This window comes from Pseudoalteromonas sp. ECSMB14103, assembly GCF_000813065.1.
GTDB lineage: Bacteria > Pseudomonadota > Gammaproteobacteria > Enterobacterales > Alteromonadaceae > Pseudoalteromonas > Pseudoalteromonas marina.
The window spans coordinates 1-48,910 of record NZ_JWGY01000017.1 but is presented as its reverse complement, the minus strand read 5'-3'; the positions used below and the strand labels follow the sequence as shown (position 1 = coordinate 48,910).

Genomic DNA, 48,910 nt, shown 5'->3' with positions numbered 1-48,910 from the left:
TGAATCATCATTTGCTTCATCAATTAAGCTGTCGATATCGTCTAAGTCAAAATCGTCACTTTCTTCAGAATTTTTATCAGATGTGTCTACTGGTTCGGCACTCGTTTGATCAAGTAAATCATCTATATCAAAATCATCGGTCGCAAGCTCTTCGCTCAATGCTGCCATTTCATCGTTAGATTCTAAACTATCACTTTGTGGCTCTTTTTCTGCTGGTGAATCAAACTCAGGTAAGCTGTCATCTTCGTCAAATAGGCTATCTAAGTCATCATTACTTAAAATATCATCAGTGCCAGACGGTTCTTGGTCTAAATCTAAATCAATATCGTCCAAGCTATCATCAGCGCTGTCGTCAAACCCTTGTTGCGTGAAAATATCGACTTCATCGTCTTCGTCACTTTCATCATCAAAAACAATATCGTCGCTAAGAAGGCCTTCTAACTCGTCTTGATCAAGTAAGTTATCTGAATCATCAAGTTCGTCTGAGTCATCTTCTAATAAATCATCATCTGGAAGCATGTCACCTTCGAGGTGATCATCTAATTGAACGCTCAAGTCATCCAATGGATCTGGAATGATTGGGTCATCAAGTGGATCAGTTGCTAAGTCATCCTCATTAGAATAAGTTGGAGTTTGCGGTAAAAATTCATCATCTGCTTGAGACTCTTCTTGATTGCCTTTTCTTTTGCGAAGAAACATAACAATTGCAAAGATAATCAATAATCCGGGAATGAACATTAACAGCCCAAGCACAATAGGGTTTGACAACAAGGCTAGTAAGTCAAAACTGCTTTGAGGTTCAACCTCTTTAGCTTTTTGCTGGGCAATTATTTCGTTTTGTTTAAGTATTAATTCCTTTAGCTGCAGCTGTATTTCACTATCTTGCCCTAATTGTTGGCGAACATTTTCGAGCTCTTTAGAAATTCCAGTCAGCTGTTTTTTAAGGTTATTATTCTCAACTAAAATCTCTTCAACATTTGTTACTGAACTTTTAAACTGTTGCTGTAACTCAACTAATTTATTAGTTTGGTCGGTTTTGATTTCTTTTATTTCTTTTTGTAACTCTTTTTTGGCGTCGTCTACATCAACTTTACGCGCTTGTGTAACTTGTGTTTGAGCTGATGTTATTTCAGTTTGTGTAAGTGTTCCGTTTTTTTTCTTTTCCCATAGCTCGTCATCTTGCTCAGAACGCTGCCTAGCTAGTTGAGTATTCACACGTCTAATTTCAGATAAAGTGGGTATTTTTAAATAGGCCCCACTTCGCATATGATTGAGGTTTTGATCTAAAAATGAGTCGGGGTTTTTGTTATACAAGGCCTGCATAACTTGATAAATACTTACAGAGTTATCTGGACGCACTTTTACGGCTATGCGCCAAAGTGTATCGGTGGGTTTAATCGGACCAATAGACCGCCCTTGAGCACCATAGTCAACGCCTTTAGGCCCCTTTAATTGGGTACTATCTTGTGTATATACAGGCGTTACTACCAGTGCAGACGCTAATATTATAAGTATAGCCAAACCGCGCATGCTGATCCTTTAATGTCTAAATGTTACAAAGCACTCTTAAATAGGTGCGTAAACATTGATTACTCTTGCCTTATCAGTCTAATGACTGACTCACATTTGTTATTACAATCTATTTTTGTTGCAAGCTCTATTCCAATTACAAACTATAAACCACTTAGGGCACAATATCCATTGCAACACATTGAAAAGAAATGCCTTAACAACACATTTTTAATATTAATTTATTGAGTATTATCAGTAACTTTATTAAATATTATAAAAAACGGCAAAAAAGTGGCACTCTATTTAAACAAAAAGCGGCAAACACATAGTGCTTACCGCTTTTAAAGAGTGCTTAACATTTAAAAATGTTACATATAATTTTCTATTAACTCTTCAGCTATTTGAACGCTATTGGTTGCAGCACCTTTACGGGTATTATCACTAACAACCCACATATTTAGGCCATGAGGGTGTGAAATATCAGCGCGCAAACGGCCAACATATACAGTATCGTTACCACTGGCATCGGAAACCGCTGTTGGATAATCACCTTCATCGTCAATTAGCTCAACGCCTGGTGCATCATTTAACAGCTGTTTAACGTGTTCGAAGTCGTATTGCATACGTGTTTCAATATTAATAGATTCAGAATGACCAAAAAACACAGGAACACGCACACACGTTGGGTTTATTGCGATTGTTGTATCACCTAATATTTTGTGCGTTTCGTTTACCATTTTCATTTCTTCGCGGGTATAGCCGTTATCTTCAAAGCTATCTATTTGCGGAATAACATTAAAGGCTATTTGCTTAGGAAATATTTCATTATCCATTGGGCGTGCATTCATCAAGTTAGCTGTTTGCTTTGCTAACTCATCAACAGCTTCTTTCCCAGCCCCTGATACCGCTTGGTAAGTTGATACATTTATTCTATCAATACCATACGCGTCGTAAATTGGCTTTAGTGCCAACATCATTTGAATAGTCGAACAATTTGGGTTTGCAATAATATTACGATTTCTAAAGTCGGCAAGACTTGAGGCGTTTACTTCAGGTACGACAAGGGGTATTTCAAAATCATTTCTAAAATGCGAGGTATTATCAATAACTATACAACCTGCATCGGCTGCAATTGGGGCATATTTTTCTGAGACGCTCCCACCGGCAGAAAACAATCCAATATGCGCTTGGCTAAAATCAAAGCCCTCAACGTCTTGTACTTCAATTGTCTCACCACGAAACTTAATGTCTTCACCTGCACTGCGGCTGCTCGCAAGCAAAAATAGCTGATCAACCGGAAATTTACGATCTGCTAAAGTTTCGATAATTTGACGTCCTACTAAACCAGTAGCACCAAGTACGGCAACGTTATATTTTTGCGACATATTTTTTCCTCTTTAAACGATATTAAAACACCGTTAAATTAATAATTAGTTGGTTAGTTTAAAACCAAGTTGACCTAAGGCAGCTAACTGCGAGCCATCACCTTTAACGGTTAAGGTGCTAAATTCTCTCCTTACAGGATAGTTTTTACGTAAACTATCAAAACCATACGACTCTAGATGACGAAGTAAAATCCCATCATCCCTTCTTACATCGTAAATTGTGTGCACTAAGCGTGCGATGTCTTGCTCTGTAAAACTCTCAGCAATAGCCACTTGCGTTATAGCTGGTACGGGCAAAAAATCGGTTAAAGATTTTGAAGCCTCAACGCCTTTAAGCTCACACAGCTTTTGGTAAAGCATTTGTGTGCCTCTGGCCTTGCCTTCAAGTGTATGGCCTGCAATATGCACACTGGCATAGCGTACATGTGCAAGTAAGTCTGTTAAAATATTAGGTTCATTTTCCCACACATCAAGCACTAAATCTAAATCAGCCCCTGCTTCCATTAAATCTAGTAAAGCACTATTGTCAATAACATCCCCTCGGCTAGCATTAATTATCGTAGTACCCGGTTTTAAGGCGTTAAGCCTTACTTTATCCATCATGTGAAGTGTTTTATGTGGCCCTTTTTTAAAAAGTGGCACATGGAAAGTTACAACATCTGATTGTGCAAGTAGTTCATCTAACTCTACATGCTCATTCAATAACCCTTGTGCATGTTTTAATGGATCGCACAAAAGCAGCTTTACATTTAATGCTTTTAACTTTTTAGCCAAACAACTGCCAATACTCCCGACCCCTACTATGCCAATAGTTTGGCCTGTTAATGGGCGGGCATTTTCTTGGCTTAATGCAAATAAACTACTAATAACGTACTCTGCAACAGCAACAGCATTACACCCTGGAGCACTTGTAAAAGCGATGTTTTTGTCTTGTAAAAGATCTGTATCAATATGATCGATACCAATAGTCGCAGTACCAACAAAGCTTAATTTATTCGCTTTTGCTAATAGCTCACTAGTAACATTGGTAACAGATCGCGTGAGTAATACTTCTACGTCTATCAGTTGGTCAGGTTTTAAGTTACGCCCATCAAACCGCTCAACCTCACCAAAATCTGAAAAGTACTGCTCAACTAAAGGCATGTTTTGATCGGCAAGAATTTTCATCACAGAGTCCATTTGGCAATTTAGGGCGCTATTGTATCGAACAACCAGACCTTTGCACAAACTAAAAAGGCCGAATCAAAAACTGATCCGGCCTTTTTAGCAAAATAAAATATAATGTTTAAATTACATTGTATTTTTACGCAAACTTCAGTTTATAACTCAAAATCTTTTTTGAATTTTAAACCAAATTCGCTGCGGTCATTACTTCTCATAACACCAACAAACCCTGATTGCTGTAAACGACCTACATCGTATACTTCATTCAGTACGTTTTCGCCATAAAGTGTTACTTCCATATCGCCATATGCGTTAGTGTAAGAAATATTAAAGCCAACTAGCTCACGCGAATCAATCGTTTCACTCTGGCTATAAACTGACTGACCTTGCATTTCACTACGGTATGAATAATTAGCATTTAGTGCAACCGTTGCACCACTGTCTAAATCCATAAAGTATGATGGGGCAACCATTACAGTCCAACGAGGTGTTAATGCCGGTGAATCACCTTTACCAATACCTTGAACACCCGCATCAACCTCAGTGATCTCTGAATCTAAGTAACCTACCGCACTTCTTATTGTAAAGTCGTCAGTAATTGCAACGGTGGTTTCAAGTTCTATACCTTGCGCTTTTGATTGGCCCGCATTTTCAACAATAGTTACAAAACCACCACCCGCTGTTGGGTCTGAAAACGGAAGTGCTAAATCAGTGTAATCAGTAACAAATACCGCTAGCATCATAGATACGTTTTCGTGTACTTGGCCTTTTAAACCCATTTCGTAGTTTACGGCTTTAGTTTCGTCGAACGATACAAACTGATCAGGTCCACCAAATGGACGTGGTGGGAAGCCACCAGTTTGATAACCTTTTTGAATTTGACCATAAACGTTCATGTTGTTACTGATTTGGTAAGATGCATTAATATCCCACGTCACAGCATCAAACTCTGCACTTACGTATTTACGTTCAGCAAATGTAGGAAAAATCGCATCGGCATCTTTCTCATCTTTTGAGTATCGAAGACCACCACCAATACTTAAATCATCTGTTAAATCGTAACTTGTATTAAAGTATACAGCGTATGAATTTGTTTCTTGGTTTATTTCAAAGTCACCATAGCCACCAAATGAAGGTGTAACACCATCGTTTAATAAACCATTAGGTGTGTTGAATGGGCTAAATACAAATGGACCAGAACGTGTAAAGCCATCTTCATTAAAGAAGTAAAGGCCTGATACAAAGTCCATATTATCGTATGTAGCATTTAGCTGGATTTCAAACGAGTACTGGTCTGCACCACCCTCTTCAGGGAACTCAGATAAGTTAAGTGGTGATGCATCATCATCAAGACCACCTTCATATTCAGAAGTACGGTAACTTGAAATAAATTTAGATGTGTACGTATCATCGATTGCCCAATCAGCAGTAAATGACGTACCCCACCCTGAGTAAGACGTAGATTCAATACCAGCAACGGTAGTGCCTAGATCATCAGGGTCTGATGGGATCATGTCCTGTGTTAATAAAGGGAAGTCACCATTAAATACATTATTTGCATCAAGCGGCTCAGTTAACTCAATAGTGTAAGGAGATTGACCCGACTCGTTATCAACACCATCAAGTGAAAAAGTAAACGCTAAATCGCTATTAGCCTGCCATTTAAGGGCTACGCGGCCGCTAAACTCTTCTTCTTCACCAATTTCTTTTTCTGGGTTCGCTAGATTTACTGCTTCGCCAACGCCGTCACGTGTTTTGTATGACGCACTTGCTGACATACTTAACTCATCATTTAATGAGTTATTAAAGTACACATCGCCTGCAATACGGCCACGGCTACCTAACTTTGCAGACGTTGTTAAAATACCTTCATCGCCCGGCTGTTTTGTAATAACGTTTACTGCGCCACCTAACGTGTTACGGCCATATAAGGTACCCTGTGGGCCGCGCAGTACTTCAACACGCTCAACATTTGGTAATGATAAGTTAGACCCCATTTGACGACCTAAGTAAACCCCATCAAGGTATACACCCACACCTGGGTCAGTAGTAATAATGTGATCTTGTAAGCCAATACCACGGATAAATACAGAAGCATGGGCTGCATTGCCTACACCGTAACGTGTGATATTTAGATTAGGGACGTATTTACCAATATCTTCAAGGTTACTCATATTGGCTTTATCAATTAAGTTAGCACCAATTGATGTGATAGCGGTTGGAGATTCAAACAAGCTCTCTGTACGTTTACGAGCTGTAACTTCAATTTTTTCAAACGCATCTTGCTTTGCTGTTGTTTTGGTTTCTTCAGCGTTTACTGAGGTAGTCAGGGCAGCAACTATTGCTAGGCTTAACTGTGAGAGTTTGCGTAGTTTCAAAATATTCTCCAAAGGATACCGTAAATTATTTATTATGCATTTACTGGTGCAACCAGTAAGTTTTGGGCATAAAAAAAGATGCGTGGTAGCATCTTTCCTCTGGAAGGGCATTATATTACACAATTGTGAATTTATGTATTTATTTTTTGATAAAAGTAAAAACGTACCTAATGGAGGAAAAGCTAACACCTTGCAGCTATACTTGCCTCTTATGCAATTACGGCATAAAACCTCACGCTGTAAATATATGTTATGAAATTAAATTGGTTGCAACTTATTTTGATATTTTACTTAAAATCATTAACCTACATTAAAATTTTCAGGTATATACCGCAAAAAACAATGACAAAGTATTAAGTTTATTAATTTTTATTACTAACTTGCTAAATTGATTAGATATAGCTCTATTTCACTTCTATAATACGCTTGAATCAACATCTAATTAACTAATAGGAAATACATATGAAAAAGCTATCTGTAGCAGTAGCATTATGTGCGGCTTTAGCAACAAACTATGCTAGCGCCGAAGTTCGAATTAATGGCTTTGCATCAATTGTCGGTGGAAAGAGCCTTGATAGTGACAGCACCTTATATGGATATGATGATGACATTTCATTTAAAAACGAAAGTGTCTTTGCATTACAGCTATCAGCTGACCTAATGGAGAAACTAACGGCCACAGCTCAAATTGTTGCCCGTGGTGAAAATGATTTCGACGCAGAATTTGAATGGGCTTACGTAACTTATGAACTAAGCGACGAGTTACAAATTAGCGCGGGTAAAATGCGAGCTCCATTTTTCCGCTATTCAGACTTTTTGGATGTTGGTTACGCTTATCGTTGGGTACGCCCACCTCAGTCAGTTTATGGTATTCCTTTTTCTACATATGAAGGTTTAAGCTTATTGCACAATACACAGCTTGGCGATTGGGATTCAACGGTGCAGCTAATGTACGGAAGCTATGACGGCGAATTAGATGCAATTACTGAAAAAACTCAAGGCGAACTTAACGATTTTGCTGGCATTAACTGGACACTTGCATATGACTGGTTCAGTGTACGTGCTGCATACTTGGTTGCAGAAACATCATTTGCACTTGACGGAACAGACCCTAGCGGCGCTGCGTTAAATGGCTTAGAAGCAGCACTTCGTGCAAACAGCTTAAACACGTTAGCTGACGATATTGCAATTGACGAAGATGACAGTTACTTCCTAGGCTTTGGCTTCTCAATTGATTATGATAATTTCTTATTCGACGCTGAATATACACAGTTTGAAGTAGAAAACAGCATTTTGACTGAGCAAACACAATACTATGCATCTGTAGGTTATCGCTTGGATGACGTTATAGTTCATTTTACGTATGAAGATAATGACGATAAACATGATGCATCTCGCTTCGATCCAATTGCAACAGTGCCAAGTCTGAATGCTGCTATAAACGGTGCATTGACAGGTGTTCAAGCGCAAAGCAATGTATACACTATCGGCGCGCGTTATGACTTCCACCCTTCTGCAGCATTTAAAATTGACTTTAGCCGCTTTGAAGACGATGTAACCGATACAGAAACTGATGTTGTTGCTGTTGGCGTTGATCTTGTATTTTAATTGGAGCAGATAATGAAAAAATTAATTTTAGCTAGTGCACTTTCATTGTGCTCAATTAATGCTTTTGCAGAAGTTGCAGTAATAGTTAACGTTGGTAACGCAAATGCTTTAGATGCAGATACAATTAAAAAGATATACCTTGGTAAAGCCAAGTCATTTGGTGATGGTACTAAGGTAAACCCAGTAAACCAAGATGGTACCGCTGCTGCAGATGAGTTTAACGATAAAGTTGTAGGTAAATCTGGCAGCCAGCTTAATGCTTACTGGTCTAAACTTGTATTTACAGGTAAAGGGACACCTCCAGAGAAATTAGGCTCAGATCAAGCTGTAATAGATTTTGTAGCAGCTAATGCAGATGCTATCGGTTATGTAGATAGCGCAAAAGTTAGTGACAATGTAAAAGTGGTTGCGACTTTTTAGCCGTTAGCCCGTAAATTAAAAAACCACCAAATGGTGGTTTTTTTGTACCTGTAAAAAGTTATGTCTGTTGGCTTAACAAGTTAATCTCGTGTCCAATCTTGCGTTCTAAGTTGTTCTATTGTTGCAGGCTGGTGAGACATACCTAGCTAGCCTTCAAAACAACAAAGCCTCCAAAAGGAGGCTTTAATAGAGACTTTAGCTGTTCAGGTTAATTATTCAATTCTGAATTTGGCTGTAGCGTCTAATAAGTTATCTGATAAGTAATGTAGGTTTTTAGCTACATCTCTTACAGCCAGTAATGAGTCCATGGTATCTTCAAAAGAAACATGCATATTAGATACATTTTCTACAACCATGGCTGCAACCGATGTTTGCTCTTCAGTTGCTGCTGCTATTTGTGAGTTCATGCCATTTATTTCTAGCATTTGCTCAGCAATCTTCTCAATTGATATTCCTGTTTTTTCAGCCGCTGTTGCATTATCTGTTGCCATATCTCGAGCTGAAGTCATCGCAGTAACCGAATCATTTGCAGCGGTCGTCAAAGCACCTAACAATTCGCGTATTTCATTCGTTGAATGGGCGGTTCGTGAAGCAAGTTCTCGTACTTCATCAGCTACTACCGCAAACCCACGGCCATGTTCACCAGCACGCGCAGCCTCAATAGCCGCATTAAGCGCAAGTAAGTTGGTTTGATCGGCAATTGAAGTAATTACATTCAATATTTGTGATACGTTTTTTGTATCGTCTGCAAGTTTATTAATTGTTGTTGCTGCTTGGTTAATTTCATCACTTAGCGTACGAGATGCATTGACAGACATTTGTACCTGGGTACGGCTTTGCTCTACTTCTTTTTCTGCTGTTTCAGCCGCATGTGATGCATTTGCTGCAGATTGAGAAATATCACCAACACTTTGCTTCATCTCTTCCATTGATTGCTTAACAATTTCAGCATCTGTTGTTTGTTTTGTTGTTGCGCGTTCAGCCTGCTCCATACCCTGTACTAAACGGGTAGAGTTTTCCATCAATGGCTCACATACAGCAATTACTTCAAGTACGGTTTCTTTTAACAGCGCAATAAAAGCATTAAAGTTAATAGAAACTTGGCCAATTTCATCTTTAGAATTCACGGTTAATTGAGTACTTAAAGAGCCTTTTCCATTTGCTAATAAGCTTAAATTATTTGCAGCATCGCTTGCTGATGAGCCAATGTTTTTCGCAATCCAAATCGCCATAAATAAAAGCAATAATAAAGATACAATAGATACAACAAGCATTAAAGTAAGGGCATTATCTGAGCGCGTATTAGTGCTTTCTACTAATTCAAAAAAGCGGTTGTCTGCCTTTTGTTGGGCTGCCTTAAAGCTCTCTAAAACAGAACCATAAAGACTTGTTTTTAACTGGGCTTGTTGCTGAATTTTACTAAAATCGGCCGTGCCATTTACCATACCATTAGCAATTGTAGCTGATATCTTCTCGTAGTCGGCTAATTCTTTCACTACATCATTGCTAATGTAGCCATTACTCATTTGCTTAATTAAATTTATGTTTGATTCAATTGTTTTGTAAGTGTCATCAGCTTTAGTTATTAAGTCTTGTTCGCCAAATGTAACTGCTTGGGTGTAAAGCTCATCTAGTTTTTCTAACAGCCCTACGTTCGCTGATGTTAACTTTACAACCTTATATGAAGAGTTGCCCATTTCATCTAAAGAAGCTCTATTATCATCTATGGCAAGAAAATTAATTAATACCATAATTATAAAAGCAACAACTGCAATACATGTTATTGCATGTATTTTTTTAGTTATGCTTAGGTTTTGAAAAGAGAAGCCTGAAGCCATACTATTTACCTTTTTGAGTTATCTAAATATATTATCGGCTCAATACTGATAAGTGTGAGTTAAATTTGTAAAATTTCTAGTTTTTTTTTCATTTTAATCATTAATTAAGCTAAAAACTGAAATTAACACAAGTAAATTGACTTTATTGGGTACACGAAGTGTTTTCTGTTAAAAAGATCATTAAAAAATCTAAATTATTGCTATAACACAAACGTTTCAAGTGCAAAAAACAATCAGAGCAAATTTTAGGTATAAAAAAACCAGTAACATAATTGCTACTGGTTTTAAATTTGGTGCGGATGGGGGGACTTGAACCCCCACGCCCTAAAGCACTACCCCCTCAAGGTAGCGTGTCTACCAATTCCACCACATCCGCATTTTAAATTTTTGTTCGCTTGTTTTATCTGTTTGAGGTTAACAAATAGCTGAACAGGAAACTGTATTAGTTTGGTACGCCTGAGTTACTTTCTTTATTAGAAGTAACTGGAACATCTTCTTCAACCGGGACTACTGTTTCAACAGCAGGCGCTGCTTCTAGGTTTTCCCATTCATCAGTCTGTTTAATCTGACCGGCTGTTAAATTACCTAGAACAATACTCAACACAAAAAAGACTGTAGCTAAGCTTGTTGTTGTCTTTGTCATAAAGTTACCAGCACCTGAAGAACCAAACACAGTTCCAGAAGCGCCTGCACCAAATGATGACCCCATATCAGCACCTTTACCTTGTTGGATTAAAACCATACCAACTAAAGCTAAAGCTACAACTAAATAAACTACTAATAAAATTTCGTACATCTTATACGGTCCCTTTTGCACTGTTACAGATAGCAACAAAAGATGCTGCTTTTAGACTGGCGCCCCCAATAAGGCCACCATCAATATCTGGTTGTGCAAATAATAATTCGCTATTTTTTTCGTTAACGCTTCCACCATATAAGATGGTAAGCCCTTGTGCTAAATCACTGTCTAAAGACGCAATTTTGTCACGGATAAATTTGTGAACAGCTTGTGCCTGTTCTGGCGATGCAGTCTTACCTGTGCCTATGGCCCAAACGGGCTCGTATGCTATCACAGAATCTTTCAGCGCTGCTACACCTAATTTTTTAATTACCGCATCTATTTGAGCAGCAACTACATATTCTGTTTGTCCACTTTCTTGCTCTGTTTCACTCTCGCCAACACAAAGAACGGGTACTAAACCAGCTGATTGAGCTCTAGCAAATTTATCAGCAATAACATCGCTGCTTTCGTTGTAAATACTACGACGCTCTGAATGGCCAACTAGCGCATAATTTACGCCAAGGTCTTTCAGTAGTTGTGCATCAACTTCACCGGTAAAAGCGCCAGGCGTGTTTTCAGATACAGTTTGAGCACCTGTTATGACGCCGCTTGCAATCATTGCTGAAACAAGTGGGAATGGAGGAAATAAAATAACATCTATTTCTGGTGATTTAATACTATTTATAGCATCCGACATATCTTTGACTAGCTCTATTGAGCCATTCATTTTCCAATTGCCAGCGACCATTGCTTTACGTATTGCCATTTTCCACTCCACATTAGAAAGCGGGCGAGATATTAACTTTTCTCGCCCAAAGTTACAAGAGGTTATTGTTATCAATCAGGTTGTTTGCTCATAGATTCGACAATCTCTGCAATCTTACGTGCACTGTCTAATACTATTTTTTCTTGTTCTGCTTCAACCATAACACGAACGACAGGTTCAGTGCCTGATTTACGGAGTAAAACACGGCCCTTATTACCTAAGTTTTGTTCCACTTCTTCGACCGCCGCAAGGACTTTTGGCGCCGTTGTAGGATCGGTACCCGGTGTATAACGCACGTTAATCATTTTCATTGGGTATTTTGTAAACCCGGTGCCTAAATCTTGAAGCGTTCTATTTTGTGCAACCATAGCAGCCAGCACTTGCAAGCTTGATATAATACCATCACCCGTTGAAATTAAGTCTAGATTGAGTACATGGCCTGAACTCTCTCCACCAATTTTCCACCCTTTTTGCTGAAGTAATTCCATTACATAGCGATCGCCAACTTTGCTTCTAGCAAACTCAATGCCTTTTGCTTTTAGTGCATTTTCTAAACCCATATTTGACATAACAGTACCAACAACACCGCCACCTAAAATATGATCGTTCGCAGCCTGACAAGCAATTATATAAACTAAGTCGTCACCATCAAATACACGGCCATTATGGTCAACCATCATTACACGGTCGCCGTCACCATCATAAGCTATACCTACATCGGCTTTATGTTCAAGTACTTTGCGTTTTAACGTGTCTACATGAGTTGCACCGCATTCATGGTTTATATTTACACCATTTGGCTCACATGCATGCGTAATTACGTCAGCGCCGAGCTCACGCATAACTGATGGGGCAATATGATATGTTGCGCCGTTAGCGCAATCTACAACCACTTTTAATCCCTCTAAAGACAACCCTTGTGGAAATTGACTCTTACAAAACTCAATATAACGTCCGTCTGCGCTTGCCAAGCGTGTTGCTTTACCTAACTTATCTGAAGCCACACAGGTCATTTGCTCATCAAGCATTGCCTCTATTTCAAGCTCTACAGCATCATCAAGTTTTAAACCTTGACCATTAAAAAATTTGATACCGTTGTCGTAATATGGATTATGTGATGCGCTTATTACAATACCGGCTTCAGCCCTAAATGTTTGTGCTAAATAAGCAACGGCCGGCGTAGGCATTGGGCCAAGCAGAACAACATCAATACCGGCGGCTATTAAACCTGCTTCAAGGGCTGTTTCAAGCATGTAACCAGAAATACGTGTGTCTTTACCAATAATAACTTTTTTTGTTCCACCTTTTGATAGCACACGTCCTGCAGCCCAACCCAGCTTCATTGCAAACTCAGGGTTGATTGGCGCTGTTCCCACTAAACCACGTACGCCATCTGTGCCAAAATACTTTCTTTGTTTCATTCTATTATTCCTTTTATACACGCTTGGTAAACACCAAGTACATCTGCAGTTTCTTTTACGTCGTGAACGCGTATTATTTTTGCACCATTTTGTGCGGCAATAAGTGCGCCAGCTAAACTGCCGGCCATTCGTTCGCTTGTATCTCTGTTTAACAGGTTACCAATCATCGACTTGCGAGAAAGCCCCGCTAACAATGGCAAACCTAACTTATTAAAATCATTAAATTTGGTTAAAATTTCGTAGTTATGGCTTAATGTTTTTCCAAATCCAAAGCCTGGGTCAAGAATAAGCTGCTGAGTTTTTATTCCCATCGCCTCACAGGCACTAACGCGACGTTTAAAAAATTCATTAATATCGCCCATTAAATCACTGTATTCTGGAGATGTTTGCATACTTCGGGGCTGACCCTGCATGTGCATTAAGCAAATTGCGATGTTTTCAAATTGTGCAACAACATTCAGTGCGTCAGGCTCTTGTAATGCGCGAACATCATTTACCATATCTGCACCAGCTAAAATAGCCTGCCTCATCACCTCAGCTTTACTCGTATCAACAGAAATAACACAATCACTCTGAGCACGTATTGCTTTTATTATTGGCACCACTCGTTCAAGCTCATCATCAAGGCTAACTGCCTGAGCACCTGGTCGAGTAGACTCACCACCAATATCAATTATTTTTGCGCCATCAGTTAATAACTGTAATGCGCGCTGCACAGCGATGCTGGGGTCTATAAATTTACCACCATCTGAAAATGAATCAGGGGTTACATTTAATATACCCATAATCACAGGCTCAATTAAATTTAGTTCTCGACCATTTGGTAAGTTAATAATGTTGTTCATAATGAGCCTTGTTTGCTTTTCAGAATTCAAACAAATCTAACTAAAAATTAGAGCGAAATTTAAACCGATACAAAAAAGCCCCGAAGTACGGGGCTTTTTGAGTATTTTAACGATTATTCAGCTTTGTCATCAACATTTGTTTCATCTTTTTTAGATGATTCTGTTGTTGATTGGCTTTCATCACTAACAGATTCCTTTACAGAGTCTGTTTGTGGTGCTTTAGGCTCATGACGGTCATGAGCATCGCGTGGCTCACGCACTGGCTGGCGCGCCATTAAGTCGTCAATTTGCTTAGCGTCAATCGTTTCGTATTTCATTAACGCGTCTTTCATTGAATGAAGAATATCAATATTCTCTTTCAATATTTTTTCGGCACGCTCGTAGTTTCTATCTGAAAATAAACGAACCTCTGCATCAATTACTTTAGCTGTATCATCCGACATGTTAGATGCACGACTACCGCCACCACCCATGTACATTTCGTTTTGATCTTCGGCGTAAAGTAGTGGTCCAAGTTTTTCACTTAACCCCCAATGTGTGACCATTTTACGTGCTATGTCTGTTGCACGTTCAATATCGTTACTCGCACCGGTAGTCACTTTGTCGGCACCGTAAATAAGTGCTTCAGCGATTCGGCCACCATAAAGGCTAGAAATCATTGATTCTAAAAGCTCTTTAGAATGGCTAACACGATCTTGCTCTGGTAAATACATAGTCACACCTAGCGCACGGCCACGTGGAATGATAGATACCTTATAAACAGGGTCATGCTCTGGCACCATGCGTCCAACAATTGCATGGCCGGCTTCGTGGTATGCCGTCATTTCTTTCTCTTGCTCGCTCATCACCATGGTCTTGCGCTCTGCGCCCATCATGATTTTGTCTTTAGCAGCATCAAACTCAGCCATGTTTACAACACGTTTGTTACCACGTGCGGCGTAAAGTGCGGCTTCGTTGACTAAGTTAGCTAAATCAGCACCCGAAAAACCGGGTGTACCGCGAGCAATAACAGCTGCATCAACGTTGTCACCTAATGGTACTTTACGCATGTGCACTTTAATAATCTGTTCACGACCGCGTATATCAGGTAAACCAACTTCTACTTGACGGTCAAAACGACCAGGACGAAGTAATGCCGGGTCTAATACGTCTGGGCGGTTAGTCGCAGCAATAACAATAATGCCTTCGTTACCACCAAAACCATCCATTTCTACCAGCATTTGGTTTAATGTTTGTTCGCGCTCATCGTTACCGCCGCCCATGCCTGCGCCACGTTTACGACCTACTGCATCAATTTCATCGATGAAGATAATACAAGGCGCTGCTTTTTTGGCTTGTTCAAACATGTCACGTACGCGCGATGCGCCTACACCAACAAACATTTCAACAAAGTCAGAACCCGAAATTGTGAAAAAGGGTACTTTTGCTTCGCCGGCAACAGCCTTAGCAAGCAACGTTTTACCTGTACCTGGCGGTCCAACCATAAGTACACCCTTAGGTATACTACCACCTAATTTTTGGAATTTAGACGGGTCGCGCAGGAAGTCCACCAATTCGGTAACGTCTTCTTTTGCTTCATCACAACCAGCAACATCAGCGAACGTAGTTTTAATTTGATCTTCGCTCATTAGACGTGCTTTGCTCTTGCCGAATGACATAGCGCCTTTACCGCCTCCGCCTTGCATTTGACGCATGAAGAAAATCCATACACCAATAAGCAGAATCATCGGGAACCAAGAAATAAATATGCTTGCTAAAAATGATTGTTCTTCAGGCTTTACACCTTTCACGTTTACATCACTTTTAAGTAAGTCATTTAAAATGTCTTTGTCGTAGATTGGCATAATGGTTTGAAAGCGCTCACCATTATTTTTAGTACCTGTGATTGTTCCACTGGTGCTCTCGATTGCCACTTCTTGTATTGAGCCATTTCGGGCATCTTTTACAAACTGACTGTAACTTGTTTGACGGTCGATTTGCTCGCCACCATTAAAGCTCTGAAAGACTGACATAAGCACAACTGCAATGACCAGCCATAGTATTAAATTTTTCGCCATATCGCTCAAGGGGTTAACCTCTTGTATCCAATTAATTTAAATTCAACTAAACGCCAAGCAACTGTACTACAGTTTGTATCCAGTCGCTACTATATATACTTCCCGAGAACGGGCACGTGAGGCATCAGGTTTGCGTATTTTCACTGCTTTAAAACTATTACGTACATCCTGCAAGTATTGATCAAAGCCTTCGCCTTGGAAAACCTTAACAATAAATGCACCATTTTTCTTTAGAACTTGATTACACATATCTAGCGCAAGCTCAACTAAATACATACTTCCAGCTTGGTCCACTGAGTTATTACCACTCATGTTCGGTGCCATGTCAGAGAGTACCACATCAACATTTTTTCCATCAATGCGTTTTAATAAAGCATCTAACACGGCTTCTTCACGAAAGTCACCTTGTAAAAAATCAACACCCGCTAAAGAGTCCATAGGTAAAATATCACAAGCAACAACTTGCCCCTTGTCACCTACCTTCTCGGCTAAATACTGTGACCAACTACCCGGGGCAGCCCCTAAATCCACCACAGTCATACCAGGGCGAAGTAACTTGTCTCTATTTTGTACTTCATCTAATTTAAAAACCGCTCTTGAACGCCAGCCTTTTTTTTGCGCTTCCTGAACATATTTATCATCAAAATGTTCTTTCAACCATCGCTGTGAACTGGCTGACTGTTTTTTATTTGTCATAAATTACACGCAACTAATTAGTAATATTCTCTAGATGGCGTTAGAATACCCTTAATTCAAGCCATATTCAGCAAAATTTGTATAAACATGACATTATCAAATAAACAAAAGCAGTTTTTAAAAGGCGAGGCACATAGCCTTAAGCCTGTAGTTTTACTAGGTTCTAACGGTTTAACCGAAGGCGTAGTGATGGAAATTCAAAGTGCACTAGAAATTCACGAATTAATCAAAGTTAAAGTACCAACTGACGATCGTGAAACCAAAGCGCTTATTTTTGAAGCTATCGTTCGTGAAACCGGTGCGACAAAGCTTCAAACAATTGGCCACACTATTGTGCTTTATCGCCAAAGCCCTGAGAAAAAAATTCAACTGCCGCGTAACTAATTTACTTCCTGAGTAATTTATTGCGCTTAATAAAAAACCAGCTATCAGCTGGTTTTTTATCATTTATTTAGCCCTGAATTCTAAAAAGTAAAATTCATTTCTAAGTCTTTGAGTAAATATTTGATTTCTGCATGATGCTTTTTTTTGCTTAACAAGAAATAGCGTGAAAACTGCATTTCACTCATTGGTTCTATTTTTTCACTTGAAAGCAACGTTGCAAGTTCTGGAGTTGTATTGCTATGACCAATCACAGCAACTACGCCATTCAAAGACACTATCTGGTTTTTTAAATCTGCCAAATCTCTAGCATTGTAAATCTTTATTTCAGAATCAAAATGCGCAGCAAGTGGGCCTGCTGTTTGTAAAGTACGTTTATAGTTACTACTAAATACATGTACCTTATCAAATTGCTTAAATAATGTGACTAGCTGCTCTGCCCGTTTATAGCCTTGCTGAGTTAACGCTGGGTTTTTACCTGCTAGTTTTTCACTATGGCGAAAAAGGTATATTTTTTCTGGAGCCGAAAATACATATTGGCTATTAAATAAAACTGCACATAACAAGATAAAAACACCGTATTTTACTTTCATATTGTCTGCTCACGTTTGTACGTCAATAAACGATTAATAAACTCGGTCGTTAACTCATTAATTAACCCTGTTTCGGCGTTTAACACTAAGCTAAAGCCAATATTTAAATGAGGGAATACCACCAAATCACTTCGGTATCCTTGCACCCAACCACTGTGGTAATACAAGGTTTCATTATCGTAATTGTATACTCGCCAACCTAAACCGTAATAAGCTTCGTTTAACTGTTTTTTCCACACCCTGCGGTACATTTCTTTTTTTGTGCGTGTATAGGGCCGAGTTTGTTTAGACAAAGCATCAAGTGACAACACTTCAGGATAGTGACCTAATTGCGCCTTTAACCAGATAGCCATATCGCTTGCACTGGCATTAACACCAGCTGCTGGTCCAACTTTGTAGTAATTTTTTTTCAGCTTTGCAGTGTACCAACGTTTTTTCCCACGTACGTGCGGTAAAGCGTAATTACTATCAACCACCATGGCTTCATAACCCAAGCTAGCATCAACCATATCAAGTGGCTGAAAAATGCCTTCATTTAGCCATTGTGAATAATCTTTATTTGTACTTTTTAAAATAACATCATCAATTAAACTAAACATGACGTTTTGATAACCGTAGCATATACCAGGCTCGCAAATAGGTTTAACCGTCACTAACTTTTGTACTATATCGGGATAATCCATTCGCGACTCAATTAAATTGTCATATGCGTTTGGCACCAAGCCGCTAGAATGGCTAAGTAAGTGATAAACTTTTAAGTTTTTTTCGTATTCTGTGCCTATAAAATCAGGTAAGTAATTACTGACGGAGTTATCTAATTTTATGAGCCCATCACTAGATAATTTTGCAGCCAGAGAGCCTGCAAATGTTTTAGACACCGACGCCAGTCTAAAACGAGTGTGAACATTAACCTTTTGACCATTTCGGGCTTTTGTTCGTCCGACCGCATGGATGTAATCACTATTGCCTAAATTAACTATCGAAAGTGCCGCTCCTGGAATGCCTTTACTCGTGAGTTTTTTTTCTGCGTAACGGCCATACTTTTTTACAAAACTATCCCAATTTGGGTCTTGCTGCGCTGCAAAACTAACGGTTGCATACACAAAACACACTGCAGTTAAGCAATACTTTAAAAGTGGTAAGCGCTTCATTTTTTAATACTTTATCTTTTTAACTGCCTCTGTATGCATAATATCATGAACTTTTCTTTGGACTAACGTACAATACAAAAATTATTGTACTTTTTGTGGGTGTTAAGTATTTATGCGTTTTTTAGTTGTATTACTTTTTGTTTTATTTTCATCAGGTTGTGCCATTACCAAACAACCAGCAGAACCTTTGGCTATGCCGTTAAAGCCAGCATTAACAACGCAAACATATCAGCTTAAATACCAAACAGAGCATGCTTCACCAAAAGTGAAGTCGGTGCAATTACCTGCACACAAAGTTTTACAAAATCAAACTGTAAAAATAATTACCGATAAAGCAAGTGTAACCGACACTCTACTATCGCAAATAAGCCAAGCACTTAACGATAAACAGCTTAAAGTTACGAGTAAAAATAACAGTGATTACACGCTGACTATTCAAAAGCTCGACTTAACATTTAAAGAAAACACACAGTATTCAATTGCCACACCTGAAAAGCCATTTGTCTTGTTTGAAAATATTGCAAAGCAATACCCAACGCAGCAATGTGCATCTATTTTTGCAGAAGTTAATATGCGTTTAACACACAAAGCTTCTGGCGATGTGGTGTGGTTTGCAACGTCGTCAATAGATAGTGCCAGCTTTCACCGAGAGCCGCTAATTTACAGCTTAAGTGAAGAACAAAGAATTACAAACGAACTAGAGGTTGTTGCATTTATCCACCAGCAAAACACAGAAGAAGCACGTTTAGCTAGAGTGGGTAAAGAGGTGAAAATCCCTGAGTATCAAATGCTGTCTAAATTATCTAGCCTAAGTAAGTTAAGTGGTCCGTGTAGCCGCACAGAAGTCAGTGCTCTAACACCTATGATGCAATTTTACTTAAGCAGTATCTTAATAGATAAAATTAAAGTTCAGTAAAAGTAACATTTGCTACATTTTTTTACAGATTAAGGGTACACCTTAACAATATACTACGCACTATAACAACAAATAATCAGGCTCAACGTGGATGAAATATACCTTACTTAACCGTACTCTTTTTAGTATTGTCTTGTTTAGTCTGAGCCTTATAGCAACCTCAGCCCAAGCAAGTAATCGTTATTATGCAGACAACACGCTTGAGCCCACTCAAGGATTTGCATGGGACTGGAGCGCAGGGGCAAGTTATTTTGTAGAAGATACCTACCTAATCGGCACCAATGCCTACGACACCGATTTAGAGCTCGATTTAAGCCTTGCTGTATCCTACGACCGATTTTATCTCGACTTTGACCATAACCAACTCAGTGGTGGTCTTATTATCGGCTATAGTATCATTGATAAGTATGATTGGGGCTTGGATATACTGGGCACGAACACCCAAGCAGGCTTTGACGAGAAAGGCCTTGGCTTTTATAACAGTGGTGTAATTGCAGAGCTTGATGGCATAAAGTCTCGTCGCTATGATTTTGGTGTTGGTCTAAGGCTTACACGCCGATTCGAAAACTCTCAAATTTCATTTGAATACCTTTATGATGTTTCTGGCGCCCATAACAGCTGGGTTGTTAACACCTTCTTTAGCCAAATTTTACCGTGGCGAAACTGGGAATTTAGATCCGGTGTTGGCGTAAGTGCTTATTCAGCTGATTTTACAAATTATTATTTTGGCATTGACCAAGAAGAAGTAGCCGAAAACCGACCTTTTTATGATGCACATGCAAGTACCAGCCTAATATTTGAATTTCATGCTGAATACCCAATAAGCCAAGATTGGGTTTTTCTAGCTGGCTTTCTTTCCACATGGTTTTCAGCAGAAATCGACGACAGCCCAATTATTTCTCAAGGGTATCAGCATAAAGCCAAGGTAGGCCTACGTTATGTTTTTTAGATGGTTTTGTTTGCTAATAATTTTTCCTGTATCAGCACTTGCGCAATCTAGCGATACACAAAATACTTTAACCGCGGTTCCTGATACGTGCGTAGCTCTTCGTGAAGGCCGCGATTGTTATGCCGACGTTGTTATTACGTGGCACCAACCCATTATTGGTAATTATTGCCTACGCGATGCAACATCAAAATACATTATGCAATGTTGGCTCAAACAGCAACAAGGCACATTAAATTACGCGTTTGATTCTAAGCAAAGTATCGCATTTGAACTATTTGATAGTAATACATCAAAAATAATTGGCACTGCAGAAGTAAAACTTCAGTGGGTATATCAAAACAGACAAAAAAAACGTCGCTGGCGATTATTTTAGCCACTGCATTAAGGATAATTTATGGATAATTACGGCACTATTTTATTAGTAGAAGATGATGCATCATTGGCTCAGTGGGTAGCCGAATACCTAACTGAACAAGGCTACACTACCTATGTTTGTCACCGAGGTGATGAAGTTGTCAGTCAGGTAAAAACCTTGAACCCAAACATTGTCCTACTTGATATTATGTTACCTGGTCAAGATGGCATTAGTGTCTGTAGAGAACTTCGTAGCTTTTATAATGCGCCTATTATTATGCTTACAGCACGTGATGAAGAAATGGATGAAGTTATAGGTTTAGAGGTAGGTGCGAGCGATTATATAATGAAACCAGTACGCCCGCGCGCTTTGCTCGCTCGTATAAAAGCGGCACTTCGTCAAAGCAGTGAGCCCAATAAATTGGAAAAAGTAGAAAGCACAATTTCGGTCGGTTCGCTTAATATTAATACCGAATCGAGAAACGTGAAATTTAACGGCCAAGACGTTAATATTTCCAGTGCTGAATATTTACTCCTGCATTATTTGGCAAGTAATGCAGGCCAAGTTGTATCACGTGACGCGGTTTTTAAAGCCACTAAAGGACGTGAATACGACGGACTTGATAGAAGTGTCGATGTGCTTATTTCTGCACTAAGAAAAAAGTTTAGCGACGATCCACAAAACCCTGAAAAAATTAAGACAATTTGGGGGCGTGGTTACTTGCTCGTCTCTACTGCATGGTAACTTACAGCTGTATGCTTAAATGAAAAAGTTTTACATATCACTACTTGGCAGCGCACTGGTATCTATTGTAGTTTTAGGGTGGCTTATAGACGCCTTTAGCCAGCAAGCACATACCCCACAAGACGAATTTAGTGTGCAAAGTAAAATGATGATGGGATTTAGTAAACAACTGGCAAATATTCCCACCTCTGAACGTGGCGCATATGTTAAGCAGCTAGGTGAAGAGTTTGATCTATCAATCGATTATAAACCTAATGAATCACTTGCTTTACCTCCTTCATTATTACTTCAAATGCATGCTGTTGGCGGATTGATTTTAGAAGATCAGCAAGGTTTTTATATGCTGTATAGCAACCAAGCGCTAAACCCCTTTCATATTTCTATGCGACTTAAAAAAAGCGCAGACACCGATAAACGAAATGATATATTTTTAACTTTGCTTTTTTATGCTGGCTTATGCATTTTAATGGGATTCATTATTGCGCCACTCGCTAAGCGACTAAGTGTACTCAATGAGGCTGCTAAACAGTTTGCATCAGGCAATACACAAGCCAGAATTAACGCCTCGCATTTCACGTACATAAGAGATGTAGAGTTAACGTTTAACCGTATGGCGAGCCAAATTGAAAAACTTGTCGCTGAGAATAAATTAATGGCATCAAGTTTATCGCACGATATACGCACCCCTATTGCCTGTCTTCGCTTTGGCTTAGATGCCGCCTTAGATACCCATGATGAGAAAAAAATAAAAACCTATTTAGAGCGTATGGAAAACGATTTAGATCATATGGAATCCATGCTTAAAAGTTATTTAGCGTTTGCAACACTTGAACAAAACGCAAACAAATTGACGTATTCTTCAACAAATATAAAGCATTACCTTGAAGACATTTTAGTTCAGCTTGCCCCTAAGTTAGAATCACAAATGCTAAGTGTTGACCTTAATAGCTCAACTGACATTATTGTGGCCGACCTTCATTGGTTAGCACGTGCAATTACAAACCTGCTGACCAATGCCTGCGATTTTGCCGAACAATATATCTACTTGAGCGCCAAGGTTCACGAACGCCAACTTATCATAACTGTTGAAGACGATGGCCCAGGGATTGCCCAAGAAAACTTTAAAAATGTATTAAGCCCATTTTTTAGAGAGGAAGATCATAGAAACCGCGCAGATAAAAGCTATGGCCTTGGCTTGGCTATTGTTGAAAAGGTCGCTGACTGGCATAACGGTACTATTTCTGTCAGCAAAAGTAAGCACTTAGGCGGAGCCTGCTTTACCCTTAGTATTACCCAGCATTATAAATCGTAAAGTATAAATTACGCGGTGTAATTAACATTTTTAAAACAAAATCAACCCATTAATTTTAATCTACTCCTAACATTTACTAAAAACAGCGCATTAATCACACCACTGGAAAACTAAATTATGTGGGATCAGCAAATAAGCACTTTTTATTTTTTTACATTTCCAGTAGATTGTCAGCGCCGTTAAAAAACAGAGAAGTATAATAATATGAGCGCAGTTAGAGGCGAGTTTAGTTCTCGCTTTGGATTTATTATGGCCGCCGCCGGTTCTGCCGTAGGTTTGGGCAACATATGGGGCTTTCCCACACAAACAGCCAGTAATGGTGGTGCCGCATTTTTAGTTGCCTATTTAGTGTTGGCTTTCTTTTTAGCTTATCCTGCGCTAATGGCCGAACTCATGATAGGTCGACACGGACAAGCTAACGCCGTCGTTTCTTTAACTAAAGTATCTAACAAACCTTGGCAAAAACACTTTGCATTTATTGTCGGCTTTGGGGGTATTTTATGCGCCGGCTTTATACTTAGTTTTTATGCTATTGTTGCAGGTTGGATGCTTAGTGCAACAGCACAACCTATCGCCGCCTTGGCCGGAGCCGACGCAGCATCAACTTGGCTAAGCGAGCAATCACTTACTCGCAACGTTATTTTTACCCTTGTTTTTATTGTTTTAACAATAGCAATCATTAGTCGTGGTGTTGAAAACGGTATCGAAAAATGGTCAAAGCGCTTGATGCCAGCTTTATTAGGGATTTTATTTTTATTAATTGCTTATGTACTGACTCAAGAAGGTGCAATGGAAGGGTTAAAAGCCTACTTGTTACCTGACTTTTCGTCTATTTTTGACACCCAGTTAATTGTGAGCGCCTTAGGTCAAGCGTTTTTCTCATTATCGCTTGGCACAAGCGTTATGATTATATACGGCTCGTATATTAGTAAAAAAGAAAACCTAGTCTCTCTCGGTGCATACGTAACGTTAATTGATGTGTTTATTGCCTTTGTTGCTGGTTTACTTATTATTCCTGCTATGTATGTAGCTCAAGCACAAGGTGTTGAGATATTTTCTGCCAGCGGAAAATTGCTCTCAGAAGATACTTTAGTATTTCAGGTATTACCCGCTTTATTTGATGGTATGGGCAGTGTAGGTCTATTTGTTGGCTTTGCATTTTTTGCCCTAATGAGTATAGCTGCGCTCACTTCGTCAATATCAATGCTTGAAGCACCTGTTTCCTATGCTGTAGAACGCTTTGCCTTGAAGCGCATTCAAGCAACGTGGGTCATTGGGGCCTTGATAGCAGTTGTTAGTATTACGATTGTGTGTAACCTAGGCGCATTATTTGGTTTAGTGATCACACTTACCACTAAGGTTGCGCAACCATTACTTGGCTTAATGTGCTGTATTTTTGTAGGCTGGATTTGGTACAGAAATTCATTACTACAAGCCATTCAACAGGGCAATCCCGAGGTACAAACTACGCTATTTTGGAAAATATGGCCTTGGTATACTAAGTTTGTGTGCCCTATCGCAATAGGTGCAGTGTTTGTCCACTCGTTACTAAGCTAACAACAACTCATATAAAAGCCCACACTTGTGGGCTTTTATATGAGTATAAATTTAACTAGCCGTTGTTATTTTTTAGTACCATATCTTGATGCGGTATACCGTCCTCTAAATATGCATCCCCTGTACACTTAAAACCAAATGACTTATAAAAGTCCAGTAAATAGGTTTGCGCACCGATAACTATGTCCTGTTCAGGCCAATGCGTTTTACAACACGCTATTGCCTGTTCAACCAATTTACTAGCGATCCCCTTTCCTCTGTGATGCTCACTCACTAAAACACGTCCAATTGCGCTGTACTGTCCGTTTTTTTCATAACAACGGGCGTAGCTCATTAACTGCATATTATCTAACGTATAAATATGCTGAGTAGTTTCAGAAGTATCAACATCATCCAGCTCAGGGTAAGGGCACTTTTGCTCTACAACAAATACGTCTATGCGCCCTTTCATAATTGAAAACAAGATATGAGGGGTCAGTTTATCAAATGGTTCACAGTTAAAATGCATGGTAATCCTTAAGCAAAAACCCAGCTGAAGCTGGGTTTAGTATCTCTATAGTACGAAATGAAAATAAAATTACATTCATCGCTGTACAGTATAAAAAGTATTAAGCGAATAAACGCTCTAACTGATCACATAACTGAGACAAGTTTACATGGTCATGCTCAATGGTTACATCAATATACCCATCGCCTCTAAATGCACGGTCGAGCTCAATTAAAACGTGAGTTTTATGGGCCTCTGGTACAAATGACAACTCGATTTCTTGAATTCCAAATAAACTTCTGCTGTTAGGTTTATATTCAAGTTCTTGGTAACACCCTGAAACAGAAGCAAACGTAGAGGCACGTAAAAAACCTTTTTCAACATCGGCTTTAGATAAACTAAAACCTAATTTATCCATTGCCTGCATACACGTTTTCACTGCTTCATTTGGGTAAATATGAAGATGGTCTTTGTCTGTTGGATCTAGTGCTAAATCAATATCTAGTCCAGTTTCTAACCAAACATGGGACTGGTTGTAACCCGCGTTAATTTCAGTGATCGGTGTTTCTGAATGCAAACGCGCTTCAAAAGGTATGCTTTTTACGTCACCGGGTTCCAACTTACCTATATCAGTAATTCGCCATTGATCAATTACATGATTAGTAAAATAATCACCTTCATCACCAGCCACTTTAACACGGGTCATTAGTAATAAATCTAAGCCTGCAATTTCTTGGCTAACGTCACCTGCTGTAATGACAATATTAGCGTTAAAAAGTTGCCCTGGTTGCAGATGTTCAGTCTCTAAAATAGTGTCAACTTTTGCCGCGCCAATACCTACTGATGCTAAAATCTTTTTAAACATATAATTCTCCTTAAGCTGAGCCGCTCTTAAATATGCCCTAACTTAAACGTCTTCGTTATCTCATCTTAACCATAATTAAAAGCCGTTGTCAGTTTAAAAGTAGGATTTAAATGCTTTTAAGGGTTAAATACGCATAATTTGTGCATTTATCATCCAAACAAGGTGTTAAAAGCGACTAAATAAACAAAGCTCAAGTGGTAATTTAATTTTCATTAATCGCTGTTTTTAGCTACACTGCAGTACCAAATGATGTAATTTTAAGTATTATGGAACTAATCTACTTTGCTACCGCATTTGTGTGTGGTTTTGCCATTTATCAATTAAAACTCCCCCCTCTTATTGGCTTTTTGCTGGCGGGCTTTGCGCTTAATCTAGCTGGTTATAAAAGCACAGAATTACTTGATACAATTGCCGCATTGGGCGTTACTTTATTGCTGTTCAGTATTGGCTTAAAACTTAAAGTAAAAAGCTTAATAAAACCCCAAGTGTGGGCACCTGCTTCCCTTCATATTATATTTAGTAGCGCTATTTTTAGCGGTTTCATGTTGTTATTAGGTGTGTTTGCCCTGCCCCTTTTTGTTGACTTAAGTTGGCAAAGTGCCTTGTTGATCGGCTTTGCTCTTAGCTTTTCAAGCACTGTATTTGCGGTAAAAGTATTAGAAGAGCGCGGTGAAATGGCCAGCCTACACGGTAAAATCGCTATTGGTATACTTGTAATGCAAGATATTTTTGCGGTTATATTTTTAGCTATTAGTACAGGAAAAGTACCGAACATTTGGGCGCTGGCTATTATTATTGCCTTGCCTTTAATACGCCCTATTATGTATTTTATGCTCAACCGTTCTAAGCATGGTGAACTGCTGCCCTTATTTGGTTTCTTTTTTGCGCTTGTTGCTGGTTATAACGCATTTGAATTTGCAGGCCTTAAAGGTGATTTGGGTGCGCTGATCATAGGCATGATGTTTGCCCCACATAAAAAAGCGGGCGAGCTATCAAAATCCTTACTCAACTTAAAAGATATTTTACTTGTCGGTTTTTTCTTAAGCATTGGTTTAAATGCTGAATTAACAGTTGATTCGCTTATCATTGCCATTGTGCTTATTTTTGTACTCCCTGTTAAAGTTATTCTTTATTATGTGTTTACTAACGCGTTTAAATTACGTGCACGTACCTCGCTACTTACCGCATTTACCTTATCTAACTACAGTGAATTTGGCTTGATTGTATGCGCTGTTGCAGCTTCAACAGGTATTATTACCCCTGAATGGTTAGCCGTTATGGCTATTGCGGTATCTATTACCTTTGTTATTGCCTCACCCCTTAACAAACGCTCTAATGAATTATATGTAAAAGTAGAAAGCTGGTTAGTAAAGTTTGAAAGCAAAACACGCCTAGCCGAAGAATTACCAGTAAACCTTAATGATACAAAAATTGTTATTTTTGGTATGGGTCGTATTGGCACCGGTGCTTATGAAACTATCAATACGACTCACCCCAATTTAGTAGCGGGTATAGATATAAAACCCGAAGTTGTCGATAAACATATAAGTAGAGGCCGTAAAGTACTGATTGCAGACGCTACCGACCCTGATTTTTGGCAACGTGTAAACCACTCTCACGTTGAAATGGTCATGTTAGCAATGCCAAAACACATGCAGAACATTTTTGCATTAGAGCAGCTTCAAGCGTCAGGCTACACAGGGCAAGTTACTGCAATTGCAAACTACCCAGATCAACAAAAAGAGCTTGAAAGTATGGGGGTGCACTCAACGTATAACTTTTACTTAGAAGCCGGTAGTGGTTTTGCTGAACATGTAAAACAAGAATTGTTTGGTGAAAAATAGTATTTACTATGTGTAAAGGCACAAAAATAATTCTTTTTCATTAGTAAATAAATAAAAAGCAATTGTATTTACATTCCTTTACAAGTGCATGCACCACGTCTGCAAAAAACAGGTAAACTGTCTTCGTTGGTTAAATATAACCCATGTTAAATACAACCTAGTTAGACTCCAGCTAACAAAAGTTGTGTCGGGCTTTTTACACCAACAAAAATTCTTAAATCAGAGGGCCTACTCCCTCACTCAATAGGCTGTTTCTTGCCCGTCACAGCCTATTTTATTACTCTAAAATACCTTACACTAACCCCATTGATACACTTAAAAGCAAACCTATGGATCCGGAACAATTAAAAATTGCCATAAACACTAAAATGCCATTTGGAAAATATTCAGGTCGTCCATTATTATTACTCCCCGAACCTTACTTAGTTTGGTTTAAACAGCAAGGTTTTCCAGATTCAAAACTAGGCAGTCAGTTAGCTATGATGTACGAGGTTAAGCTAAATGGCTTAGAGCAAATGCTTATGCCATTGCTAGAAAAAAAATAAAATTTTACGAAACTATTTTATAAATTGGCGGTCTATTTAATTGCTACTTGTTGATTTTGGTTTTAACCACAAAAAAAAGCGCCTTTTGGCGCTTTTTTTATTTTTTAGTTTTGCTCTATGGGTAAGCTAATAATGAATTTTGCTCCACCTAAAGACGAATGTTCAACACGATAACTTCCCTGATGCCAAGCAATAATTTTAGCAACAATCGCTAACCCAAGGCCAAATCCACCTGTTTTTTTGCCTCTACTTTTATCAAGCCGCGTAAAGGGCTTAAATACGTTTTCTCGCTCTCTTTCAGCAACGCCCCTGCCATCATCTTCAATTACAAACTGTACTTCGTTATGCTGAGTAACAAGTGATATCTTAACTTGGCTATTAGCGTATTTAATTGCATTACCAATTAAATTTTGAAAAGCGCGCGCCATAAAATGCGGATCACATTGGTAAATCAAGCTACTTGGTAATGCTTCATCCAAACTAATTTTCTTATCAAAATTAAGCTTTTCAACGCTAACTTTTATTAACTCAACCAAATCAGTTGGGTATGGTTGTAGGCTAGGTTGTTGAGAGTCTAGTTTTGCGTAATCAAGCATCTCAGAAACTAAACTTTCAAGCTCATTAATATCGCTGTTCATATTAGCAATATAAACTTCACTTTTTTCATCTGATAAACGTTCATCTAGCATTACTGTTGCAAACTTTAAGCGAGCTAAGGGGGTTCTAAATTCATGAGAAACCGACGAAGTCAGCTCTTGTTGAGCGTTTAATAAAAAACTGATGCGTTGTTGCATTAAACTGAGTGTTTCAGTAATTGGTAAAAAAAACGACTTGGAAGTATCAGAGAGTTGAAAGTCTTGAGCACCTTCAACGGCTTTACATGCATTACGCAATTTAGAGAAGTCACGCCAAAGTAAAAAGCTCCATAAGCCTACGGGAATACCCACAATAGTAAGTAATAATACGTATGGCCATACAGAGGTCGTTACGGGGGTATCTAATCCTATAGGCCCTACCTTCAAAAGCTCAGAGTCATTAAGGGTAATATACCAAACAACTCGCTGTTGTTTGTCATATAAATATAGATAGTGCTGACTATTTAACTGAGCCAGTTGTTCTTGAGGTAGTGCTAAATCAGCACGACTAATAACAAGGCTTTTGTAGTGCTCCTTTAATTTTGCTAATCCATTGGGTGTTTGTGAAAGCAGCCAAAGAGACTGCCCAAATTCGTCATCAAGAAAAACGTGCTGTTGCGATTCATCATATGGCCATAATTGTTCTATAACACCGCTAACAACAAACAATGAAACCACAATATAAATATATAAACTTGCAAACAGCTTTCCCATTAATGCCTATTAACCTTGTATTTAAAGATCCCACGCATCGGAAACAAATAAGTAGCCTTGACCCCATACTGTTTTTATACGAAATGGCTTGTCGCTATTATCACCCAGCTTTTTACGGATACGCGACACTCGAACATCAACGGTGCGATCGAGCCCGTCATATTGGCGACCAATCATATGTTGGTGTACATGCTCTCTACTAAGCACTTGGCCAGCGTTTGAGGCTAACAACCAAAGTAACTCAAACTCATGTGACGTTAACACAATCTCTTTGTCAGATAATTGCACTATACGGCTAGTCTTATCAATGATTAAATCACCAAACTGTAATTCTTCACTCGTTTTTGTCACTGTTTGACCTCGGCGTAATAGCGCATTGACTCTTGCGAGTAACACACGAGGCTCAGCTGGTTTAATAACATAATCATCTGCGCCAAGTTCTAAACCCAATACTTGGTCAAAATCTTCGCTTTTAGCGGTTAACATTAAAATTGGTAAAGAAAACTTATCACGCACTTGACGACACACGCTAAATCCATCTTTGCCCGGCAACATAACATCTAAGATCATTAAATCGGCGTGATTATTTTCTAAATAACTAAACACCTCATCACCACGTTCTAAAACTGCGACTTCTAATCCATTATGTTCAAGGTAATCTTTTGTGAGTTGCTGTAAACCAAGATCATCTTCAACAAGTAGAATTTTTGGCATTGATTGCTCCTAAATTAAAAAAAGCTCCATGGTGAACGAAGCCGACGCCTACTTTTTTGTACATGAGTACTTTGTACTTCAACCTGTGCTTTAGCTATTAACACGCCAGATTTCGAATTGATTAAGGAGTATAGGGTTTCGACCTGAACACGCGCTTTATAATTAAACTCTCCTGCGCGCTGCTGTTGCCAGCAATGTATCTTTTTACTCTGTTCATATATGCAAACATCCCCCACCACATCACCCTGCCATTCAAACTTTAAATCAAGATCGCAAAAGTCCTGTACCTGAGAAATGACACATACTTTGGGTGACACAGTAAACGACGCAGCTTGCGCATTACTGAGGGGGATAAGTAGTGGCGCTAAAAATAAAATGACCATTAATTGTTTCATATTAAAAAGTGCGTTCGAATCCTATAAATGCAGTCATTGAATAGTCACGCTCTAAAAGCGGACTATCATTAATAGCCGAGTAGTCATAATAAGCTAAATGGAAACGAACAGAATATTCATCTCTTAAGGGTAATCGCCCATCAATTTTTGCATAAGGTTGCCAACTGCTGGCAACCTCAACATGGCCCAATAAAGTTTCGCCGTCTTTAAGGCCATAATAATAGGTATTTAGTTCCGCAGATTTATAATTTAAACCAAACGATGGTTTAATATTTACGGGCCCAAGTTGAGTATGGTATTGCCACTGTAATGCACCGCGAACACCGTTATAAACATTTGTCACATCATGCAGTAGTTGAACAGAAAACACATGGTGATCACTCACATAATGATAAGCAAGCCCTGTGTCTAAGGCTAGGTGGCGTTTATGTAGGTCATTTAAATTAACATTTTTTACTGATGAGGCCTCTGCAGCCTGCAAATAAAAAGGGCTATCTGCACTGCTGCTTTGCAGCGTAAGCAAATTACTTGGATGCCAATCTATAAAAAAACGAGACTCAGTATTAAGCTCGCTAACAACGTTAAATTGGTGTTTAGAAGTTTGAAGTAAAGAATAGCCTAAACGGCCATTATCAAAAAACCAATCTTCAGCATAAAACGCTATTTGAGGTATAACGACTAAAGGAACATTATCACCACCACGCAAAGGATTAGTGATCACACCGACCCCTGCGTTAATACTAAAAATTAGCTGATGAGATTGAACATGCTGCTCTGAGAACTCTTGATCCGAATACGTATTTGGCTTGGCACTTAATGTAAAACAAGTGAGCAAAAAATTTAAACAAAGAATGGTAAATAGAAAGAAATTAAACCGCATCAGCGTAAATCAGAACATAAAATTATTCATTTACGGATAGTAACAAGGTTACCTAAAACTATCTGTAGCTGATTACAATCATTCACACTTTTTATACACAAAGTAAAAATTTAAACCCCTTATAATAATTAGATATCAGGGGCTATTTCTACTCGGTTGCGTCCATGTGTCTTAGCAATATAAAGTGCTCTATCGGCACGCTCAACCAGCACTGAGCTTTTTGTGAACGGTCGTAGCATAGCTAAACCAAAGCTTGCTGATATTGCACGTTTGTTATTTACATCTTGTTTTTTACGAATAGCTAATTTCGCAATTTCTTGCCTTATACACTCAGCAAAAGCAACTAAATCATTTATGGTGTCAAAATAAGCAGTAATACAAAACTCTTCTCCGCCGTAGCGATACACTTTTGCTTTGTCAGTTAAGTTTTCTTTTACTTTTTTTGCCACCAGTTTAATAACTTCATCGCCTTTTTGGTGGCCAAAGTCATCGTTAAATCGCTTAAAGTGATCAATATCAAACATAATCAGTGCAGCAAGGGAGCTTTCTGTAGTTTGCTCTGAGTACTCACGGCAAAAGTCATTAATATCAGAGTCAAATTTACCTCTGTTATAAAAACCTGTTAATGGGTCTGTGTCGGCAGCTTCTTTAGAAAGATTAAGCGCTTCTTTTAAGTCTTTAATTTCATTATATGCAACCGATAGTTTTGTTTGAAATTCGCGAGCAGAGTCTTGCATTGCAATAGACTCATCAGTCAAACGCTCAACACAACCAAGAATATCGTTAAAAGAGTTGGTACCTATCAGGCTGTTTATTTCGTTCTGCGAGTCAATCAGTGAAGTACTGAAACTTTTAGAATGACCAAGTGTGATACTTATATCTTGCTGGATATTTTCAACCGTATTATGAAATTTATCCGACATTTCCTGAAAAAGAGCTAAATCTTCATCACTAAGATGCTTATCAAATATTTCTTTTGCTTTACTTTGAGTGCATGTTTGGTGCTCTGAAATAACTTGATCTAATTCAATGTTTAAAGACGGTTTACTACCCTGAAAATAGCAATACCAAATAGCATAATTAATAGGTGTTACCGGCATACGGTACTTCACCATCATGGGTACTGCTTTTTTTAAATACTGAGCGGAATGAGAAAGTGATACAGCATTATTCATAAAGAACTCTCAAGCGTCATTTTTATTATTAGCATTCAATGTTAAGTAATAGTAAACCTTTACGCAAGCCATAATAATACTATTTTATGAACTTATTTAACGGTAAAAAAATCTAAATCGCTTTTGCGTCTAAAGTTTGTGCAATATTCCACAAAGCACTAATAGCGGGGTCGTTGAGCTCTTTTCTTAAAACTGCTAAGCCAATGTCAAAGCCTTCAGGGGCTTGCATTTTTGGTGTAAGTATCTGTACTTTGTCTTTTAGTGGGCTGTTATCTAATACTATTTTAGGAACCATTGCTACACCAAATCCTAGACTAACCATAGACACCATTGCCTCATGCCCCGCCACTTGTGCATAAATTTTTCCGTGAATATTGTTTTTTCGCCACCACATTTCTAGGCGCTGCCTAGAAAAGCCTTGTTCTGGCACAATAAACTCTAATTCAGACCAATCAAGCTCTGTATTGTTTGATGTTAATTTTTCAGTAATCGTACATTGAACTTTTGGCCCAATAAGCACTAATGGTGAATGGCCTATATCTACAAAAGCAATTTGCGCGGGTAATTTGCCGGGTTTAGCTGCTATTGCCATTGATTCATGACCATCGAGCACACGGTTTATAGCTAGTGCAGGGTCGCCCGTATTTAAAGTTATTTCTATATACTGATGCTGCGCTCTGAGTTGCTCTAAAATTTGATGCAAAAAACTATAAGAGGCGGTAACAGAGCAATAAATACTGACTTTTCCATAAATATGTTGCTGTGGCTCTTTCACATTAGCTTTAAATCGTTGCCAGTTAGCGAGGGTAGCAGTGGCGTAATCAATAAAAGACTCTCCCTCTTTTGTTAATTTTACACTGCGGTTATCGCGCATAAATAGCGCAACGCCCACCTCTTCTTCTAGGTGTTTAATATTACGACTTAATGTAGGCGCACTCACATGGCAAAGCTCACTTGCTCTAGCAAAGTGCAGTGTTTTAGCCAACGCTAAAAAATATTTTAAATGCTTATGATCCATAGCAACACTAGTATTTCATATTTTGAAATACTTTAATTCAAATATATCATTTTACGCAAGTAACATTTTTAAATATGGTGTTTACAAGCGCAAAATACAGCGCATCTAACAAACATATTTATAGGACACTAACAATGGCGAATTACTTTAATACCTTACCTTTACGCGAACAATTAGCGCAATTAGCGCAATGTGAATTTATGGACGCAAGCGAATTTATAGACGGTGTTAACGCACTTAAAGGTAAAAAACTAGTTATTGTAGGCTGTGGCGCACAAGGTTTAAACCAAGGCCTTAACCTACGCGATTCAGGTTTAGACGTGTCTTATACGTTACGCGATTCAGCTATTACTGAGCGCCGCCAATCATTTTTAAACGCATCTGAAAACGGCTTTACTGTAGGTACTTACCAAGAGCTAATTCCAACAGCTGACGTAGTACTTAATTTAACGCCAGATAAACAACACACAGCAGTCGTTAACGCCATCATGCCGTTAATGAAGCAAGGTTCTACACTTGCTTACTCACATGGCTTTAATATTGTTGAAGAAGGCATGCAGGTTCGCGAAGATATCACAGTAATCATGGTTGCACCTAAATGCCCAGGTTCTGAAGTACGTGAAGAGTACAAACGTGGTTTTGGTGTACCAACACTTATTGCCGTTCACCCAGAAAACGACCCACAAGGTCATGGCCTAGCACAAGCTAAAGCCTACGCTGCTGGCACAGGTGGTGACCGCGCAGGCGTGCTTAAATCGTCATTCATTGCTGAAGTTAAATCAGATCTTATGGGTGAGCAAACTATTTTATGCGGCATGTTACAAACGGGTTCTATTTTATGTTTTGACAAAATGATTGAAAAAGGAATTGATGCAGGTTACGCATCTAAACTAATTCAATTTGGTTGGGAAGTGATCACAGAAGCTCTTAAATACGGCGGCGTAACAAACATGCTTGACCGTTTATCTAACCCAGCAAAAGTGAAAGCATTTGAACTTAGTGAAGAGCTAAAAGTTATTATGCGTCCACTTTATAATAAGCACCAAGACGACATCATCGACGGTACATTTTCACGTGTAATGATGGAAGATTGGGCAAACGATGATGCTAACCTTCTTAAATGGCGCGCAGAAACCGCTGAAACTAATTTTGAAAAAACACCCGCTGGTGATGTAGAAATTTCAGAACAAGAATTCTTCGACAACGGTATTTTAATGGTCGCTATGGTTAAAGCAGGTGTTGAACTTGCGTTCGAAACTATGACAGCGGCTGGCATTATTGAAGAGTCTGCATACTACGAGTCGCTTCACGAAACACCGCTGATTGCTAATACCATTGCACGTAAAAAGTTATTCGAAATGAATCGTACTATTTCAGACACCGCTGAATATGGGTGTTACTTATATAACCATGCTTGCTTACCATTACTTGCTGACTTTATGAAAAATATTGACACAGATGTAATTGGTAAAGGCTTAGGTGAGCAAAGTAACCAGGTAGACAACAAAGCGTTAATTGAAATTAATACAGCGCTGCGTGAGCACCCGGTTGAAATAGTAGGCGCTAAATTACGTGGCTACATGTCAGCAATGAAAAAAATTGTTTAACGTTATCCTTTAAGTTTCGCTTGTTAGAAACCAAGCTCACATGCTTTGCGTGTGGGCTTTTTTATGCCTTATAGTTTAGTTAAAAAGAGGCTATTTTTTTGTTCATTCGCATTATTTAACTCTAAATAAATTGTGTGCTAACATCATATTCTACTTCGTTGTAAAAAATTATTATAAAATGATACAAAACCTTTCTATTACTCAAAAAATTACAGCACTTGGCAGTGGCATCGCTATTTTTGTTGCAGCACTCATTGGCATTACATCGTTATACAGTTCTGAAGATATAATAGAACAACGCATGATTGAGTCAGAGCTACCAGGTAAGCTGCAAACAATTAGTAACCACATTGGTGGTGAAATAAACATGCTAATTGGTGCTGCAGAGCAACTCTCATCAAACGAATTTATTTTACAATGGTCACAAACTAATAATAACGATGCATTGCTTTTAAAAGAGCTTAACCGCTTGGTAGAACAATACGACTTAGCCACTGCATCGTGGGCTAACCGAAACACCGCACAATACTGGAATCAAGAGGGCTTTTTACGCGTATTAAAAAACGATGAAGCCGATGGGTGGTTTTTTGCTTTCAAAGAATCAAGAAAACCCTACTCTATCAGTATTTACCAAGAGTCAGTGAACGACGTAAAAATGTTCATTAACCATCAACAAGTAAATGGTAAAGGTTTAGCAGGACTTGCAAAAAGTATCACTGACATGCAAAAGCTACTGCAACAATTTAAAATTGAGCAAACAGGGTTTGTATTTATTGCTGATAAAAGCGGCCTTATTCAATTGCACAAGGATTCAAATAAAGTAGCAAAAGCAAATGTTGATTCGGTGTATGAAGCGAATATCAGTAATGAAATATTAAGCTCAAACGGATTTAGGTTAAAAGAAATCGACCTCGATGGCCAAGCCACTCTCGTAGCAGCGACCCCGATAGAAAATACTGACTTATTTATTGTGGCTCAAGTGCCAAAAAGTGAAGTATTTGCAAGTGTAAGTACGCTTCAGTGGCAAATATTTACATTTACTTTAATCATTGCCTTAATTGCTAGCCTAATTAGTTACTTATTAGCGCGTTCGTTGTCTTCGCCATTATTTAAAATGGGCGAATTATTCTCTCGTTTAGGTTCTGGCGACGCAAACTTAGCATACAGGTTACCCGAATCAAGCCAAGCCGAGCTTAATAACTTAAGCGCGGGTTTTAATCAGTTTATTAGTAAAATTGAAGTAGCCATTGGCCAAGTTGCCACAGAAAGCCACGATATAAAGCGCAGTTCTGACCATGTGTTTGAACAAGCCAAACGAAATTCTCAGGCTATAGACAGCCAAAAAGAACAAACTATTTCTGTAGCCGCAGCCATTAACCAAATGGGTGCAACAGTGCAAGAGATTGCTCAAAGCGCAGCTAACGCCGCCAAACTTACCGATAGCAGTCGCGAAAACACAATGCAAAGCCACAATCAGGTAATGCAAAGCCAAGCAACTATCTCTGCGCTTGCAAGCGACATTGACGGCATAACAGAGCAAGTGTCACTACTCTCTAAAAAGACGGTTGATATTGCCAGTATTATTGATGCGATTCGCAGTATTTCAGAACAAACAAATCTATTGGCGTTAAATGCGGCAATCGAATCTGCTCGTGCTGGTGAGCATGGCAGAGGGTTTGCGGTTGTTGCCGATGAGGTAAGAGCGCTGGCAAACCGCACTTCACAATCAACTAACGAAATTCAATCAATGATTGAAGAGCTGACCCAAATATCAGATGACGTAGTAAAAGATATTAGCCAGTCAAAAGATAAAGCGCAGCAAAGTGTGGGGGCCATGCAAAACTCCGTTGAGTTACTTGATGTGATTAGCGAAACATCTAATCAAATAAATGACATGGCAACCCTAATTGCAACGGCTACCGAACAACAAAGTAATGTAGTAGCCGATGTAGGGCGTAACATTGAGCAAATTAGCGAAATTAGCGACAACGCCATGAGTGAGCAGATGAATACTGAGCAAGCTATTCGTGACCTAGCAAGCAGCGCTCAAACATTAGATGCCTTAGTGGCAACCTTTGAAAAGCACCGTTAAAACCTCTGAACCATACCAATTCGCTTAATCAATGATCCCAATGGGTTGATATCAACGCGAATTGGTATTAAACACCTCCTCTAAACAAAATTGCGACTACAATTAGTTTGGAGGTGGTTATGCAAACCAATCAATTTAAGTTTTTGATCATATTTGTAGGGCTATTTGCGCTGGGCGCATGCAGCTCAACACCGCTTGTCGCACCACCAGTTAAACTGCTCCAAATAAATTCGTTTGAGTCACATACTCTAGAATCACCAGAAGAAATATTTACTCTTAGCGACAGCCTCAAGCAGCAGCTCAAAAGCCATTTAAAAAGTAAGCAATCTACCCAAACGCTAGCACACAATATACTGAGCTTTTTACTTAAAAATGGTGATGATTCGCTTTCATATCAATCGGGGGCAACCCTCACCGCATCACAAACCTTTAAAAACTTAAATGCAAATTGCTTATCGCTCTCTATTTTAGCGTATGGCCTTGCTGACTATTTGGGTATAAAAGCGCGGTTTAATAAAGTTCATATCCCAGAATATTGGGCTCTTAACAATGGATTTAACTTACTGACAGGCCACATTAACTTAAGTATTGATACCGCCACTGAACCTTCTAACCAGTCTGTATTTATTTACCAAGGCAAAAAACGCTTAATAATAGACTTTGACCCTAATAGCCGTCAGGCTCGCTTTAAAACAACACCTATTAGTAAAAACACTATCACAGCCATGTTTTATAACAATAAAGGGGCTATTGCACTTGTTAATAAGCAGTACGACTTAGCTTATAACTACTTTAGCCACGCAGTTAAAGCCGACCCTAATTTCAGTGCTGGGTGGGGGAACTTAGGCGTGTTGTTTCGACAGTTAAACTACCTAGCTGAAGCAGAAAAAGCCTACACCCACGCAATATTGCTTAATCAAAACAACAATACTGCACAAGGTAACTTGGCTGTTTTGTATCAGTTAACAGGCCGTTCGGAGTTAGGCACTGACATCTTAAAAAAATTACACATCAAGCGTCAAAACAACCCTTATTACCATGTATCCCTTGGTAATACCGAGTTTGAGCAATCTAATTTTGCACTTGCATTAGCACATTATAAAAAAGCCTATAGCCTTGCACCTTCATTACACGAAGGCCACTTTGGCCAAGCTAGCGTGTACTTTAAATGGGGAAACACCCAAAAAGCGATATACCATCTTGAACAAGCAGGCAAAAAAGCTGACTTTTTACATGACAAAAAACGTTATGAGAGTAAATTAAACGCATTACTTTCATTAACAGCAAAACTATGACCATTAAATACTTTTTATGCTTAATTTTAATATGTGTGTGCACTAATAGTTATGGAAGTGCCCTACACACGCAGCTTATTGATGATTTAAACCATTTAGCAAGCAATGCGCTCATGGGCCGAAAAACAGCAACAGAAGGTGCAGCAAACACGCGAGCATACCTACATAGTAGGCTTTCTAAGTTTAACTTAAATGTAAGTGAGCAAACGTTTACTTATAAGTCAGGCATTTTTGAGCATGCACAAGGCATTAATATTATTGCAGTCCCCACCAAATCTACACAACGTAAAAAAATAATTATTACAGCCCATTACGATCACCTTGGTAAGCGAGGTGGGAAATATTATTTTGGGGCAAATGACAATGCAACAGGCGTTGCTGCCCTGCTTTACTTGGCGTCTTCGTTACAAAATAAAGAATTCCCTTACGAATTGGTATTTGTATTAACTGACGCAGAAGAAAATGGCTTACATGGCAGTAAACACTTTGCACAAACGCTTAACTCAAATAACATTTTAATGAATATAAATTTAGATATGCTTGGGGTGAAAAAACATAAATCCCGCGTGTATGCATTAACATCCTACTCATTAAAACAAAAACTTAAGCCCGTATTCACCGCCTTAAATAACACTAAAATAACAATCAAACCTGTCTATTCGTCAAAACAAATGAATCGGCTAATTAAATCACAAAATATTGATTGGCATAAGGCAAGCGATCATTATTCATTTGCGCAAAACAACATACCGTATGTTTACTTTGGAATGGGTCACGACCCTCACCACCACACAACTAAAGACACCGTACAGCACATTGATATACCTAAGTATGTAAGTACCGTACTCGCAATAGAGGGCTTTATTAAACAGTTAGCGTACCATCATTATGATGATTTAAACGCTGAAACATAAGCCTCTTTTTTTGCCCTTGGTAACTTTTTTATTTTACACTCAAGCTTACTCGCTTCGCTTTTACTCCCAACTTCCTGCTGATGAATAAGTATAAGAGGCCCTTTACCTTTTAAATTTTTCGCCCCTTTACCCGCTTGATGCGTTGCAAAGCGCTTACCTACATTAGTAGTAATGCCGGTATACCAGTGCCCAAACCGTGTTTGCACTATGTATAAGTGCCATAAAGTGCCTGAAGTATGTGTTTTTGGCTCTAGGGTTTGTAAACTTTTTTCATTATTGGTGGTCAAAATATTACCTTAATACCCTTAACTCAAAACAATTGCTTAAAAGGGTTTTACCTTCAGTGACTAATCGGTATCATGCAGATTATAAAAAATAAGGATCACAACAAACAATGCAGTCGTTAAAAACTTTTTCTCTTTGGCTTATCGTCGCTTTAACACTTAGCTCTGCAGCAGGTTGCTCTAGCTGGGTATACAGAATAAACATCCCTCAAGGTAACTTTTTAGAGCAATCGGATGTTGAAAAGCTTCGTGTAAACATGACTCGAGACCAAGTTATTTATGTATTAGGCCGTCCTATTGCCACAGATGCTTTTGATAACAACACATGGCGTTATGTTTACAGCTTCAATAAAGGCCGTGAAAACGAGCAACATAAAGAGCTAGTGATTAACTTTGAAAATGAAAAACTTGTTTCGCTTTCAGGTGACTACGATCAGCCAGAAAATTTTAACACCCCTTTAGAACAATAATATTGTCGCTAAAGTAAAAAGGTAAGCTTTGCTTACCTTTTTTTATACCTAAATTATCGCTCGAGTGGGCGACCGCCCGTTATTTTATTGGCTCGGCCTTCTTCTTTTGCCTTTTCAGCGCGTTTTCTTCGTGCATCTTTAGGGTCTGCAATTAATGGACGGTATATTTCAATACGATCCCCATCTTTTAATTCGTAGTTTGCCTTAACCGTTCTATTCCATACACCTAATGTAAGTGCATTTGCGTCTATTTCAGGGCACTTTTCAATAATACCCGACTGAATAACCGCTTGTTCGGCCGTGCAGCCCGGCTGCACCTCAATCGATAAACAGGTTGCAGTGGTAGGTAAAGCAAACACAACTTCAATGTTAATCATATTCGCGCTCCGTATACTTCTTTAGCTCGCGAAGTAAAGGCACTTACCATATTTTTTGCAACATCATTAAAAATTTTACCAAACGCGAGCTCAATAATTTTGCTCGAAAATTCAAATTCAAGCTCTAAATAAACTTTGCATGCATGGGCATCCAATGCTTGAAAATGCCAACGCCCTTTAAGCGTTTTAAATGGACCATCAACCAGTTTTAATAACACGGTTTGTTCGTCTATAAAGGTGTTTTCGGTGGTAAACCACTTTTTTATACCCGCCTTAGATATTTCTATACTCGCGGTCATGTTATTATGCTGCTGCGAAACAATTTTTGAATCAGAACAATTTGGTAAAAACTGAGAATAAGCTTCTACATCATTAACTAGATCAAACATTTCTTTAGTGCTGTACATAACCAGCGCACTTTTTTCTATTTGTGGCATACTCACTCCCAAATGTGTGGGCGAATTTTAGCAAGCTTTGTTCGTTTCCCCAAACTTTCATGACGCATAAATTAGATCTAATTTTTTAAAATCATTACTAAAAATCGATGTAAAACATCTCACATTACGTATATTATAGGGCACTATGGCTAAGAAAAATTCATCAAAATCGACAAGCAATACCATCGCGCTAAACAAAAAAGCGCGACATGAGTATTTTTTACACGATAAGTTTGAAGCAGGTGTCGAACTACAAGGCTGGGAAGTAAAAAGTATCCGAGCTGGTAAAGTAAATATCTCTGAAACTTATATACACCTTAAAAACGGCGAAGCATTTTTACTTGGTAGTCAAATTCAACCATTAAATAGTGCCTCTACTCACGTTATTTGCGACCCTATGCGTTACCGAAAGCTTTTACTAAGCAGACGAGAACTTGACCGCTTAGTGGGAGCAACTGAACGTGACGGCTATTCATTAGTGGCTACAGCCATGTATTGGAAAAAATGTTGGGTGAAACTTGAGTTTCATTTAGCAAAAGGTAAAAAAATGCATGACAAACGCGAAGACGGTAAAAATAAAGACTGGTCGCGTGAAAAAGAGCGCTTAATGAAGCACAAAGTTTAAATAAAACGCCTAACTCAGTTAGGCTTTTTTTTATAAAAAAACCAAGCACCATTTGTTTTATTAATACACAACAAGACCATTATTCAGCCTGAATATACCTATAAATAATTTATTACAATTTTATTGTGAATCAATTAATTTAATTATTACCCTTAATGAGGTTGTATTTTTTATTTCTAAAATAAAGCATATGCGCCTATTTAAACCTGCTTCAGCGCATAACATCTGCTTTAAAATCATCCAAAATCACACTAAAACCCATACTAAAATCACATTTCAGTCTAATTGCTAACACTTAAGTTACATGATATTAATGTCGTCGCTTGTTATATCAATCCGCTTAAATATGGGATTTATTTAACAATTTAAAAGGATTGGTATTGAGCAACTAAACTTATTACATATCAACAAGGATTTAAGGATGAAGCAATCAATTGCATTTACGCCAAGTATTATTATTGGCGCAACACTTTCATTATCAGCGGGCTTTACAACAACAACTTACGCCGCTGAAGAAGCAAAAAAAGTAGAACGCATTGAAGTTACAGGCTCGCGTATTAAACGCTCTGACATTGAAGGCCCATCACCGGTGCAATCAATCAGTAAAGCCGATATTGAAAACATGGGTTACGATAACCTTCAACAACTACTCGAAAGAATGCCTGTTGCAGGCAGTGGTACTTTTTCTACACGTGGTAACAACCAAGATTCGACGGCAAATGGAGCTGCCGCTGTAAGCTTGCGAGGCTTAGGTGCCGACGCAACACTTGTACTGATTAACGGGCGCAGAGTCTCAATTAGTGCGTTTGCAGAAGGGATAACTAATTCATTTGTCGATATAAACAGCATTCCAGTATCGGCTATTGAACGAATTGATATTTTAAAAGACGGAGCATCTGCAATTTATGGCTCTGATGCTGTAGCCGGTGTTGTTAACGTTATTTTGAAAAAAGATATCGATGGCGTAGAAGTAAACTTAGGGTACGGCGGCACTGACGGCCCTAACTATGAAGAAACGACAGCAAGTGTTGTTTGGGGTACCACTAGCGAAAAAAGCAGTGCGTCAGTAATCATTGATTACTTTAAAAACACATCGCTTTCATCAGATGAAATGGGCCGCTTGGGTACCGCAAACCAATCACCTTATGGCGGTGAAGATTTCCGTTCATCTCGTGGCTTCCCTGGCTACTTTTACGTTGATGGTGTAAAAACAATTGACCCAGATTGCCCAGCAGAAAACGCAACTGCAAGCGGAAGCTGTTTATTTGATTATGGCCCGTTTGGCTACATAGCCCCAGCTGCTGAGCGTATTGGTGCAATATCGCAATTTGAATATCGTTTTGACAATGGCATTACGGGCTTTTTAGAAATGGCCGTTCAGCACAATACGTCGGTTGCAGCGGGTGCACCAACCCCACTTGACGAAGATGCAGGCTTAACGGTACCAGCAAATCACCCTAATAACCCATTTGGGCAAGACATCGAAATTGGCCGCTACCGTACTGTAGACGCGGGTGCCCGCCAATGGGATATTGAATCAGACACAATGCGAATTGTAGCTGGCTTAAAAGGCGAAATTAACGACTGGAGCTGGGAAACAGCAGTACAAAAAGGTCGCAGTAAATCAATGCAAACCGGCGACCGCTCGCAAGGTTGGGTTCGTACTGATTTCTTACAACAAGAAATTGACGCAGGTAATTACAACCCATTCGGCGGTACATACAACGATCCGGCAGTTGTAGACAGAATTACCACCAGCCTTGTTCGTCGTGGCGAATCGCATATGACTTCATTTGACGCAAACATTACTGGTGAAGCATTTAGCTTTGGCGACGATGTTGTAATGATGGCCGCTGGTATCGAATACCGTGAAGAAGACGTCAGCGATATCCCAGATGATCAATTCCAACGTGGTTTAATATTTGGTACTGAATCTGTATCAGCATCAGCAAACAGAGACCAGTACGCCGCGTATGTTGAGTTTTCAATTCCGCTTGCAGAAACCCTAGAGCTACAACTGGCTGGTCGTTACGATGACTACAGCGACTTTGGCACCACTACCAATCCAAAGGTTGCACTTCGCTGGGCACCAACCGATGAAATTACGGTTCGTGGTTCATGGGCGCAAGGCTTTAGAGCCCCTTCTCTTGCACAAGTTGGTTTAGGTCCATCTCAAGAAAGTCAGTTTTTTGTAGACACGTACCGCTGTCAAGCAACAGGGAAAGACTGTAGCGCACTTGATTACAACATTGAGTTTGCAGGTAACCCCGATCTACAACCAGAAGAATCTGAATCTTGGAACGTTGGCTTTATTTGGGCACCAACAGCCGAATTTGGTCTGAGCGTAGACGTGTGGAGCATCACACAAGATAACAAAATTGACGAGCAAGAATTTGGCCCTATTTACGCCTCTGAATGTAATAACCAAAACAGCACAGTATGTGTTCGTTTATCACCAAATGGTGGCGATGCGTTAGGTACTATTCAAAAAATATTTAGCACCTTTGAAAACGTATCATCGCAAGAAGTGTCGGGCGTTGATATTTCAACAAACTACAATCACTCGCTTGACGATTTAGGCTTATTAAAATTCAATTTAGAATGGGCATACCAAGATAAATTTGAAAAAGATGGCCGCGATTATACCGGTGAATATGGGTACCCAGAGCACCGCTTTATCTTCTCAACAAACTGGGAAATGGGCGCGTTTAACACTAACTTAAACATTAGTTATGTTGGTGAGTTTGAAGATACACCAGATATCGACTTCGATGGTAACTTAGATTTCGATACCAATACATCACGTATGGTTGACTCGCAAACACTGGTTGACTTACAAACGTCTTACCGTGTTTCTGACTCTGCTAAAGTATCGTTAGGTATTAATAACTTATTTGATGAAGAGCCACCATTTGCAATTGGTGACGGTGATTCTGATTTATACGGCTACGCCTCGGGTGTTCATAACCCACGCGGTCGTTATATCTATACTAAAGTAAGCTTTTCTTTCTAAGCGCTACACAAACAAAAAAACCGCCAACTGGCGGTTTTTTTATTTAAACAAAAGGGCTAAATTATAGCTCGCCTTCGTTTTCAGAAAGGAACTTAGCAACACCTTCAGGGCTTGCATCCATACCTTTTTTACCTTCAGTCCAACCAGCAGGACAAACTTCACCGTTCTCACTGTGGAACGCTAGTGCATCAACCATACGGATCATTTCGTCAATATTACGACCTAGTGGTAAATCGTTAACTACTTGATGACGTACGTTACCTTCTTCGTCGATTAAGAACGAACCACGAAATGCAACACCCGCTTCAGGATGTTCAACGTCGTATGCTTTACAAATTTCGTGTTTAACGTCTGCAACTAGTGCGTATTGTACTTTACCAATACCGCCGTCAGCTACAGGCGTATTACGCCATGCATTATGAGAAAACTGAGAATCGATAGAAACACCAATTACTTCAACGCCACGCTTTTTAAACTCTTCAAAACGCTTATCAAATGCAATAAGTTCAGAAGGACATACAAACGTGAAATCTAATGGGTAAAAGAAGATTACAGCTTTTTTACCTTTAATTGTTTCGTGTAGATTGTAGCTATCTACAATTTCACCATTACCTAAAACTGCTGCAGCGGTAAAGTCTGGTGCCTGGCGGCCTACTAATACACCCATTTTATTCTCCAAATATTTTGAGTTTGTTTTCAATTGCTTTCGCAATGCTGGTACATATATGGGCGCTAAAAGTTAAAAACCAATAGCACCTACACATAATTGTTTTGTATATTAGATATAAAGTTTTAAAAAAGATAATCGTATTTACCGATGTGGGCAATCGAAAATACCGAACAGAAAATTAAAACACCACAAATACAAAAAAACCTGCAAATGCAGGTTTTTTTAAAATGTTTAGTCCATTATATCCGACGGCATATCGCCACGAATTTTTTGCCAAATTTCACCCGTTTGATGACCATATTTACGCATCATCGAAATTGCACCATCGTGCTCATTATTTTGCGCTAATACAGTTAAATCTTTATAAAACTGGCGGGCAAGCTCGCGGGTACCCGGATCTGAAAAGTAATGACAACCAATTTTAGAATAAAACCCTCTAAAACCGTTTAAAATTAAAACATAAATTCGGTTATTACCTGCAACGGCCAATTCGTGATGCACTTTATAGTCATAATCAGCAAATGCTTGTGCCGTATCTTCAAGTTCGTGACTTAATGATAAAATTTCAATGACACGCTCAGGGTTAAGCTTAATTGCAGCACGGGTATAAATAGCACTTATATTTGTTCGTGCAGACAATAGCTGATCTGTCAGCTCAGGCATTTTATCTTCATCTAAACGTGCTAACGTTTCTAATATATTTAAACCCGACGTTTCCCAAAAGTTATTAACCTTTGTTGGCTTGCCGTGCTGAATAGTTAGCCAGCCGTCTCGCGCTAAACGCTGTAACACTTCGCGTAATGTGGTTCTTGTTACGCCAATTAACTCAGAGAGCTCTCTCTCAGCTGGTAGAATTGAACCTGGAGGGAAATCGCCATTCCAAATAGACTCAACTATGTATTCTTCAGCAAATCCTGCTGGGCTTTTCGCTTTAAAAATTCTCATCCAATTCCCACTCGAATTAATCTACAACGTTTCGCTTACGCGAATAACTGACTGATTGTACCAGACGCAACTCAACTAACAAGTAAAGTAAGATATATTGTTAAATTGAACATACACATCAAGGTAAAGTAACTGAACGGCGAGAGCGACTGGCCATTTAAAAGGAACAAAAATCGCTTTTCATAAACAAATTCATTGAAAATACCATATTACAATTAGGCTAAACATAGGGGAAATGTTGCAAGTAACGAGACTCAACTTAGTGGCTGAACTAACAGCCAATTGTACACATTGAAGATTTTAAATGTCTGAAGTCAAGATCTGACCCCCTCACTTCTGAATCAACAATAATATCTAAACCGTTATCTGATAGTTTAACTTCATCAACTATCGTACTGCGATCTGATTTATATGGTGATTCAATTAATAGCACCTTAGGTTCGTATATCATCGTAGTCTCTAACGCCTCACTAAGAGGCAAATAATAGTTGGTTAAAATAAGCGACGAAGGAGCAAAACCAACTGTTATTTGTCCTGCTTGAGTGACTTGTTAGCCATACTTGGTTGCAACTCTATCCATGCACCCGCAAAGTTATCATGATTAAACCACTGCAAGTTTTCAATTGAGAAATTGGAAACTACTATCTTTGTATTTGATGTCCAGACAACGTTTAAATTATCAGGTTTTCCATCCAATCCAAACAAGCCATTAAATACTTTGCCAGTTTCCACATCAACGATGTTGATGCCTGATTGCCAATTTGTTGTTGCACCACAATCGGAATAACTGAGTTTCGCAATTTTTTTACCGTTTGGGGAAGGAAATTCTGCTACGTCGGTATTGTTACATATTGAAGGAACTTCAACATGTAGCAAATCCATTCCATAGCCTATAGCTTTAAATCCAAACCAAATAAAAAATAAAATTGCTCCAAGATTCCAGACAGTTTTCTTAATGCTTGCAACAATGCTCATGCAGATCCTTATGTATAGCTAACGCTCGCCTAAGCGGCGAATAAACAATGGGTTAAACTTATTGAGCGCAGCGACAATAACCCATTGTTAATTGTCCGATGCGAGCTTGCGAGCCTTAAGGCTCTTGTTATGTTTTTGTTTGTATAAAAAGTATTTAAACAATAGTGCCTGACATAATGCAAACACACCGTAAATTAAAGCAGCTTGAATTACCCCTAGGAGGCAACTCAACGCAAGCGTAAATATAGCGGCGGCAAAAATATAAAAAATAAGGCTACCATTACAATATCTCGTTATAAACCAATGGGCCGGAAAACCAAATAAAAACCATCCAAATATTGAAAATACAAAGTACATTCCAAAAAATAGAACTAAAAACATTAGAAACCCTAAAAGCGAGTCTAAGTCTCGTGGAATGCCCATTTCATAAATTACGTAGAAAAATATCAGTAAAGCTGGCGCAAGTATGCTTCTCAACACTGCAGAACTCATACTGACTCCTAGAAAACATAACGCCGCAAATAAACGGCTAAAAATAGTTGGCTATAATTTGTGAGGTACGAACAAAGCCAACTATTTTTTGTCCGCACTTTTTAATTTGCTTTGTTATATGCCGTTTGCAGACATAGCCTCTGCACCTTCTTTTACTTGTTCATTTGATAAAAACACACCACTTTGCGGTTCGAATGTAGCGGAGTTTTTTTGATATCCGAGAAGATAAGCAGAATTTAAAGCCACAACCATTTCATTCATGTCACCGCCCCATCGAAATGTTACCACTACTGGCTCTATAAAAGCTGAGGAATCGAATGCAGGAAAGTAATCTGAGAACTCTGATAAAGGCGACATATATGTTTCCACCCCAGAGTCTTCGCCTTTCAGTTTGACAGGGAGAAACCCAGTATGCTTTTTTAAATCTACATTTTCTAAATATTGAACAGGAGTGTTTAACTGTTCTGATAATTCGTTTAGTGAGTTCGTATTTGGAACATCACTAAGAGATAAGATTACGTACATAGTCATCGACATTGATAGGTCCCTCTCAAGTTAACCAAGGCATATAGACATAATGACTCCCACACGGTGTTAGCCTCCGCTTTTCGTG

The 48,910-nt window shown here is 38.9% G+C and carries 47 protein-coding genes and 1 tRNA gene; 18 read left to right on the top strand and 30 right to left on the bottom strand.

Annotation, left to right across the window (positions count from 1 at the left end; translation table 11 throughout):
• From RF53_RS18735 to RF53_RS18720, 4 genes are all read right to left on the bottom strand, one after another.
• The coding region (locus RF53_RS18735) for a FimV/HubP family polar landmark protein (RefSeq protein ID WP_039038545.1) at window positions 1–1,530 on the bottom strand (1,530 nt) is incomplete at its 3' end.
• A 350-nt stretch (window positions 1,531–1,880) separates the two neighbouring features.
• Window positions 1,881–2,897 carry an aspartate-semialdehyde dehydrogenase gene (locus tag RF53_RS18730; protein ID WP_006793896.1) on the bottom strand — a complete coding sequence of 339 codons (1,017 nt, stop codon included), beginning with the start codon at window positions 2,895–2,897 and terminating at the stop codon, window positions 1,881–1,883.
• A gap of 45 nt (window positions 2,898–2,942) precedes the next feature.
• The gene (locus RF53_RS18725; protein WP_039038544.1) at window positions 2,943–4,064 is read right to left on the bottom strand and encodes a 4-phosphoerythronate dehydrogenase; all 1,122 of its coding nucleotides are present in this window, start codon (window positions 4,062–4,064) and stop codon (window positions 2,943–2,945) included.
• 152 nt (window positions 4,065–4,216) lie between these two features.
• Window positions 4,217–6,439, bottom strand: coding sequence for a TonB-dependent receptor (locus tag RF53_RS18720; protein WP_039038543.1), 2,223 nt, complete (start codon window positions 6,437–6,439; stop codon window positions 4,217–4,219).
• Between the two features lie 462 nt (window positions 6,440–6,901).
• Here RF53_RS18720 and RF53_RS18715 point away from each other — a divergent pair, with 462 nt between their 5' ends.
• The gene (locus tag RF53_RS18715) at window positions 6,902–8,047 is read left to right on the top strand and encodes a porin (protein WP_006793899.1); all 1,146 of its coding nucleotides are present in this window, start codon (window positions 6,902–6,904) and stop codon (window positions 8,045–8,047) included.
• A gap of 12 nt (window positions 8,048–8,059) precedes the next feature.
• Entirely contained in the window at window positions 8,060–8,467 is a 408-nt protein-coding gene (locus RF53_RS18710) for a phosphate ABC transporter substrate-binding protein (protein ID WP_039038542.1), read from the top strand.
• A gap of 212 nt (window positions 8,468–8,679) precedes the next feature.
• Here RF53_RS18710 and RF53_RS18705 read toward each other — a convergent pair whose 3' ends face one another.
• The 8 genes from RF53_RS18705 to rlmE form a co-directional block, all read right to left on the bottom strand.
• Window positions 8,680–10,305 carry a methyl-accepting chemotaxis protein gene (locus RF53_RS18705; protein WP_006793901.1) on the bottom strand — a complete coding sequence of 542 codons (1,626 nt, stop codon included), beginning with the start codon at window positions 10,303–10,305 and terminating at the stop codon, window positions 8,680–8,682.
• 291 nt (window positions 10,306–10,596) lie between these two features.
• Window positions 10,597–10,681: transfer RNA gene (locus RF53_RS18700), tRNA-Leu, on the bottom strand.
• Window positions 10,682–10,747: 66 nt separating this feature from the next.
• Entirely contained in the window at window positions 10,748–11,101 is a 354-nt protein-coding gene (gene secG, locus RF53_RS18695; protein WP_039038541.1) for a preprotein translocase subunit SecG, read from the bottom strand.
• 1 nt (window position 11,102) lies between these two features.
• Window positions 11,103–11,852 carry a triose-phosphate isomerase gene (tpiA, locus tag RF53_RS18690; RefSeq protein ID WP_039038540.1) on the bottom strand — a complete coding sequence of 250 codons (750 nt, stop codon included), beginning with the start codon at window positions 11,850–11,852 and terminating at the stop codon, window positions 11,103–11,105.
• A 71-nt stretch (window positions 11,853–11,923) separates the two neighbouring features.
• On the bottom strand, window positions 11,924–13,273 hold the full coding sequence (gene glmM / locus RF53_RS18685; RefSeq protein WP_039038539.1) for a phosphoglucosamine mutase: 1,350 nt from the start codon (window positions 13,271–13,273) through the stop codon (window positions 11,924–11,926).
• The gene (gene folP / locus RF53_RS18680) at window positions 13,270–14,118 is read right to left on the bottom strand and encodes a dihydropteroate synthase (protein WP_039038538.1); all 849 of its coding nucleotides are present in this window, start codon (window positions 14,116–14,118) and stop codon (window positions 13,270–13,272) included. Before folP ends, glmM begins: the two co-directional genes overlap by 4 nt.
• Before the next feature lie 113 nt (window positions 14,119–14,231).
• Window positions 14,232–16,175 (bottom strand): ATP-dependent zinc metalloprotease FtsH, encoded by a 1,944-nt coding sequence (gene ftsH, locus RF53_RS18675; RefSeq protein WP_033019700.1) that lies wholly within the window; start codon window positions 16,173–16,175, stop codon window positions 14,232–14,234.
• Between the two features lie 66 nt (window positions 16,176–16,241).
• Window positions 16,242–16,871 carry a 23S rRNA (uridine(2552)-2'-O)-methyltransferase RlmE gene (rlmE, locus tag RF53_RS18670; protein ID WP_039038537.1) on the bottom strand — a complete coding sequence of 210 codons (630 nt, stop codon included), beginning with the start codon at window positions 16,869–16,871 and terminating at the stop codon, window positions 16,242–16,244.
• Window positions 16,872–16,958: 87 nt separating this feature from the next.
• Here rlmE and yhbY point away from each other — a divergent pair, with 87 nt between their 5' ends.
• Entirely contained in the window at window positions 16,959–17,255 is a 297-nt protein-coding gene (gene yhbY / locus RF53_RS18665; protein WP_006793908.1) for a ribosome assembly RNA-binding protein YhbY, read from the top strand.
• 80 nt (window positions 17,256–17,335) lie between these two features.
• Here yhbY and RF53_RS18660 read toward each other — a convergent pair whose 3' ends face one another.
• A complete protein-coding gene (locus RF53_RS18660) occupies window positions 17,336–17,845 on the bottom strand; it encodes a SixA phosphatase family protein (RefSeq protein WP_006793909.1) in 510 nt (169 codons plus the stop codon).
• Window positions 17,842–18,996 (bottom strand): serine hydrolase domain-containing protein, encoded by a 1,155-nt coding sequence (locus tag RF53_RS18655; protein ID WP_039038536.1) that lies wholly within the window; start codon window positions 18,994–18,996, stop codon window positions 17,842–17,844. Before RF53_RS18655 ends, RF53_RS18660 begins: the two co-directional genes overlap by 4 nt.
• A gap of 112 nt (window positions 18,997–19,108) precedes the next feature.
• On the opposite strand from RF53_RS18655, the gene RF53_RS18650 reads away from it, so the two are divergent.
• The 6 genes from RF53_RS18650 to RF53_RS18625 all read left to right on the top strand — a co-directional run bounded on the left by RF53_RS18650 (window position 19,109) and on the right by RF53_RS18625 (window position 24,829).
• Complete coding sequence (locus tag RF53_RS18650) at window positions 19,109–19,912, top strand: hypothetical protein (RefSeq protein WP_039038535.1); 804 nt, start codon at window positions 19,109–19,111, stop codon at window positions 19,910–19,912.
• A gap of 91 nt (window positions 19,913–20,003) precedes the next feature.
• Window positions 20,004–20,861: a MipA/OmpV family protein gene (locus tag RF53_RS18645; protein ID WP_039038534.1), complete on the top strand. Its 858-nt coding sequence runs from the start codon at window positions 20,004–20,006 to the stop codon at window positions 20,859–20,861.
• The gene (locus RF53_RS18640; protein WP_006793913.1) at window positions 20,851–21,234 is read left to right on the top strand and encodes a DUF3019 domain-containing protein; all 384 of its coding nucleotides are present in this window, start codon (window positions 20,851–20,853) and stop codon (window positions 21,232–21,234) included. The genes RF53_RS18645 and RF53_RS18640 overlap by 11 nt, the downstream gene beginning before the upstream one ends.
• A gap of 21 nt (window positions 21,235–21,255) precedes the next feature.
• Entirely contained in the window at window positions 21,256–21,960 is a 705-nt protein-coding gene (locus tag RF53_RS18635; protein WP_039038533.1) for a response regulator transcription factor, read from the top strand.
• 19 nt (window positions 21,961–21,979) lie between these two features.
• Complete coding sequence (locus RF53_RS18630; RefSeq protein ID WP_039038532.1) at window positions 21,980–23,272, top strand: sensor histidine kinase; 1,293 nt, start codon at window positions 21,980–21,982, stop codon at window positions 23,270–23,272.
• A gap of 204 nt (window positions 23,273–23,476) precedes the next feature.
• Window positions 23,477–24,829, top strand: coding sequence for a sodium-dependent transporter (locus tag RF53_RS18625; RefSeq protein WP_010557215.1), 1,353 nt, complete (start codon window positions 23,477–23,479; stop codon window positions 24,827–24,829).
• 55 nt (window positions 24,830–24,884) lie between these two features.
• On the opposite strand, the gene RF53_RS18620 is transcribed toward RF53_RS18625, so the two are convergent.
• Both RF53_RS18620 and RF53_RS18615 read right to left on the bottom strand, forming a co-directional pair.
• Window positions 24,885–25,337 carry a GNAT family N-acetyltransferase gene (locus RF53_RS18620; protein ID WP_039038531.1) on the bottom strand — a complete coding sequence of 151 codons (453 nt, stop codon included), beginning with the start codon at window positions 25,335–25,337 and terminating at the stop codon, window positions 24,885–24,887.
• A 100-nt stretch (window positions 25,338–25,437) separates the two neighbouring features.
• Window positions 25,438–26,181, bottom strand: a complete 744-nt coding sequence (locus RF53_RS18615) for a sporulation protein (RefSeq protein WP_006793918.1) — start codon at window positions 26,179–26,181, stop codon at window positions 25,438–25,440.
• Between the two features lie 266 nt (window positions 26,182–26,447).
• Between RF53_RS18615 and RF53_RS18610 the strand changes: the two genes are divergently transcribed.
• Both RF53_RS18610 and RF53_RS18605 read left to right on the top strand, forming a co-directional pair.
• Window positions 26,448–28,025, top strand: a complete 1,578-nt coding sequence (locus tag RF53_RS18610; protein ID WP_039038530.1) for a cation:proton antiporter family protein — start codon at window positions 26,448–26,450, stop codon at window positions 28,023–28,025.
• Window positions 28,026–28,354: 329 nt separating this feature from the next.
• Complete coding sequence (locus tag RF53_RS18605; RefSeq protein ID WP_006793920.1) at window positions 28,355–28,570, top strand: DUF3820 family protein; 216 nt, start codon at window positions 28,355–28,357, stop codon at window positions 28,568–28,570.
• Between the two features lie 104 nt (window positions 28,571–28,674).
• On the opposite strand, the gene RF53_RS18600 is transcribed toward RF53_RS18605, so the two are convergent.
• The 6 genes from RF53_RS18600 to ilvY all read right to left on the bottom strand — a co-directional run bounded on the left by RF53_RS18600 (window position 28,675) and on the right by ilvY (window position 34,101).
• Entirely contained in the window at window positions 28,675–29,919 is a 1,245-nt protein-coding gene (locus RF53_RS18600; RefSeq protein ID WP_039038529.1) for an ATP-binding protein, read from the bottom strand.
• Between the two features lie 21 nt (window positions 29,920–29,940).
• Window positions 29,941–30,633 carry a response regulator gene (locus RF53_RS18595; RefSeq protein WP_008130048.1) on the bottom strand — a complete coding sequence of 231 codons (693 nt, stop codon included), beginning with the start codon at window positions 30,631–30,633 and terminating at the stop codon, window positions 29,941–29,943.
• A 14-nt stretch (window positions 30,634–30,647) separates the two neighbouring features.
• A complete protein-coding gene (locus tag RF53_RS18590; RefSeq protein WP_200888057.1) occupies window positions 30,648–31,028 on the bottom strand; it encodes a DUF3019 domain-containing protein in 381 nt (126 codons plus the stop codon).
• Between the two features lies 1 nt (window position 31,029).
• On the bottom strand, window positions 31,030–31,749 hold the full coding sequence (locus tag RF53_RS18585; protein WP_082014457.1) for a MipA/OmpV family protein: 720 nt from the start codon (window positions 31,747–31,749) through the stop codon (window positions 31,030–31,032).
• Window positions 31,750–32,036: 287 nt separating this feature from the next.
• Entirely contained in the window at window positions 32,037–33,083 is a 1,047-nt protein-coding gene (locus tag RF53_RS18580; RefSeq protein WP_082014456.1) for a GGDEF domain-containing protein, read from the bottom strand.
• 112 nt (window positions 33,084–33,195) lie between these two features.
• Window positions 33,196–34,101 (bottom strand): HTH-type transcriptional activator IlvY, encoded by a 906-nt coding sequence (gene ilvY / locus RF53_RS18575; protein ID WP_008130052.1) that lies wholly within the window; start codon window positions 34,099–34,101, stop codon window positions 33,196–33,198.
• Window positions 34,102–34,235: 134 nt separating this feature from the next.
• On the opposite strand from ilvY, the gene ilvC reads away from it, so the two are divergent.
• From ilvC to RF53_RS18555, 4 genes are all read left to right on the top strand, one after another.
• Entirely contained in the window at window positions 34,236–35,708 is a 1,473-nt protein-coding gene (gene ilvC / locus RF53_RS18570; protein WP_039038527.1) for a ketol-acid reductoisomerase, read from the top strand.
• A 178-nt stretch (window positions 35,709–35,886) separates the two neighbouring features.
• Window positions 35,887–37,800 (top strand): methyl-accepting chemotaxis protein, encoded by a 1,914-nt coding sequence (locus RF53_RS18565; protein ID WP_039038526.1) that lies wholly within the window; start codon window positions 35,887–35,889, stop codon window positions 37,798–37,800.
• A gap of 119 nt (window positions 37,801–37,919) precedes the next feature.
• Window positions 37,920–39,095 (top strand): tetratricopeptide repeat protein, encoded by a 1,176-nt coding sequence (locus tag RF53_RS18560; protein ID WP_039038525.1) that lies wholly within the window; start codon window positions 37,920–37,922, stop codon window positions 39,093–39,095.
• Window positions 39,092–40,009, top strand: coding sequence for a M20/M25/M40 family metallo-hydrolase (locus RF53_RS18555; RefSeq protein WP_039038524.1), 918 nt, complete (start codon window positions 39,092–39,094; stop codon window positions 40,007–40,009). Before RF53_RS18560 ends, RF53_RS18555 begins: the two co-directional genes overlap by 4 nt.
• On the opposite strand, the gene RF53_RS18550 is transcribed toward RF53_RS18555, so the two are convergent.
• A complete protein-coding gene (locus RF53_RS18550) occupies window positions 39,982–40,296 on the bottom strand; it encodes a GIY-YIG nuclease family protein (protein WP_039038523.1) in 315 nt (104 codons plus the stop codon). The two genes, RF53_RS18555 and RF53_RS18550, sit on opposite strands and share 28 nt — an antisense overlap.
• Window positions 40,297–40,403: 107 nt before the next feature.
• On the opposite strand from RF53_RS18550, the gene RF53_RS18545 reads away from it, so the two are divergent.
• Window positions 40,404–40,763, top strand: coding sequence for an outer membrane protein assembly factor BamE (locus RF53_RS18545; RefSeq protein ID WP_006793933.1), 360 nt, complete (start codon window positions 40,404–40,406; stop codon window positions 40,761–40,763).
• A gap of 53 nt (window positions 40,764–40,816) precedes the next feature.
• Here RF53_RS18545 and RF53_RS18540 read toward each other — a convergent pair whose 3' ends face one another.
• Together RF53_RS18540 and RF53_RS18535 are read right to left on the bottom strand one after the other, a co-directional pair.
• On the bottom strand, window positions 40,817–41,140 hold the full coding sequence (locus tag RF53_RS18540; protein WP_008130063.1) for an RnfH family protein: 324 nt from the start codon (window positions 41,138–41,140) through the stop codon (window positions 40,817–40,819).
• Window positions 41,137–41,577 (bottom strand): ubiquinone-binding protein, encoded by a 441-nt coding sequence (locus tag RF53_RS18535; RefSeq protein ID WP_006793935.1) that lies wholly within the window; start codon window positions 41,575–41,577, stop codon window positions 41,137–41,139. Before RF53_RS18535 ends, RF53_RS18540 begins: the two co-directional genes overlap by 4 nt.
• A gap of 145 nt (window positions 41,578–41,722) precedes the next feature.
• Here RF53_RS18535 and smpB point away from each other — a divergent pair, with 145 nt between their 5' ends.
• Window positions 41,723–42,202, top strand: a complete 480-nt coding sequence (gene smpB, locus RF53_RS18530) for an SsrA-binding protein SmpB (protein ID WP_006793936.1) — start codon at window positions 41,723–41,725, stop codon at window positions 42,200–42,202.
• Between the two features lie 421 nt (window positions 42,203–42,623).
• Window positions 42,624–45,215, top strand: a complete 2,592-nt coding sequence (locus tag RF53_RS18525; RefSeq protein WP_039038522.1) for a TonB-dependent receptor — start codon at window positions 42,624–42,626, stop codon at window positions 45,213–45,215.
• A gap of 61 nt (window positions 45,216–45,276) precedes the next feature.
• Here RF53_RS18525 and RF53_RS18520 read toward each other — a convergent pair whose 3' ends face one another.
• The 5 genes from RF53_RS18520 to RF53_RS18495 form a co-directional block, all read right to left on the bottom strand.
• Window positions 45,277–45,882 (bottom strand): peroxiredoxin, encoded by a 606-nt coding sequence (locus tag RF53_RS18520; RefSeq protein WP_006793938.1) that lies wholly within the window; start codon window positions 45,880–45,882, stop codon window positions 45,277–45,279.
• Window positions 45,883–46,116: 234 nt separating this feature from the next.
• A complete protein-coding gene (fadR, locus tag RF53_RS18515) occupies window positions 46,117–46,830 on the bottom strand; it encodes a fatty acid metabolism transcriptional regulator FadR (RefSeq protein ID WP_006793939.1) in 714 nt (237 codons plus the stop codon).
• 525 nt (window positions 46,831–47,355) lie between these two features.
• Complete coding sequence (locus tag RF53_RS18505) at window positions 47,356–47,805, bottom strand: hypothetical protein (protein ID WP_039038520.1); 450 nt, start codon at window positions 47,803–47,805, stop codon at window positions 47,356–47,358.
• 87 nt (window positions 47,806–47,892) lie between these two features.
• Window positions 47,893–48,297 carry a hypothetical protein gene (locus tag RF53_RS18500; RefSeq protein WP_039038519.1) on the bottom strand — a complete coding sequence of 135 codons (405 nt, stop codon included), beginning with the start codon at window positions 48,295–48,297 and terminating at the stop codon, window positions 47,893–47,895.
• Between the two features lie 114 nt (window positions 48,298–48,411).
• Complete coding sequence (locus RF53_RS18495; protein WP_039038518.1) at window positions 48,412–48,834, bottom strand: hypothetical protein; 423 nt, start codon at window positions 48,832–48,834, stop codon at window positions 48,412–48,414.
• Between the last annotated feature and the right edge of the window lie 76 nt (window positions 48,835–48,910).

Coding starts and splice junctions, on each gene's coding strand:
- RF53_RS18590 (WP_200888057.1), bottom strand. CDS start 31,028: ATGAAACAATTAATGGTCATTTTATTTTTAGCGCCACTACTTATCCCC.
- ilvY (WP_008130052.1), bottom strand. CDS start 34,101: ATGGATCATAAGCATTTAAAATATTTTTTAGCGTTGGCTAAAACACTG.
- RF53_RS18725 (WP_039038544.1), bottom strand. CDS start 4,064: ATGAAAATTCTTGCCGATCAAAACATGCCTTTAGTTGAGCAGTACTTT.
- secG (WP_039038541.1), bottom strand. CDS start 11,101: ATGTACGAAATTTTATTAGTAGTTTATTTAGTTGTAGCTTTAGCTTTA.
- RF53_RS18625 (WP_010557215.1), top strand. CDS start 23,477: ATGAGCGCAGTTAGAGGCGAGTTTAGTTCTCGCTTTGGATTTATTATG.
- RF53_RS18535 (WP_006793935.1), bottom strand. CDS start 41,577: ATGCCACAAATAGAAAAAAGTGCGCTGGTTATGTACAGCACTAAAGAA.
- folP (WP_039038538.1), bottom strand. CDS start 14,118: ATGAACAACATTATTAACTTACCAAATGGTCGAGAACTAAATTTAATT.
- RF53_RS18565 (WP_039038526.1), top strand. CDS start 35,887: ATGATACAAAACCTTTCTATTACTCAAAAAATTACAGCACTTGGCAGT.
- glmM (WP_039038539.1), bottom strand. CDS start 13,273: ATGAAACAAAGAAAGTATTTTGGCACAGATGGCGTACGTGGTTTAGTG.
- ilvC (WP_039038527.1), top strand. CDS start 34,236: ATGGCGAATTACTTTAATACCTTACCTTTACGCGAACAATTAGCGCAA.
- RF53_RS18620 (WP_039038531.1), bottom strand. CDS start 25,337: ATGCATTTTAACTGTGAACCATTTGATAAACTGACCCCTCATATCTTG.
- RF53_RS18730 (WP_006793896.1), bottom strand. CDS start 2,897: ATGTCGCAAAAATATAACGTTGCCGTACTTGGTGCTACTGGTTTAGTA.
- RF53_RS18635 (WP_039038533.1), top strand. CDS start 21,256: ATGGATAATTACGGCACTATTTTATTAGTAGAAGATGATGCATCATTG.
- RF53_RS18600 (WP_039038529.1), bottom strand. CDS start 29,919: ATGGGAAAGCTGTTTGCAAGTTTATATATTTATATTGTGGTTTCATTG.
- RF53_RS18520 (WP_006793938.1), bottom strand. CDS start 45,882: ATGGGTGTATTAGTAGGCCGCCAGGCACCAGACTTTACCGCTGCAGCA.
- RF53_RS18615 (WP_006793918.1), bottom strand. CDS start 26,181: ATGTTTAAAAAGATTTTAGCATCAGTAGGTATTGGCGCGGCAAAAGTT.
- RF53_RS18610 (WP_039038530.1), top strand. CDS start 26,448: ATGGAACTAATCTACTTTGCTACCGCATTTGTGTGTGGTTTTGCCATT.
- RF53_RS18500 (WP_039038519.1), bottom strand. CDS start 48,297: ATGAGTTCTGCAGTGTTGAGAAGCATACTTGCGCCAGCTTTACTGATA.
- RF53_RS18605 (WP_006793920.1), top strand. CDS start 28,355: ATGGATCCGGAACAATTAAAAATTGCCATAAACACTAAAATGCCATTT.
- RF53_RS18645 (WP_039038534.1), top strand. CDS start 20,004: ATGAAATATACCTTACTTAACCGTACTCTTTTTAGTATTGTCTTGTTT.
- RF53_RS18630 (WP_039038532.1), top strand. CDS start 21,980: ATGAAAAAGTTTTACATATCACTACTTGGCAGCGCACTGGTATCTATT.
- RF53_RS18545 (WP_006793933.1), top strand. CDS start 40,404: ATGCAGTCGTTAAAAACTTTTTCTCTTTGGCTTATCGTCGCTTTAACA.
- RF53_RS18505 (WP_039038520.1), bottom strand. CDS start 47,805: ATGAGCATTGTTGCAAGCATTAAGAAAACTGTCTGGAATCTTGGAGCA.
- fadR (WP_006793939.1), bottom strand. CDS start 46,830: ATGAGAATTTTTAAAGCGAAAAGCCCAGCAGGATTTGCTGAAGAATAC.
- RF53_RS18715 (WP_006793899.1), top strand. CDS start 6,902: ATGAAAAAGCTATCTGTAGCAGTAGCATTATGTGCGGCTTTAGCAACA.
- ftsH (WP_033019700.1), bottom strand. CDS start 16,175: ATGGCGAAAAATTTAATACTATGGCTGGTCATTGCAGTTGTGCTTATG.
- RF53_RS18650 (WP_039038535.1), top strand. CDS start 19,109: ATGCGTTTTTTAGTTGTATTACTTTTTGTTTTATTTTCATCAGGTTGT.
- RF53_RS18710 (WP_039038542.1), top strand. CDS start 8,060: ATGAAAAAATTAATTTTAGCTAGTGCACTTTCATTGTGCTCAATTAAT.
- smpB (WP_006793936.1), top strand. CDS start 41,723: ATGGCTAAGAAAAATTCATCAAAATCGACAAGCAATACCATCGCGCTA.
- RF53_RS18705 (WP_006793901.1), bottom strand. CDS start 10,305: ATGGCTTCAGGCTTCTCTTTTCAAAACCTAAGCATAACTAAAAAAATA.
- RF53_RS18595 (WP_008130048.1), bottom strand. CDS start 30,633: ATGCCAAAAATTCTACTTGTTGAAGATGATCTTGGTTTACAGCAACTC.
- rlmE (WP_039038537.1), bottom strand. CDS start 16,871: ATGACAAATAAAAAACAGTCAGCCAGTTCACAGCGATGGTTGAAAGAA.
- yhbY (WP_006793908.1), top strand. CDS start 16,959: ATGACATTATCAAATAAACAAAAGCAGTTTTTAAAAGGCGAGGCACAT.
- RF53_RS18555 (WP_039038524.1), top strand. CDS start 39,092: ATGACCATTAAATACTTTTTATGCTTAATTTTAATATGTGTGTGCACT.
- RF53_RS18560 (WP_039038525.1), top strand. CDS start 37,920: ATGCAAACCAATCAATTTAAGTTTTTGATCATATTTGTAGGGCTATTT.
- RF53_RS18540 (WP_008130063.1), bottom strand. CDS start 41,140: ATGATTAACATTGAAGTTGTGTTTGCTTTACCTACCACTGCAACCTGT.
- RF53_RS18495 (WP_039038518.1), bottom strand. CDS start 48,834: ATGTCGATGACTATGTACGTAATCTTATCTCTTAGTGATGTTCCAAAT.
- RF53_RS18580 (WP_082014456.1), bottom strand. CDS start 33,083: ATGAATAATGCTGTATCACTTTCTCATTCCGCTCAGTATTTAAAAAAA.
- RF53_RS18640 (WP_006793913.1), top strand. CDS start 20,851: ATGTTTTTTAGATGGTTTTGTTTGCTAATAATTTTTCCTGTATCAGCA.
- tpiA (WP_039038540.1), bottom strand. CDS start 11,852: ATGGCAATACGTAAAGCAATGGTCGCTGGCAATTGGAAAATGAATGGC.
- RF53_RS18655 (WP_039038536.1), bottom strand. CDS start 18,996: ATGAAGCGCTTACCACTTTTAAAGTATTGCTTAACTGCAGTGTGTTTT.
- RF53_RS18525 (WP_039038522.1), top strand. CDS start 42,624: ATGAAGCAATCAATTGCATTTACGCCAAGTATTATTATTGGCGCAACA.
- RF53_RS18660 (WP_006793909.1), bottom strand. CDS start 17,845: ATGAAAGTAAAATACGGTGTTTTTATCTTGTTATGTGCAGTTTTATTT.